Annotated in this window: 53 protein-coding genes, 1 tRNA gene, 1 rRNA gene and 1 pseudogene; 14 read left to right on the top strand and 42 right to left on the bottom strand. The window is 55.1% G+C overall.

Translation table 11 applies throughout. The features are described 5' to 3' along the window. Positions 1-421: 421 nt before the first annotated feature. Complete coding sequence (locus ELR57_RS00280; protein WP_126956082.1) at positions 422-589, bottom strand: CxxH/CxxC protein; 168 nt, start codon at positions 587-589, stop codon at positions 422-424. 17 nt (positions 590-606) lie between these two features. Continuing rightward, positions 607-1,887, bottom strand: a complete 1,281-nt coding sequence (locus ELR57_RS00275) for a S1C family serine protease (RefSeq protein WP_126956080.1) — start codon at positions 1,885-1,887, stop codon at positions 607-609. A 176-nt stretch (positions 1,888-2,063) separates the two neighbouring features. Here ELR57_RS00275 and ELR57_RS00270 point away from each other — a divergent pair, with 176 nt between their 5' ends. Continuing rightward, entirely contained in the window at positions 2,064-2,285 is a 222-nt protein-coding gene (locus ELR57_RS00270) for a hypothetical protein (RefSeq protein WP_126956078.1), read from the top strand. Here ELR57_RS00270 and ELR57_RS00265 read toward each other — a convergent pair. The 17 genes from ELR57_RS00265 to ELR57_RS00180 all read right to left on the bottom strand — a co-directional run bounded on the left by ELR57_RS00265 (position 2,275) and on the right by ELR57_RS00180 (position 22,229). Then, a complete protein-coding gene (locus tag ELR57_RS00265; RefSeq protein WP_126956076.1) occupies positions 2,275-3,081 on the bottom strand; it encodes an MBL fold metallo-hydrolase in 807 nt (268 codons plus the stop codon). The genes ELR57_RS00270 and ELR57_RS00265 overlap by 11 nt on opposite strands. Positions 3,082-3,141: 60 nt before the next feature. Then, the gene (gene yycI, locus ELR57_RS00260) at positions 3,142-3,903 is read right to left on the bottom strand and encodes a two-component system regulatory protein YycI (RefSeq protein ID WP_126956074.1); all 762 of its coding nucleotides are present in this window, start codon (positions 3,901-3,903) and stop codon (positions 3,142-3,144) included. Between the two features lie 30 nt (positions 3,904-3,933). Beyond that, a complete protein-coding gene (gene yycH / locus ELR57_RS00255; RefSeq protein ID WP_126956072.1) occupies positions 3,934-5,217 on the bottom strand; it encodes a two-component system activity regulator YycH in 1,284 nt (427 codons plus the stop codon). Beyond that, entirely contained in the window at positions 5,214-7,043 is a 1,830-nt protein-coding gene (gene walK, locus ELR57_RS00250) for a cell wall metabolism sensor histidine kinase WalK (protein WP_126956070.1), read from the bottom strand. The genes yycH and walK overlap by 4 nt, the downstream gene beginning before the upstream one ends. Next, positions 7,040-7,783 (bottom strand): response regulator YycF, encoded by a 744-nt coding sequence (gene yycF, locus ELR57_RS00245; protein ID WP_126956068.1) that lies wholly within the window; start codon positions 7,781-7,783, stop codon positions 7,040-7,042. The genes walK and yycF overlap by 4 nt, the downstream gene beginning before the upstream one ends. A gap of 269 nt (positions 7,784-8,052) precedes the next feature. Then, the gene (locus tag ELR57_RS00240) at positions 8,053-9,600 is read right to left on the bottom strand and encodes a M23 family metallopeptidase (RefSeq protein WP_126956066.1); all 1,548 of its coding nucleotides are present in this window, start codon (positions 9,598-9,600) and stop codon (positions 8,053-8,055) included. A gap of 193 nt (positions 9,601-9,793) precedes the next feature. Then, positions 9,794-10,588 (bottom strand): hypothetical protein, encoded by a 795-nt coding sequence (locus ELR57_RS27760; protein ID WP_158629882.1) that lies wholly within the window; start codon positions 10,586-10,588, stop codon positions 9,794-9,796. A 202-nt stretch (positions 10,589-10,790) separates the two neighbouring features. Further along, positions 10,791-12,077, bottom strand: a complete 1,287-nt coding sequence (locus ELR57_RS00225) for an adenylosuccinate synthase (RefSeq protein ID WP_126956060.1) — start codon at positions 12,075-12,077, stop codon at positions 10,791-10,793. A gap of 258 nt (positions 12,078-12,335) precedes the next feature. Then, on the bottom strand, positions 12,336-13,697 hold the full coding sequence (gene dnaB, locus ELR57_RS00220; protein ID WP_126956058.1) for a replicative DNA helicase: 1,362 nt from the start codon (positions 13,695-13,697) through the stop codon (positions 12,336-12,338). A 4-nt stretch (positions 13,698-13,701) separates the two neighbouring features. Then, positions 13,702-14,145, bottom strand: coding sequence for a 50S ribosomal protein L9 (rplI, locus tag ELR57_RS00215; RefSeq protein ID WP_126956056.1), 444 nt, complete (start codon positions 14,143-14,145; stop codon positions 13,702-13,704). Further along, positions 14,142-16,112, bottom strand: a complete 1,971-nt coding sequence (locus ELR57_RS00210; protein ID WP_126956054.1) for a DHH family phosphoesterase — start codon at positions 16,110-16,112, stop codon at positions 14,142-14,144. The genes rplI and ELR57_RS00210 overlap by 4 nt, the downstream gene beginning before the upstream one ends. Positions 16,113-16,261: 149 nt before the next feature. Then, positions 16,262-17,176, bottom strand: a complete 915-nt coding sequence (locus ELR57_RS00205; RefSeq protein WP_158629881.1) for a DUF2232 domain-containing protein — start codon at positions 17,174-17,176, stop codon at positions 16,262-16,264. A gap of 5 nt (positions 17,177-17,181) precedes the next feature. Continuing rightward, positions 17,182-17,484, bottom strand: a complete 303-nt coding sequence (locus ELR57_RS00200; RefSeq protein WP_126956050.1) for a MazG-like family protein — start codon at positions 17,482-17,484, stop codon at positions 17,182-17,184. 221 nt (positions 17,485-17,705) lie between these two features. Next, positions 17,706-19,697: an amidohydrolase family protein gene (locus ELR57_RS00195; RefSeq protein WP_238162351.1), complete on the bottom strand. Its 1,992-nt coding sequence runs from the start codon at positions 19,695-19,697 to the stop codon at positions 17,706-17,708. A gap of 64 nt (positions 19,698-19,761) precedes the next feature. Next, positions 19,762-20,202 (bottom strand): CBS domain-containing protein, encoded by a 441-nt coding sequence (locus ELR57_RS00190; protein ID WP_126956046.1) that lies wholly within the window; start codon positions 20,200-20,202, stop codon positions 19,762-19,764. Between the two features lie 99 nt (positions 20,203-20,301). Next, entirely contained in the window at positions 20,302-21,345 is a 1,044-nt protein-coding gene (locus ELR57_RS00185; RefSeq protein ID WP_126956044.1) for an LCP family protein, read from the bottom strand. Positions 21,346-21,458: 113 nt separating this feature from the next. Beyond that, complete coding sequence (locus ELR57_RS00180; RefSeq protein WP_126956042.1) at positions 21,459-22,229, bottom strand: helix-turn-helix transcriptional regulator; 771 nt, start codon at positions 22,227-22,229, stop codon at positions 21,459-21,461. Between the two features lie 141 nt (positions 22,230-22,370). On the opposite strand from ELR57_RS00180, the gene pyk reads away from it, so the two are divergent. Beyond that, on the top strand, positions 22,371-23,789 hold the full coding sequence (gene pyk / locus ELR57_RS00175) for a pyruvate kinase (protein ID WP_126956848.1): 1,419 nt from the start codon (positions 22,371-22,373) through the stop codon (positions 23,787-23,789). A gap of 66 nt (positions 23,790-23,855) precedes the next feature. On the opposite strand, the gene ELR57_RS00170 is transcribed toward pyk, so the two are convergent. The 5 genes from ELR57_RS00170 to rpsF all read right to left on the bottom strand — a co-directional run bounded on the left by ELR57_RS00170 (position 23,856) and on the right by rpsF (position 30,500). Continuing rightward, positions 23,856-27,701 (bottom strand): choice-of-anchor I family protein, encoded by a 3,846-nt coding sequence (locus tag ELR57_RS00170; protein ID WP_126956040.1) that lies wholly within the window; start codon positions 27,699-27,701, stop codon positions 23,856-23,858. 209 nt (positions 27,702-27,910) lie between these two features. Next, entirely contained in the window at positions 27,911-29,188 is a 1,278-nt protein-coding gene (locus tag ELR57_RS00165; protein ID WP_126956038.1) for an MFS transporter, read from the bottom strand. Positions 29,189-29,283: 95 nt separating this feature from the next. After that, positions 29,284-29,604, bottom strand: a complete 321-nt coding sequence (gene rpsR, locus ELR57_RS00160) for a 30S ribosomal protein S18 (protein WP_126956036.1) — start codon at positions 29,602-29,604, stop codon at positions 29,284-29,286. 22 nt (positions 29,605-29,626) lie between these two features. Further along, the gene (gene ssb / locus ELR57_RS00155) at positions 29,627-30,145 is read right to left on the bottom strand and encodes a single-stranded DNA-binding protein (RefSeq protein ID WP_126956034.1); all 519 of its coding nucleotides are present in this window, start codon (positions 30,143-30,145) and stop codon (positions 29,627-29,629) included. Between the two features lie 67 nt (positions 30,146-30,212). Continuing rightward, a complete protein-coding gene (gene rpsF / locus ELR57_RS00150; protein ID WP_126956032.1) occupies positions 30,213-30,500 on the bottom strand; it encodes a 30S ribosomal protein S6 in 288 nt (95 codons plus the stop codon). Positions 30,501-30,767: 267 nt separating this feature from the next. On the opposite strand from rpsF, the gene ELR57_RS00145 reads away from it, so the two are divergent. Further along, positions 30,768-30,950 (top strand): YjzC family protein, encoded by a 183-nt coding sequence (locus ELR57_RS00145; RefSeq protein ID WP_126956030.1) that lies wholly within the window; start codon positions 30,768-30,770, stop codon positions 30,948-30,950. Between the two features lie 426 nt (positions 30,951-31,376). Next, complete coding sequence (locus ELR57_RS00140; RefSeq protein ID WP_126956028.1) at positions 31,377-31,754, top strand: DUF1259 domain-containing protein; 378 nt, start codon at positions 31,377-31,379, stop codon at positions 31,752-31,754. Positions 31,755-31,958: 204 nt separating this feature from the next. Here the strand turns inward: ELR57_RS00140 and ELR57_RS28560 are convergent, their stop codons facing one another. The 5 genes from ELR57_RS28560 to ELR57_RS00120 all read right to left on the bottom strand — a co-directional run bounded on the left by ELR57_RS28560 (position 31,959) and on the right by ELR57_RS00120 (position 34,011). Further along, positions 31,959-32,081: a putative holin-like toxin gene (locus ELR57_RS28560; RefSeq protein WP_370452167.1), complete on the bottom strand. Its 123-nt coding sequence runs from the start codon at positions 32,079-32,081 to the stop codon at positions 31,959-31,961. Positions 32,082-32,423: 342 nt separating this feature from the next. Next, positions 32,424-32,514: transfer RNA gene (locus tag ELR57_RS00135), tRNA-Ser, on the bottom strand. Between the two features lie 59 nt (positions 32,515-32,573). Continuing rightward, positions 32,574-32,804: a DUF951 domain-containing protein gene (locus ELR57_RS00130; protein ID WP_126956026.1), complete on the bottom strand. Its 231-nt coding sequence runs from the start codon at positions 32,802-32,804 to the stop codon at positions 32,574-32,576. 1 nt (position 32,805) lies between these two features. Further along, the gene (locus ELR57_RS00125) at positions 32,806-33,744 is read right to left on the bottom strand and encodes a mechanosensitive ion channel family protein (RefSeq protein ID WP_238162350.1); all 939 of its coding nucleotides are present in this window, start codon (positions 33,742-33,744) and stop codon (positions 32,806-32,808) included. Positions 33,745-33,762: 18 nt separating this feature from the next. Continuing rightward, positions 33,763-34,011, bottom strand: a complete 249-nt coding sequence (locus tag ELR57_RS00120) for a putative Se/S carrier protein (protein ID WP_126956024.1) — start codon at positions 34,009-34,011, stop codon at positions 33,763-33,765. 104 nt (positions 34,012-34,115) lie between these two features. Here ELR57_RS00120 and yyaC point away from each other — a divergent pair, with 104 nt between their 5' ends. Beyond that, a complete protein-coding gene (gene yyaC / locus ELR57_RS00115) occupies positions 34,116-34,733 on the top strand; it encodes a spore protease YyaC (RefSeq protein ID WP_126956022.1) in 618 nt (205 codons plus the stop codon). Here the strand turns inward: yyaC and ELR57_RS00110 are convergent. The 12 genes and pseudogenes from ELR57_RS00110 to rpmH form a co-directional block, all read right to left on the bottom strand. Further along, complete coding sequence (locus ELR57_RS00110; RefSeq protein ID WP_126956020.1) at positions 34,708-35,199, bottom strand: DUF4446 family protein; 492 nt, start codon at positions 35,197-35,199, stop codon at positions 34,708-34,710. The genes yyaC and ELR57_RS00110 overlap by 26 nt on opposite strands. Before the next feature lie 46 nt (positions 35,200-35,245). Beyond that, positions 35,246-36,418 (bottom strand): aminotransferase class V-fold PLP-dependent enzyme, encoded by a 1,173-nt coding sequence (locus tag ELR57_RS00105; RefSeq protein WP_126956018.1) that lies wholly within the window; start codon positions 36,416-36,418, stop codon positions 35,246-35,248. Between the two features lie 102 nt (positions 36,419-36,520). Beyond that, positions 36,521-37,369 carry a ParB/RepB/Spo0J family partition protein gene (locus tag ELR57_RS00100; RefSeq protein WP_126956016.1) on the bottom strand — a complete coding sequence of 283 codons (849 nt, stop codon included), beginning with the start codon at positions 37,367-37,369 and terminating at the stop codon, positions 36,521-36,523. Next, entirely contained in the window at positions 37,350-38,123 is a 774-nt protein-coding gene (locus ELR57_RS00095; protein WP_126956014.1) for a ParA family protein, read from the bottom strand. The genes ELR57_RS00100 and ELR57_RS00095 overlap by 20 nt, the downstream gene beginning before the upstream one ends. A gap of 66 nt (positions 38,124-38,189) precedes the next feature. Beyond that, positions 38,190-39,008, bottom strand: coding sequence for a nucleoid occlusion protein (gene noc / locus ELR57_RS00090; protein ID WP_126956012.1), 819 nt, complete (start codon positions 39,006-39,008; stop codon positions 38,190-38,192). 305 nt (positions 39,009-39,313) lie between these two features. Continuing rightward, positions 39,314-40,063, bottom strand: a complete 750-nt coding sequence (rsmG, locus tag ELR57_RS00085) for a 16S rRNA (guanine(527)-N(7))-methyltransferase RsmG (RefSeq protein WP_126956010.1) — start codon at positions 40,061-40,063, stop codon at positions 39,314-39,316. After that, complete coding sequence (gene mnmG / locus ELR57_RS00080) at positions 40,063-41,961, bottom strand: tRNA uridine-5-carboxymethylaminomethyl(34) synthesis enzyme MnmG (RefSeq protein WP_126956008.1); 1,899 nt, start codon at positions 41,959-41,961, stop codon at positions 40,063-40,065. The genes rsmG and mnmG overlap by 1 nt, the downstream gene beginning before the upstream one ends. A gap of 34 nt (positions 41,962-41,995) precedes the next feature. Then, positions 41,996-43,372, bottom strand: coding sequence for a tRNA uridine-5-carboxymethylaminomethyl(34) synthesis GTPase MnmE (gene mnmE / locus ELR57_RS00075; protein WP_126956006.1), 1,377 nt, complete (start codon positions 43,370-43,372; stop codon positions 41,996-41,998). 85 nt (positions 43,373-43,457) lie between these two features. Then, positions 43,458-44,075 (bottom strand): RNA-binding cell elongation regulator Jag/EloR, encoded by a 618-nt coding sequence (jag, locus tag ELR57_RS00070; protein ID WP_126956004.1) that lies wholly within the window; start codon positions 44,073-44,075, stop codon positions 43,458-43,460. After that, positions 44,002-44,835 (bottom strand): YidC/Oxa1 family membrane protein insertase, encoded by an 834-nt coding sequence (locus tag ELR57_RS00065; protein ID WP_126956845.1) that lies wholly within the window; start codon positions 44,833-44,835, stop codon positions 44,002-44,004. Before ELR57_RS00065 ends, jag begins: the two co-directional genes overlap by 74 nt. A 240-nt stretch (positions 44,836-45,075) precedes the next feature. Next, positions 45,076-45,417, bottom strand: a pseudogene (rnpA, locus tag ELR57_RS00060) (ribonuclease P protein component); the annotation flags it as partial. Between the two features lie 92 nt (positions 45,418-45,509). Beyond that, positions 45,510-45,644, bottom strand: a complete 135-nt coding sequence (gene rpmH / locus ELR57_RS00055) for a 50S ribosomal protein L34 (RefSeq protein ID WP_126956000.1) — start codon at positions 45,642-45,644, stop codon at positions 45,510-45,512. Between the two features lie 548 nt (positions 45,645-46,192). Here rpmH and dnaA point away from each other — a divergent pair. The 6 genes from dnaA to gyrB all read left to right on the top strand — a co-directional run bounded on the left by dnaA (position 46,193) and on the right by gyrB (position 52,510). Further along, the gene (gene dnaA, locus ELR57_RS00050; protein ID WP_126955998.1) at positions 46,193-47,545 is read left to right on the top strand and encodes a chromosomal replication initiator protein DnaA; all 1,353 of its coding nucleotides are present in this window, start codon (positions 46,193-46,195) and stop codon (positions 47,543-47,545) included. Positions 47,546-47,727: 182 nt separating this feature from the next. Continuing rightward, positions 47,728-48,867: a DNA polymerase III subunit beta gene (gene dnaN / locus ELR57_RS00045; protein WP_126955996.1), complete on the top strand. Its 1,140-nt coding sequence runs from the start codon at positions 47,728-47,730 to the stop codon at positions 48,865-48,867. A gap of 10 nt (positions 48,868-48,877) precedes the next feature. Further along, positions 48,878-49,093, top strand: coding sequence for a S4 domain-containing protein YaaA (gene yaaA / locus ELR57_RS00040; RefSeq protein ID WP_126955994.1), 216 nt, complete (start codon positions 48,878-48,880; stop codon positions 49,091-49,093). 22 nt (positions 49,094-49,115) lie between these two features. Beyond that, positions 49,116-50,234, top strand: a complete 1,119-nt coding sequence (gene recF / locus ELR57_RS00035) for a DNA replication/repair protein RecF (RefSeq protein WP_126955992.1) — start codon at positions 49,116-49,118, stop codon at positions 50,232-50,234. Positions 50,235-50,258: 24 nt separating this feature from the next. Next, positions 50,259-50,507, top strand: coding sequence for an extracellular matrix regulator RemB (gene remB / locus ELR57_RS00030; RefSeq protein ID WP_126955990.1), 249 nt, complete (start codon positions 50,259-50,261; stop codon positions 50,505-50,507). 92 nt (positions 50,508-50,599) lie between these two features. After that, positions 50,600-52,510 (top strand): DNA topoisomerase (ATP-hydrolyzing) subunit B, encoded by a 1,911-nt coding sequence (gene gyrB / locus ELR57_RS00025; RefSeq protein WP_126955988.1) that lies wholly within the window; start codon positions 50,600-50,602, stop codon positions 52,508-52,510. A 126-nt stretch (positions 52,511-52,636) separates the two neighbouring features. Here the strand turns inward: gyrB and ELR57_RS00020 are convergent, their stop codons facing one another. Continuing rightward, positions 52,637-53,416 carry a YheC/YheD family protein gene (locus tag ELR57_RS00020; RefSeq protein WP_126955986.1) on the bottom strand — a complete coding sequence of 260 codons (780 nt, stop codon included), beginning with the start codon at positions 53,414-53,416 and terminating at the stop codon, positions 52,637-52,639. Positions 53,417-53,576: 160 nt separating this feature from the next. Between ELR57_RS00020 and gyrA the strand changes: the two genes are divergently transcribed. The 3 genes from gyrA to ELR57_RS00005 form a co-directional block, all read left to right on the top strand. Then, positions 53,577-56,102 carry a DNA gyrase subunit A gene (gene gyrA / locus ELR57_RS00015; protein WP_126955984.1) on the top strand — a complete coding sequence of 842 codons (2,526 nt, stop codon included), beginning with the start codon at positions 53,577-53,579 and terminating at the stop codon, positions 56,100-56,102. Between the two features lie 44 nt (positions 56,103-56,146). Next, positions 56,147-57,220 (top strand): HD-GYP domain-containing protein, encoded by a 1,074-nt coding sequence (locus ELR57_RS00010; protein WP_126955982.1) that lies wholly within the window; start codon positions 56,147-56,149, stop codon positions 57,218-57,220. 316 nt (positions 57,221-57,536) lie between these two features. Continuing rightward, a 16S ribosomal RNA gene (locus tag ELR57_RS00005) occupies positions 57,537-57,671 on the top strand; the annotation flags it as partial.

The raw sequence follows: 57,671 nt of genomic DNA, 5'->3' as shown, positions 1-57,671 counted from the left end.
CGATACGCCATTCGCCGGTCAGAGAACGTGTGTTCCCTTTGAGCGGCGTAAGAAAGGCGCACGATTACGGGGACGTAACCATGCGCCTTGGAAGATTAGCCAAGTTAGAAGCGCGCGATGGGATTACGTCCATTCAAGCGAGTGCGGCGATGGAACATCGGAACAATCAGTAGGTTAGACATGGAACGCAATCCTCCTTTCGATTTGTGAAATCTATTTGACACTTTATCATCGATCCAAGGAAGCTGTCAATCGGCTCCAAGGTATTTTCTGATAAAATTTACACGTTCTTTAAAACCCCTTATTCTCACCGGAGTACCTAAATTTAGGCAGGATAGCAGAACCCGTGCCGTTACGGGACAAAAGACAAGCGCCGTTGTTCACGGGGAACACCGGCGCTCGCCAAGTCTTATTAGATTGACTATACGATCAGAATCTCGGCGGGGCCGTCGCACCACTCGCAACGCTTCGGCGCTTCCCACGCGGTAAACGTCGCTTCTCCCAGATTCACCAAGTCCGGCGCATCCTCGTACTCGTCGACAAACTTATCGATGGCCAATTCCACATGCTCCTTGCACACGCAATACATCAATTGCAGATCCTTTCCTATTCCGAGTCGTCGCTCTTCTCCGCCAATTTTACGGACAGCTGCTGCTGCTTGCCGTCGCGATAGAACGTTACCGTAAGCGATTCCCCGATTTTCTTGTTGTTATACAGATACTTTCGCATCTCGACCGCATTGTCGATCTTCTGATCGTCGAACTTGACGATCACGTCGTTCAGCTTCAGGCCCGCTTCCTTCGCCGGACCTGTGGCTTCCATGATCAGAACGCCCTTCTTCACGTTGTCCGGCACCGGAATCGGGGTGAGCTTCTGGTCCTCCGGAATCTTCTCGGCTTCGGGGTCTTCCTCGATCGCTTGCTGTTCCTTCACCGAATCGAGATAGGATGCGAAGTCCATGGAGTAGATGCCCAAGTAGGGCCTAAGAACCTTGCCGTGATCCAGCAGCTCGCCGACGATCGGCATGGCGTCGTTGATCGGAATGGCGAAGCCGATTCCCTCGACTCCCATGTCCGCCACCTTCATGCTGTTGATGCCGACGAGCTTGCCGTCCAGGTCGACGAGCGCTCCGCCGCTGTTGCCGGCGTTGATCGCCGCGTCGGTCTGGATCACTTCTTCTTCCCAATCGTAGATGCCGTTCTGGTTGAGCGAGATGGGGAGGACGCGGTGAAGGTTGGATACGATGCCCGAGGTGAGCGAGTCGCCGAATCCGAGCGGATTGCCGATCGCGATGACCGTCTCGCCTTCCCGAAGCGCTTCCGAATCGCCTACCGATGCGACGACGTCGATGCTCGCCGCGTCGGTCTCGAGCACGGCGAGATCGCTGATCGTATCCTTCCCGACGATCTTAGCCGGAAGCATCTTGCCTCCGACCAGAACGACCTGCACCTCCGCGGCGTCCTGCAGAACGTGAGCGTTCGTTATGATATGCGCCTTGCCGTCCTTCTTCTCGAAGATGACGCCGGAGCCGAGGCTCGCGTTATCGAGCGACTCTTCGTCTCCCAGGTCCAGGTTCTGCTTCGTTCGATTGATGATGCTGACGACGGCGGGCCTTATCTTCGCCGAAGCGGTGATCGTCCTCTCGGAGGTCTCCTGGATCGGCGCGGAGCTGACCATCTTGACCTGTCCGCCTCCGCCGCCATGGTCGATAAACAGCGTAAACACGAAGGCGACCACGAGCGAACTGGCCAAGGAGGAGATCAGCGCGACCCGGAACATCGAGCCGTATCGGTCGGTGCCGAAGGACCTTTCTCTTCCGAATCGGAAATTCCTGCGGGTCTTCCGCTTCACCCGCGTCGAGTAGAAATCATCGTCGAACAAGCCCATTCCTGCACCATCCCTTAATCTAGGGAGCCTGAACCCCAATTGTTGCGATCCCCTATTATATCGTCTGCAATATCGGAATATATTTGTCTGATTTGACTAAAATACTAATAGAATTGCTAGTAGGAAGCAAGGCAATCGGACAAACTAATTCTATGTAATGAAAGGAAGTCCTGCCAATGAAGCCTTCCGTTCTGACCGACTCCCTGCTGGAGCTCGCCTCTCGGCTCTCCCAGCTGAAGGAAGAGCACTATCAACAGCTGGTCGTCCTCGATTCCCTGATCGAGCTGCTCGTCGAGAAAGGCGTTCTGACGCCGGATGAGCTGCGCCGCAAAGCCCGCGAGAGCGAAGCCGAGCTGGAGCTCGAAGCCGGCGCGGGCCCAGCCTCCGTTATGACTTGACCAAGTCCCATGGGGTCGGCTTGTCGTAGTGAGTCTCGCATAAGGCGAATTCATTCGCTTGATAGAAGATTCCGCCATCCTCCAGCACGTTCGACACGGTCATCTTGGCCAGCTCCATCATGTTGTGCTCTTGGCTGAGATGGGCAAGGTAGACCCTGCGCGTCGCGCCGTCCGTCAGAAGGGCCCGAAGCGCTTCGCCTGCCGCTTCGTTCGAGAGATGCCCGGTATCTCCGAGAATGCGCCGCTTGATATTCCACGGGTATCTTCCCATGCGCAGCATATTGACGTCGTGGTTGGATTCCAGCACCAGAACGTTCGAATTCTTCAATTGGCTCATGACCCTGTCGCTCACATAACCGAGGTCGGTGGCTAAGCTCAGCTTCGCTCCCCCGGATTCGAAGCAGTAGCCGACCGGTTCGGCGGCATCGTGCGAGATGCCGTAGGACTCGATCCGCAGGTCGAACAGCTCCATGGCGCTGTCGGACGGCATGATCTTCCGCTGCTCGTCCCCGATCTCGCCGACATGCTTATGCATGGCCGCCCACGTCTTCTCGTTGGCGTAGATCGGCAGCTTGTATTTGCGCGCAAGCGCGCCAAGCCCCTTGATATGATCGGAGTGCTCATGCGTCACGAAGATCGCGTCCAGGTCGCTGCCGGACACTTCTCTTTCTTGCATCAACTCTTCTATTTTCCTAGCGCTTAGACCGACATCTACTAGAACCGTAGCCGCGCTTGACGACACGACTGTCGCATTGCCGGTCGAACCGCTGCATAATACCGTAAATCGAAGCCCCATGCCGCAGTCCTCTTTCTGTTTTGTTTCTCCTCTTGCCCGCGGCCGGCATTCCCGCTCCGTTTAAGCCGGAATGTCCGCGCCGCTTGCCTTCTCTTTGTCCGTCACGACTTCGCCGCTGATGGCGTTCACGTAGAACACTTCTCCGTCATCCAGCAATACCTTCCACGAAGGAGCCGATAACTGAATCTCCGAGTCGAGAATTTGCCCGTGATACCCGAGCTGAATCACCCGAATCGTCGAACCCGCCGGCAGGTAGCTCGAGATGAGCTTCGCCAACGCCATCGTAGCCGGCAGTACTTTCTGCCGCTTCGAATCCTCCGGAGATAAGCTCTCGACCGTATCCTGGCGATAGGCCGTGATCTTCTGGTCCCTGTAATATAGCTCTACTTTGATATCGAAGATCGGCCAATTATCGAACATGCGATTCAGCACGTATACGCCGTCGCGGCTGCTCAAGTAATCGAAGCGATATTGGGCGAGACCCGGGATCGTCGCCCCTAGCGCCGTCTGAAGCTCCTCTTCCGTGTACACGACCCGCGTATTCGGCTGAGGGTTCAGCGTGACCCCCGTCGCTCCGCTAGCGGGCGTCGCCTTTAGCCGATACGTCAGCTGCTCCAGCATCTCCGGCGTCTCCGTCGGTATCTCCGCTTCGACATGAATCCCCTTGAGGCTCATCGCCTGCCGCGTCTCGGCCGGAAGCGAGGTCCAATCGACGGCCGAGTCGATCCGCTCCTGCCATTCCGTCCACAACTGATAGCCCAGAACCAAATTGAGCAGCAGAAAAGCAATAATCAGAACGCTCTTGGCTCGACCCCAATCCATCCTCGCCCCTCCTTCCTCGCGCTTCTTCGCTTAGCCAACAGGCTTGACCTCGCCGCTTGCGAGACGAATCGCCCAGACCGGCTGCAGCAGCATCGTGTCTTCCTCCAGCTTGGGCCGGTAGGCCGGGAAGATGGATTCCACGGTTTCTCCGCCGGCTGCTTCGCGGATCATCGCGAGCAGGTCGTTTCCCGACGGCAGCTTCTGCGACGCGCCTTTGATTTGCTTCTCGCTCTCCAGCACGAACATGGAGCGCTCATACGAGGAGACGATCCCTTGCTGGAGAGTGAGCTGCATGTACCCGAACCGGAAGTCCCCGTTCGAGACGATCGGCAGTCCGGCGTAATCCTGTTGGAATCGAACCACGCTGTCGTTGGCCGGTCCCAGCGACCGTACGAGGCGATGCGGGTTGCCCCAACCGCCGTGCTGGTTAACGAACTGAACCGACGCTTCGATATTGTCGGTCAGGTTATTCTGAGTGTCGGTTGGCGTTACCAAGTCGGTATAGGACATCCAACCAAGCGTGGTCTCCAGCTTCAGAGCCCGCTTCCAGTCCGTGATGATCTGCGTCCCTTCCTGCTGATCCTGAATCATCTTGGTGGTGCTTGGGTCCGTGAACAGGTTGCGCTGAAGCTGATCCGACGTATACGAGGAATAAGGCACCCTCAGGATGTCATAGCTCTTGGCCTGGTCCGGCACGTAGACGCCGCCGTCCCAATACTTGAACGGAGTCCAGTACTGGCCGAAGCCGATGTATTGCTGGACGTCCTGAACGGTCAGGTCGGCCCGCAGCGATTCGTAGACGTTCTGCCCATCCGAGCTGAAGAAGAAGGTCCGAACCTCTTCCCGATCCTGCCTGGCGAAGATCCAGATCCGGTTGATCATATCGGAATTGACGATAAAATCCGTGTCGACCTTGAACACCCGCTGCAGAAGCTCGATCGGAATCGCCCGGCTGAAGCGCACTTCGATGCCAAGATCGTTCCGCCGAACCTGATCCCAATTGATCTTGCCGATGGAGTCTCTCTGCAAGCCTTTGAACTCGCGTCCCTTCAGCTTGTCCAGCACCATGTCGTAGAACGTATCGTTCGGGTAGAACACCGTGTGCTTATCCAAGCCCATATGGAGCACCAGCTCTTCCGGATAGAGGAGATTCTCCACCTTCTCCTCCGGACCGAGGGGATCGGCCTTGACGTAGTTCTGCTCCGTCTTCACGTTCGCTTCCATGCTGGGCATGCTGTAGGCCAGGAAGTAACTCTGCACCAAGCTGATGACGACCAGCAAGGTCAGCAGTAGCGACTTGAGCTTCTCCATCATGGGTGCTCACTTCCTTCCTGGGTCAGCGGCAAGGTAACGGTGACCGTCGTCCCGGCGCCAAGCTCCGACTCGATTCCGACGGAGCCGCCATGCGCGCGGACGATTTCCCGGGCAATGGAGAGGCCGAGCCCGGTGCCGCCCATGCTGCGCGAGCGAGCCTTGTCCACGCGATAGAAACGGTCGAAAATATGGGCGAGATCCTTCTTCGGAATGCCGATTCCGGTATCCTTCACCGCGATCGACAGATGCCGGGGATCGATGATCCGTGCCGATAGAAGGATCGAGCCGCCGTCCAGCGTATACTTGATGGCGTTCGACATCAGGTTGTCCAGCACTTGATCGATGCCGTCGCGGTCGATCCAGGCCTTCTGCAGGCCGGGATCGACCTGCACGCGCACCGTAATCGCCTTCTGCCGGAGCTGCAAGGAGAAGCGGTCGACGACATCCTCCGTCATCTCCGCGAGATCGGTCATCTGGCGGCGAAGCTGCGATTGGCGGGAATCGAAACGGGATAGGTGAAGAAGGTCGGTAACGAGCCGGATCATCCGCTCCGTCTCGCTTCGAATAACGCCGACGAACCGTTCCGCGAGCGGCGGTTCCTCCATCGCGCCGTCGTCCAGCGCTTCGGCGTAGCTCTTGATCGTCGTTAGCGGAGTTCGCAGCTCGTGCGACACGTTCGCGACGAACTCGCGGCGCGTCTGCTCGAGCTTCTCGGACTCGGTGACGTCGTGAAGCACGGCGATCGAGCCGACGACGCCTTTGTCCCGGCGCCGGATGGGCGTCAACGTGACCCGGAAGACCAGATTCTCTTCGTCTTCCGACGGCTGCCGGTGGATCAGCAGCGTCGATTCCCTGCCCTCCAGCGCTTCCGCGATCGGAGTCTTGTCGATATCGAGGCATTCCGATGCGGTACGCCCCTCGGGGTTCTCGATGCCGAGCATCGCCCGGGCGCGCCGGTTCGCCACGATAACCTGGCCGATCTCATCCGTCGCCAGCACGCCGTCGCTCATGTTGGACAGGATCGAGCTCAGCTTCTCCTTCTCTTCCTCATTGATAGACAGCGCTTCGCCGAGCCGGTCGGTCATCTCGTTGAAGGCCAGGCTGAGCTGCCCGATCTCGTCCTTCCCCAGTACCGGAACCCGTTCCTCGAAGCGTCCTTCCGCGACCGCGGTGACCTGGCGCGTCAGCGCCTTGATCGGCTGCGTGATCGTGCCGGCGATCAGGATGCCGAGCACCGCCGTAAGGCCGAGGGCGAGCAGCATGCCGGTGACGAAGATCTGGTTCACCCGCTCCACCGTCTGGTACAGGTCCTTCATCGATGCGACGATATAGACCGCGCCGACAACCTTGCCGTTGTTCATGACCGGCTTGACGACGATTCTCTTCCTGACGTTGTCCGTGTCGATTATCTCTTCGGTGTTGTCGTTGATCCCCTGAAGGGCGCGGCTTACCAGAAGCGAAGTGTTCTTCCGGCCGACATAGGACTGATGCTCTTCAAGCGAAGTGGTCAACACCCGGCCGCTCGCGTCGAGCACCTGGGCCTCGGCCCCGCTTATGTTGAACAAGTTGCTTACCAGCTGCGCAAGCTGGGATTCGCTGCCCTCGTCCGCTATCGTCGATTCCCCTTGCTTGGCGATCGCCGAGCTGGCCATAACCGTGAGCAGTTGGGCTTGGGAATCCAAGTTCTCCGTGAACAAGTCGATCTGCGAGTTCTTCATCGTGCTGATAAAATAAACCCCAATCAGCTGGAGAGCGATCAGGATCAGAAGAAGCACCATGATGATGAGCTTGGCTTGAATCGTGCGGAACGGACGAAGCAGCTTCATCCACCGAATCCGCCTGTCGCCATCTTCGGATTGCGCATCAGATAACCGAGCCCTCGCCGCGTCAGAATAATCTCCGGACGGCTTGGATCATCCTCCAGCTTCTCGCGCAGACGGCGAATCGTCACGTCGACCGTGCGAACGTCGCCGAAGTACTCGAAGCCCCACACCGCTTGAAGCAGATGTTCCCGGGTCATAACCTTGCCGCTGTTGCGCGCCAGATAATGAACCAGCTCGAATTCGCGGTGCGTCAGATCGAGCGGCTGCCCGTTCTTGTACACCACGTACATATCCGTATCGATAAACAGATTAAACAGCTTAAGCCCCTGACGCTCGACATCCCCGGCGGAGTCCTCCTCCGACCTAGTCGCGTCCAGCTTGCGCTGGCGGCGCAGATGCGCCTTCACCCGCGCGAGCAGCTCGCGGGTGCCGAACGGCTTCGTCACGTAGTCGTCGGCGCCAAGCTCAAGGCCAAGCACTTTATCCAGCTCGGTGTCCTTCGCCGTCAGCATGATGATCGGCGTGGACAGCTTGCTTCGCACCTCGCGGCACACATCCATGCCGTCCTTCTCCGGCAGCATCAGGTCGAGAAGAATGAGGTCCGGATCGATCTCGAACGCGAGCCGGACGGCCGCTTCGCCGTCGAACGCGCAGACGACCTCGTAGCCTTCCTTCTCCAGGTTGAACTTCAGGATATCCGCAATCGGACGCTCGTCGTCCACCACTAATATTTTCCCAGGCATATGGTTAAAGCCTCCTGTCTCGGGGAAGCATTCTATCTCTTCTATTCTAACATAATAGGCAAGCCGCGCGTAGCTTCGGAGGAAGCCCTTCCGCTGGGCATTCCCGCCTAGGTTTCCAACGATTACGGTCCCGCATCCTTCTTCAGCCTGATCTTGCCCAATTCGGGCCGAACGATACGTCGCCGGTCCCCTTCAAACAGAAAACCACCGGAGCTTCCTCCGATGGTTTTCCCTGTATGATCTAACCTTTTTGTCTGTTTGTATTCTCTCTATAGATAACTCGTCGGGTTCTTCAGAACCCCGTTCAGGTAAACCTCGAAATGAAGATGAGTGCCGGTGGAATGGCCGGTGCTGCCCATGATGCCGACCTTATCCCCCTTGGAGACGACTTGCCCCTTCTTCACGGAGATGCTCTTCATGTGGCCATACAGCGTCTTGAAGCCATTGTTATGATTGATAATGACCGCGTTGCCGTAGCCGTTCTTCTGACCCGCGAACTCTACCGTTCCGTTGTCGGCCGCCATGATCGTCTTGCCGCCGATCATATCGATGCCCTTGTGCATGCTGCCCCAGCGCGATCCCATGTAGCTCGTGATGCGAGCGCCGGTTACCGGCCAAGCGAAATTGCCCGATCCTTCGCTCGGGATCACCTTCGTGCCCTTCACGATAATGGTGGATACCGCCGCCTTCAATACCTTGGAGGAGACTTGCTCCTCTTCGATCATGGCTCCGTTCCGTTTGGTCAAGCGGTATGTAACCTCTCGCTGGCCTTCCGTTCCCGTTCTCAGCGTCTTCGATTGGCCCAGCTTGATGTCGTCGCTCTTGCGAATCTCGACCGGAGGATCGATGATCTCGATCTCGGTAACCGTCTCCTCCGATTGAACGTTCAGGACCGGGGTATTCTTGGTGACGTCCAGAACATCGCCCACATCGATCTTGTCGTTCACGATCCAAGGATTGTTCGCCTTGAGGAAGGCGACCGACAGGTTCAGCTTCTTGGCGATACAGCCGAGGCAGTCGCCCTGCTGGACGGTGTACGTCTTCTTCTCCGGATTGCCCGTCGTCAGCTCGGAGTAGAGCTCGTTCACGTCGTCGATGTCGCTCAGCTCGATCTTGACGGGAACCGTCTTGACGTCCTCCTCGAAGGAGATCGATTCGACGACTCGAGATGGCGAAGCGCTCGCGGCCGAAGCCGTAAAGGAGAGCGCCTTGACCGTGCTCTTCCCGTTCGCCTTCGCATCGGCCGGAATGAACTTGGCCTTGACCTTCTGAAGAAGCGCATCCGCCTCTTCCTGATTCTTCACGATTCCGATCTCTTTGCCGTCGACGACAAGCTTGATGCCGACCGGGTGGGTCGAGAGTCCCGCCTTCAGGGCCGCCAGCGTAGCCTCGTCGTCCGGCGTCTGGTTGTAAGCACTTACACTCTCGTATGCGACCTGATTCTCGTCCAGCTCGTACCGGATATCTGCAGCTTCCTGGGAGAGCTGTTCTTTCTTGGCGTTCAATGCGCTTTCGACCAACCGCTGGTCGCTGATCTCGCCGATCACTTGTCCGTTAAGCATGACTTTATAGTATGAATTCGTGTTGGCCTGGACATATTGATTGGCTGCGATGAATACTGCCGCGATGGCGAGAATGCCGACGCCGGTCGCGATGAGCGGAGCTTTATGGTGAGCGAATAAGTGCTGCGTAGTAGGCTTCGTCTTCTTGGCGAGATGCTTGGTGTTCTTCACGCACGTAGACCAGAACCTTTGGAGTCCTTGCCGCATGGCGGCCATAGATCCACGGCTTTGGTCCGTTCTCTTGAATACGGCCATGAGTATCTCCTTTGGGATGACTTCGGTTAACAACCGGTAAACTTTTCCGATATTTTGTCAACTTGACTTAAACTTTAGCATACCTTTAACAAGTCTATCAATAAAACGATTATGAAGATTATCTCATAATAACAGGCAAAAAGCCCCGGGTGTCCGGGGCCTTTACGATCATATGGATATGGGGCTATCGGAGTTAGCGTTCGACAGAAGTCGACTGCCCTTGGATGATCGCCATCATCTGGTCATATTCCTGCTCGCTCAGAGCGCCCTTAAGAAGCTCCTGAACCTTGGGCAGCTCCTGCTCGTCGACGCCGCCTTTCAGATAGGAAGACAGCTGCTGCAGCTGATCGGAATCCAGCTTCGAAACGACGAGAGAATAGAGCCGCTGACGGTCCTCCGCGGTCATCGCCGATCCCGACGAGCTTCCCGATCCGTTATTCCAGACAGGGATCGCCTCTCCGTCATCCGGCTTGACCGCGTCTGTCCCCCCGGTCGTCTCGCCGCCGGCGCCCGCTTCCCCACCCGGTACTTGCGAAGGGGCGTTGGCATCCGGCGTATCGTCCGGATTCGGAGACGGGACCTCCCCGTCCGTTATGCCGCTCGTCGTTCCGTCCGTTGTGCCGTCCGTTGTGCCGTCGGTTGTACCGTTCGTTACGCCGTCCGTCGTTCCGTCCGGCAAGTTGTCCGGCTCCGGAGAAGATGTCCCTTCCGAGCCTGAGCTGAGCCCCGTTGTCTGCGAGGGAGAAGACGAAGGCGGAGAAGAGGCCGTAGATGCCTCGTCCGACTTCTTCGGAGAGTGGTCCGCTCCCCACAGCGTTCCCCATACGCCGGAGAGCGCGAACGGCTCTACCTCCAGCGGGATATCCAATTGTTTGACGACGGTCTGCAAGTAACTGTTCACGATGTAGCCGGTCGTCCAAATGCATAAGAAGCTGAGCAAGATTGCGCTAGCCGCCAATTTCGCCGCCCAGCCGATCCATCTCCACATTCGATTGCCCTCCTGCCTATGTTTTCATAGGTTTAGTATGGGCAAACCTACCGGCTATCATTCTCTCAGAGAGAAAATGCTGGGGAACCAAGCGAAATAGGCTTTTGAAGTCTTCCTAACGGCGAAGCCGCTTATACGTTCCGGATAACGCAAAAACCGCCCTGCCGGACCGGAATCGTCCATGCAGGGCGGCAGAAGCCGATTATTCGTAGATTGCGGCGACTTGGTTCGTCTGCTCGCGGTTGCGGCCGACGGAGAAGATCGCGATCGGAATGCCGGTCAGCTCGGACACGCGCTCGACGTAGCGGCGAGTATTCTCCGGCAGGTCCTCCAGCGTTCTCGCGTTCGAGATGTCTTCGCTCCAGCCCGGCATCTCTTCGTAGACCGCTTCGCACTCGGCGAGAATCTTGAGATTCGCCGGGTAGTGGTTGATGACTTCCCCGCGATAGAGGTACGAGGTGCAGATCTTAACCGTGTCCAGTCCGCTCAGAACGTCAAGCGAGTTGAGCGACAGGCCGGTAATGCCGCTGACGCGGCGGGCGTGGCGGACGACGACGGTATCGAACCAGCCGACGCGGCGAGGACGTCCCGTTACGGTGCCGTACTCATGGCCCTTGTCGCGGATCCATTGGCCCAGCTCGTCATGCAGCTCGGTCGGGAACGGACCGTCGCCTACGCGGGTCGTATAGGCCTTCGCAACGCCGATAACCTGGCGAATCTTCGAAGGACCGACGCCGGAGCCGATGCAGACGCCGCCTGCGGACGGGTTCGAGCTCGTGACGAACGGATAGGTGCCTTGGTCGATGTCCAGCATGACGCCTTGAGCGCCTTCGAACAGAACCTTCCTGCCCTCGTCGATCGCGTCGTTCAGAACGACCGAAGTATCCGTCACGTAAGGACGAAGCTTCTCGGCGAGCTCCAGGTATTCGGAGATGATCTTATCGGCGTCCAGCGTCTCTCCGCCGTACATCTGCGTGATGACGTTGTTCTTCTCCGCGATGAGGGTGCGGGCCTTCTCCGTGAATTCCTCCGCCACCATCAGGTCGGCGATGCGAATGCCGTTGCGAGCCGCTTTATCCATATAGCAAGGACCGATGCCCTTGCGGGTCGTTCCGATCTTATTGCCTGCTTTGCGGTCTTCTTCCAAGCAATCCAGCACGATATGATACGGCATGATGACGTGGGCGCGGTCGCTGATCCGAAGGTTGTCGACCGAGAAGCCGTTGTCGATGATATATTGGATTTCTTCCACCAGGGCGCCCGGATTGATGACCATCCCGTTGCCGATGACGCAAGTCTTGTTCTCGTTGAAGATCCCGGAAGGAATCATGGTGAGCTTGTATTTCTTGTTCTGGATAAGAATCGTATGACCGGCGTTATTGCCGCCTTGATAACGGGCGACGACGTCCGCTTTCTCCGCCAGGAAGTCCGTAATCTTGCCCTTGCCTTCGTCTCCCCACTGCGTTCCTACGACAACTACTGTAGACAAAGCAATCCCTCCATCCGGTTGATTCGCTCAAACCGGCATGATGATGCCTCCTCCAAGCGGGCGCTCCCCGAATCCCAGTTGCCGGAGACCACGCACGCGAACGCATCGGCAACGAGGCTCTCGTTCCGATGCACGGCCATTTGGCCGCAAGGCGGCAAGATTAGTGTAGCAATTGACCGAGGCGAAGTCAACTTAAAGACGAACAATTCCACAACAGCCTAAACAATCGTTCGGAAATATTCACAAATAAATTCGTTATTATGCACTTTCGTCATGAGAACGGTCAAGACTGACGAACTTGTTGAAGCTCTTGAGGAAGACCAGCTCTACCGTGCCTACCGGACCGTTACGCTGCTTGGCGATAATGATCTCGATAATATTCTTTTTCTCCGTATCTTGGTTATAATAATCATCCCGATACAAGAAAGCGACGATATCGGCGTCCTGCTCGATCGATCCCGATTCCCGAAGGTCGGACATCATCGGGCGCTTGTCCTGACGCTGCTCGACGCCCCGCGACAGCTGCGACAGCGCGATGACCGGCACTTCCAGCTCTCTGGCGATCTGCTTCAGCGTACGCGAGATTTCGGAGACTTCCTGCTGCCGGTTCTCCCCGGCTTTGCCGCGGCCTTGGATCAGCTGCAGGTAGTCGATCAGAATCATCCCGAGGTTCTTCTCCTTCTTGAGGCGGCGGCACTTCGCGCGAATATCCGCCACGGTAATGCCGGGGGTATCGTCGATGTACACTTGAGCCTCGGACAGAGCCCCGATCGCCATCGTCAGCTTCTCCCAGTCGTCGCCCTCCAGATAGCCGGTCCGCATCCGGCCCGCGTCGACGTTCGATTCGGCGCACACCATCCGCTGTACGAGCTGGGCGGCGGACATTTCGAGACTGAAGATCGCTACGGTCTCTCCGGCCCGCACCGCCACGTTCTGCGCGATGTTCAGGGCGAACGCCGTCTTCCCTACGGAAGGACGGGCGGCCACGATGATCAGATCGCTTCGCTGGAAGCCGGCCGTCATCTTGTCGAGATCGCGGAAGCCGGACGGGATGCCGGTCGTTCCGCCTTTATGGTTGTAGAGGAACTCGACCCGGTCGAACACTTCCATGAGCACATCGCGAATGCTGATGAAGCCCGATGAAGATTTGCGGTTCGAGATTTCCATGATTCGCTGCTCGGCATCGTTGATCAGCGTGCCGATCTCGTCCTCGCCCGCGTATCCGTTGGATACGATCTGGGTCGCGGTGCGGATCAGGCGGCGCAGAAGCGACTTCTCTTCGACGATCTGAGCGTAATATTCCACGTTAGCAGCCGTCGGAACGGCGTGGGCGAGCTTCGCCAGATAGGTAACCCCGCCGACCTCCTCCAGCTGAGCGCGGTCTTGCAGCTTCGCCGTGAGCGTGATCAGGTCAAGGGGTTCGTTGTCGTCGTTCAGATCGAGCATAACCTCGTAGATCCGTTGGTGGGCGACGCTGTAGAAGTCTTCCGGCTTCAGCCGCTCCATCGACGTGATCAAGGCTTCGGTCTCCAGCAGGATGGCGCCAAGCACCGCCTGCTCCGCCTCCAGGTTCTGGGGCGGAACCCGATCGAACATGATCGTTTCCCCGCTCATGTTCATGCCCTTATTCCTCCACGACTTGCACGTTTAGAGTGCCCTTTACTTCCGGATGCAATTTAAGCGGAACCTTCGTGACGCCGAGCGTGCGAATCGGATCGCCCAGCTCGATCTTCCGCTTGTCGATGACGATCTTCTGGCTCTCCAGCGCTTCCGCGATCTGCTTGCTCGTAATCGCTCCGAACAGGCGGCCGCCTTCGCCGGACTTCGCCTTGACGACGATCGTCATCTCCGCCAGCTTCTCGGCCAGCGCCTTCGCGTCGGCCTTCTCCTTGTCCTTGTGCTTCTGAACGGACAGGTTGATCTGATCGAGCGTCTTCTTGGCTCCATCCGTAGCGAGCTGAACATATCCCTTAGGGAGGAGGAAGTTGCGTGCGTAGCCTTCCGATACTTCCTTCACTTCGCCCTTCTTGCCTTGACCCTTCACATCCTGGAGAAAAATGACCTTCATTCCAGTATCCCCTCTTTTCCCTCGAATTCTTTGAGTACTTGCTTAAGCTTCGCGGCCACTTCCTGAACCGTCTTGCCCTGCATCTGGCAGGCGGCGTTGGAGAGATGCCCTCCTCCGCCCAGACGCTCCATCACGACCTGAACGTTGATCTGCCCGAGCGAGCGGGCGCTGATGCCGACCTGCCCATCCGGCCTCATTCCAATGACGAAGGAAGCTTTGATTCCCGTCATATTGAGAAGCGTATCGGCCGCCTGGGCGATAAGCAGTTGCGGAATCGGCTTGCCGGTGTCGGCAACCGCGATCGCGATATGATCGCGGAACGTCTCCGCGTGCTGAATGATCTCCGCCTTCTTGATGTACTCCTCCAGATCCTCCTTCAGCATCCGCTGAATAAGAATCGGATCGGCTCCGTTCCGGCGCAGGAAGGAGGCGGCCTCGAACGTTCGCGAGCCCGTGCGGAGCGCGAAGCTCTTCGTGTCCACCGTAATGCCGGCGAGCAGCGCGGTCGCTTCCCGAACCTCGAGCACGACGCGCTCGTGGATGTACTGGAGAAGCTCGGTCACCAGCTCGCAAGTGGAGGATGCGTAAGGCTCCATGTAGACCAGCACGGCATCGTCGATGAACTCCTCGCTTCGGCGGTGGTGATCCACCAGGACGATGCGGTCCGTCAGCTGAAGAAGCTTCGGCTCCGCCACCATGGATGCCCGATGCGTGTCGACGACGACGGCCAGCGACCGCTTGCTCGTCAGACTCATGGCGTGCTCCGGCGTAATGAACCGCTTAAACAGTTTATCGTCTTCCCGGAGCATATCCATCATCTTCTGAATGGCCGGGTTGATCCCTTCGAGCACGATGAACGCTTCCTTGCCGAACTGCTGAGCCGCCTTTACCACTCCGATAGCCGCGCCGACCGCGTCCATGTCGGGCATCTTGTGCCCCATGATTATGACGTTGTCGCTCTCCTTCATCAGGTCGCGCAGCGCGTGGGAGATGACCCGCGCCCTCACCCTCGTTCGCTTCTCTATCGCGTTGCTCTTGCCGCCGTAGAAGCTCTGCCGCTGGCCGAATTTGACGACGGCTTGGTCTCCGCCGCGGCCTAGCGCGATATCGAGGCTGCCTTGCGACAGCTGCCCGAGCTCGACCACGGAGTCGCTGCCCGAAGCGAAGCCGATCGAGAGCGTGAGCGGCAGCTTCAGGTTCATCGTCAGCTCCCTGACTTCGTCCAGAAGCTCGAAACGGGATTGCTCCAGCTGCTTCAGGGCGAGCTGGTTCGTTACGACCATGTACTTGTCCGAAGAGAGTCTCCTGAGGAATAGTCCGTACTTGTTGGCCCATTCCGTGATCTCCCCGGCTACCTTAGACAGCATGATGGCGCGCTGCTGCTCATCCATCCCCTGGGCGACTTCCTCCAGGTTGTCGAGCATGACGATCCCTAGCGCCAGCTTCTCGTCTTCGTACTTCTTGGAGATCGTCCATTGCTCGGTTATATCCTTGATATACAGCATGCGCTCTTGCTGGCGAAAGAGCAACTCGTAAATCCTTCCGTTTATCGTCGTCTCCGCGCGATTCGGGTCCTTCTCCTTCACCGGGATCGTCACCCCGGGGAATAATTCCGGCAGAGGCGTTCCGGTTACCGAGGTACGGCCGGATATAGCGGAGATGTAGGAATTATGCCACTGGACTTCCTTGTCCTCGTTATAAAGAATAATGCCGAAGGGAAGCGTGCCGATCACGTCGTTCGCGACTCCCTTGATGCGATGGGACAGCGTAAGCACGTAATCGTTCAGGTCTCTCCGGAACGCCCGTTCGGCCAGCACCGAATAAACGCCGATGGCGCCCCCTAGCACCAACCCCACCAGTCCCAATACCCACTCATACCATGCAAGGGCGACGGTCAACAACAGAACCAGCACCATTGCCCATACGGTATGCATGCCATGCCAACGATGAACGAGAAACTTAGGCATGTTAAAGCTTCGCTCCCTTTATGCCGACCGTGCCTGTCACTGCTTGGTCCGGTCTCAATGTATGTCCATGCCGCACCTTATGCCTTCGGCATCCTGTCCGTAACGGCGCTTGGCGTCCAGCCGGGCGGGCGCGAGGCCCGCCGGGAGGATCAGCCTTTCTTGACGAAGTTCTTGCGAATAGGGAATGCCGCGTCGAGGAGCCCGATGAAGTAGAATGGCGGGAAAATCAGCAGCAGGATCACGTTTATGGTGACGGGTACGGCTTTGTTCCACTTCTTGACGTCGGCCAAGTAGAAGAAGAAGGCCATCGACTGGATCGTGAAGGCGAACTGCAGAACCGGAACGGCGTTAGCGGTTACCGTGCTCCAGAACCCCGTGCTGTCAGGGGAGATCGTAAAGCTAAGGAGCAAAGCGATCAGATAGTAGAAAATCAAACTGCGCGGAAGCATCCAGTTCCTCATGGCCGACATGCCGGGAACGACGATGCCCATAAGCCCGAGGCCGCGCCTTGCAATCACGTGAGTGATCACGGCCATCATAAACGAAGAGAGCAGCAGAACCGCCGGAAGCATCTTCGTGATGGTATCGCCCACGTAGACCGATGTCTCCGACACCCAATCGGCGGGCATCACCGTGTTGGTCTCAAGCCGATTCAGGAAATCCTCGAACAGGCCGGCCAATTCCGATGACAAATTCAGATCGTATTGAATCGAGAAAATCACAAGCTCGACGAGCAGTTGAACGAGAACGACAACCATTGTAACGGTGACGACCGTCCTGGCGGGCGCTCTCCTCTTGTAAAGGTGCCCCATCACGACCGATGGGATGAGGAAGAATAAGCCGAACACCAGCGGCAGAAGGGAGTAAGCTCCCAAAAACGCGAAAGCGGCGACTCCGACGCCTGCGATGTGGATGGCGAACGAAATCGGTTTGAGCATGGTGTAAAGGATAACCATCGGCACCATGATCAGAAATAGGGTTATGGCGACAAACGGGGTGGGGATGCTGAGCAGCACAAGCAACGCTGCCGCGCTCCACGCCACGGACTTCCACCCAATATTCAACAGGGTCACCTCTTGCGGATATGTTCTTCCAAGGCGGATAGATCCCGATACAGATCCTCCAGCTGATGTCCTTCTTGCTTGAGCTTAGCCAGCTTCTCGGCCAAGGCCGCGTCCAGGTCCCGATAGGAGATGCCGAGACGCCTGCCCAGAATGTAACTGGATGCGAGCAAGCCCGCCAAGCTATCGGTGATGCGGGCCCGGCTTCCGTCCCACATCGCTTTGAACAACCTTGCCTCTTGATCGGCCACTTCCGTCTTCAGCCACTCGATGAGCCTGGCTCGAGTGGCGACATCCGCTTCGCGTTCCATGGCTTGAACTCATCCTCTCCAAGCTAATCTTCGCGGGTCTGCCCAGAAAGCTGCAATCTTCATTATATCATATAATCGCCCAGTATCTACTATGAGCAGCAAGGAGCGGCCGATCCGATGCCGTCCCGAGGAATCGGACGGACCACCCATTGTAAGCCCTCTCATAGAAGCAGCAGGAGATGGGCCCCTCCGCGGGACCTTCTCCTGCTGCCGGATCTTTATTATTCGGTTACGGAAACCATCCATCCCTCTTCGTTCTTCGTCAGCCGAATGCCCATGCTCTCCAACGTTCCTAGCCCCGCGTAACTCCGGCTTCCGATAGAGAGCATATCGGCTTCTCCGCCCTCCCACTTCAGTTTATAGCCCCGCTCCAGCATCAGCTGGTGAGGCTGGGGCTCCGGAAGCTGCATCTGCCCGAGATGGATTCTCGACCGGTCTTCGCCAACCCGCAGCATCTTCGTCTCTGCGTTCCACTTCAGAGAATAGCCGAATGCCTTCAGGACTTCTGAGTCGACATATTCGGAACCTCTGAACCTTACGATTGGAACCGAGACCGCTTCCGTTCCCCTCTCCAGCGTCAGAAGACCGCCGGGCCCTTCATAACGGACAAATTCGCTGCGAATCGGTTGGCCGGCCCGAACGTTCTTGTGCAGGCCTTGCCCGTCGAGAACGACCTTGCCCCCGATCAGTACATACCGAATGCCTTCCGAAGGGAGCTCCGGCTTCTCGACCGTGGAGCGGTCGCTTATCTTCCCGTAATCGAAGATCACGATATCCGCATCCATTCCGGGCCCGATTCTTCCCTTCTTCCTCAAGGCCGGCGCTTGTTTCTCCAGCCGCTGGGCCGGCAGCAGCGTCATCTTGCCGATCGCGTCGATCAAGGAGATCACCGCATGGTCCCTAGCGTAAAGGCCGACCGTACGCGCGAACGTGCCCGACGCCCTGGGGTGATTGTTCAGTCCCGGCTCGAGAATCGCATCGCTGCCGATCATGACGAACGGCGAGGCCAGCGAATCCATGATATCCTGCTCAGGGATTGCATAGGCGACCGCCAGCTTGCCTTGTTTCTGGTAGGCCTTGAACGTCGGCTCCGTTAAGCGCTCCTGAGTTCCCGCGATCTGAAGGTCGTGGTAGCCGATCCGGAATCGCTGCTGCCAGCCTTCGTCGAACCGGGCCGAGTTGAGATACGTTCCCCAGTAATCGTAAGGATATGTACAGGCCGTCAAGTCGAGACCCTTGGCTCTTGCCTCTTCCAGCATCGCAAGCGACTGCTTCATGGAGAAGGTGCCTCCCGTGCTGTTGATATGATCCACATGGACGGAAGCGCCGGTCTGCTTCGCGTAGTCGATCAGCTCCTGGATCGCCTCGATGTTCGTTCCCGGTTCCTCCATATCCGAATAACGGGCATGGAAATAGACGGGGACGTTATACTCGTAGGCCAATCTCATGAGCGGCAGAATCTCGGAAGGGCCGATTCCGGGAACGTACTCCAAGCTGAAGGAGATGCCTAGCGCCCCGTCGTTCAGCGCCTTCTCGGCCTGTTCGACCAGAAGCTCGCTCTGCACGGGAGTCGCCGGATCGTACCGGCTGATGGAGAATTGGTTGCGCGCTTGGGTATAGAAGAACGACGCGCCGAAGTGAAGCGGCGTCTTGATCCGGGTATAGTAGGAATACCACTTCTCCGGCGAAGACGTTCCTCCGTGCATCGCGATATTGCCGGTAACTCCGTCCGCGATCTTGTTCCAGACGCCCAGAGGATTGGGATCGTAGCTCAGGTTGTCGATGAATCCCGGCGCCACGACCAAGCCCTTGGCATCGATCGTTCTACGGCCCTTCACTTCTCGATCGGTAACGAGCGCGATCGTGCCGCCCTTGACGGCCACGTTAAGTCCTTCTCGGTCGAGCCCGGTCTCCGGGTTGACGACCCTGCCGCCGCGAATCACGATGTCGTAAACGGCGTTCAATTCTTCTTGGGTAGCGGGGGGCAAGTTCGGCGCGGATGGAAGCGCTGCTGGCTTGTCGGCAGAACGGCTGCCTTGAGGGTTGCCTGCGACGAGAACACCCTCCGTGTCGTTCACGGAGGGTGCACCGGTGGATTGCGTATTCGATAGGCCGCCTAACCACAGAGCACCAGCTAGCGCCAACGCCATTGCCGCACCCGATAACAAGAAGATCCGGATCTTGCGCGATCCGTAGGTTGGCTTCCTTGTCATTCGGTCCTCCATACTCTCGCTTCAAGTAATGGATGGCTTGGGGCAATCGTCAGCGAGTATGCTCTTAGGCTTCCCTTCCGAGAAGCTTCTCATCCGTAGCGGGCGCAATAAGAAGTCTCTCGCAATAGTCGATAATATCGCTTCTGCGTACAATGCCGATAAAACTGCTCATGTCGTCGACGACGGGAACGAAGTTCTGCGTCTTTGCGAGGGAGATGAGATCCTCCATGTTCGCATCGATTCTTACGGGGCGGTTATTCAGCCGCAGCGGCACTTCGGACAGAAGAACGCGATGGGATTGGTCGAAGCTAAGCTCGCCATGGTTCTTCATGAACCAGAGCAGGTCTCCCTCCGTCACCGTGCCTACGTACCTGCCCTCGTCGGTTAGGACGGGAACCGCCGTATAACGATAATGCTCCATTCTTTCCAGCGTCTGCCTGAGGGTGGCACTCTCCTTCACACAGACGACCTCCTGCTTCGGCAGAAGGAAAAAAGCGATGTTCATTTTTACCTCTCCTCTGTCAGGAACCTCTCTATGCCGAACACATTATACCATGCTCCGGAGGGGCGACACCAACGCGATGCCTATTCTTTTCCGATGCTATTAAGGGGTTGCCGTTGCCGTTCCGGATGCCCCCGCGGCAGCGGGCTCTTCCCCTGGTATCGCGAGCTCCGAGGCCGGCGTCGCCGGATCCAGCCAAGCGTCGATCGTCCGCTGCACGTCCGCCAGATCCTTCTCGTCCGCGACGAAGTACCAGAGGTTCTGCTTGCCCATTCGGGCACCGGTTCCATGAAGAGTATAGCTCCGAATATGAAGCTCCGTCTGCAGGAATTGCTTGGCTAGATCGGTCAGGTCGGACGGCATCAGGTCGGTGCGGAAGTTGTCCCCGACGATGGACAGAAGCTCGGGAATCTCGTTCCACTGCTTCATCGAAGTAGCCGTATGCATGAGGGATTCCAGGAACACGCGATTGCGTTCCGTACGCGAGACGTCGCCGCCCGCATCCTCGCGGTAACGGACATAATCGAGCGCCTCTTCGCCCGTATAGAGATCCTTGTTCGCTTTGATCGTGAATTTCTCGTGGTCCGCGCCCTTGTTGACGATATCCTCCGTGATCGGAAGAGGGATTCCGCCGAGCGTATCTACCATGCTCACGAAGCCTTCGAAGTTGATAGAAGCATAGTGGTTGATAGGCGCATCAAGAAGCTTCTCGACGCTGTTCACCGCCATCTCCGGACCGCCGAACGCGTAAGCGTGGGTGATCTTATCCTTCTTGTTCTTGCCCACGATATCCGCGTACGTGTCTCGCGGGATGGAGACCATCAGAGCGTTGCCGTCCTTCGGCCGAATGATCGTATAGATCAGCGTATCCGAACGGCCCGCCTTCTGTCCGGGACGGGCGTCGACGCCCATCAGCAGCATGGAGAACGGCTCTTCCACGACCTTGACGGGCTCCTCCGATTCTTGAGGCCGATCGGCGAGGGGCTGATAGGTATCCGCCAATTTATTCTCGATCTTATCCGACAGGAACGCATCGAAGCCCCAAGCGGCCAGCGCCCCGCGATTAAAGTACCCGACACAAGAGACTATCAACAACACGGCGGCCAAGCCGGCGACCGCGATCAGCAACTTACGGCGTTTCTTCATGATGGCTAACTCTTTCCTCTCTTATTATCCTATAATCGTGAATATAACGATGCTAGACCGCATCCGGTTGCAACCGCGCGGCCTCCTCTTTCTCCCACTTCAGGTCCTTTTTCCTATCTTTCTCTCGTGTAATCGGATGGGTTCCGGCCCGTTGTTTTCTTGAATAGCCGATTGAAATACGAGACGTCGCGGTAACCCAGCATTTCCGAGATTTCCCCGACCGTCAGCAAGGAATCCTTGAGCAGATAGACGGCCTTCTTCATCCGCGTAACATGAACGTATTCGCTGATGGTCTGTCCGGTCGCCCGGCGGAACAACGATGCCGCATAGTTCGGACTTCTGCCGATGTGGGCCCCGAGCTCTTCCTTGGTGATTTTCTCCCGGTAATATTCCTGGATATAGTCCTTCATTCGCTGGGCATGGTAATCCACGGCCGCCGAGACCGGGCCTTGCTGCCGCTCGCGGCTCCATACCACCAGCACCTCGGCCAGAATCGATTCCGCCCGAATCTCCGCCAGCCACGTCTTGTCCTCCCGTTCCTCAACGATCGTCCTCATTCGGTCGATCGTCCAATCGAAGGAGCCGATCTTCAGCCGAACAGGAGACAGCCCTCCGAGAATCTCCAGCCGATTATCCCCTTCCCGCGGAAGAAAAGTGAAGACATACTTCTCATGGAAGACCGAGGGAATGCTCTTCGCGTAATAGGGGGTCCCGAACGGAATAAGCAAGCCGTCGCCCTTCTCCAGAATGAGCTTGGTTTGGTTGACCCAGTAGACGCACTTGCCGTAGCTGACGAACACGAGAGTGTAGAAGCGCTGGTCTCCCTGCACCTCTTCGAACCATTCGATTACCCGGTCTTGTCTGATTTCGTTCACCTTGAGCACGGAGACACCCTCGTTTATTGGATCGTTATCGTACTATAATACAATCATTGTACTATATTTCATAGGTTAACGGCCATTAAACGACTAAAATAGAGGTATCGAGCATTAATCCTCTGGAGGGATACAGAAATCATGAGCATTCTGCGCAAAACGAAAATCATTTGTACGATGGGACCTGCTTGCGAATCGGTTGACATTCTGAAGCAGATGATCGAGGCAGGCATGAACTGCGCGCGCCTGAACATGGCGCATGGCGAACTGTCCGACCATAGCAACCGCATGGTAAGCATTCGCCAAGCGGCTAAGGAGACCGGCACGATCGTTCCTATTCTGATGGATATCAAAGGACCCGAGGTTCGCATCGGCAAGCTGAAGGACCCTTCCTACCTGCTCGAAGCAGGCAAGGTTCTGACGCTGACGACCGAACTGATGGAAGGCACCGCCGATACGATCTATGTCAACTACTCCGAGCTTCCGCTAGTCGTGAAGCCGGGCAATACCATCCTGATTGATGACGGCTTGATCGAACTTACGGTCGAGTCCACGACGGCTACGACGGTTGTGTGCCGAATCGTCAGCGGCGGCGTCATCAAATCCAATAAGGGCGTTAACCTCCCTGGCATTCATACCACTCTTCCGGGCGTTACGGAGCGCGACATCAAGCACATCGCTTTCGGCGTCGAGCAAGGCGTCGACATCATCGCTGCTTCCTTCGTCCGCAAGGCGGAAGACGTGCTTCAGATCCGCCAGCTTCTGAAGGAGCATGGCGCCGAGCACATTCAGATCATCTCCAAGATCGAGAATGAGGAAGGCGTTACGAATCTGGATGCCATTATCGAAGCTTCCGACGGCATCATGGTTGCCCGCGGAGACCTCGGCGTCGAGATTCCGGTCGAAGAAGTGCCGATGATTCAGCGCGAGATGATCGAGAAGTGCAACCTGGCCGGCAAGACGGTTATCGTCGCTACCCATATGCTCGACTCCATGCAATACAACCCGCGCCCGACTCGCGCGGAAGTCAGCGACACGGCGAATGCGGTGCTCCAAGGCTCCGACGTGATCATGCTCTCCGGCGAATCGGCCGCGGGCAAGTATCCGGTTCAATCGGTTGCGACGATGGCTTCCATCGCGGTTCGCGCCGAATCGATGTATGAATACGCCAATAGCGCGGCGGCCAAGCAGCCGATCATCGAAGGCGAGACGGTAACGGAGATCATCAGCGAAGCGGTCGTCAGCTCTTCCATGAAGCTGGACGCCAAAGCGATCCTGACGCCGACCGTTAGCGGCTATACGGCCCGCATGGTATCCAAGTACCGTCCGAAGGCTCCGATCATCGCCATCACCCCGGACGAGAAGGTTCTGGCCCGTCTGGCCCTGATGTGGGGCGTTATCCCGGTCAAGGGAGAGGCTACCGAGTCGACCGACGCCATGATCGAATCCGCGCTCAGCAACGGCAGCAGCACCGGTCTCCTGCACAAGGGCGATTACGTCGTGATCTCGGCAGGAACACCTGCGGGAGTCGCCGGCGTCACCAACCTCATCAAGATTCAACAGATCTAAAGTCTCTGATTACGCTTAAAGGGCTGCCCGATGGCAGCCCTTTTTCTCATGGGATAAAGCTATGATTTAACCGTTCAACTTCCGTACCAATTTATAGAGCGCCAGCGCCGCTTCCGCGCGCGTTGCGGCAGCCTTCGAGCTGTCGATCAAGTCGCTCGGAACCGACTCGTCCAGAACTTTAAGCAAGCGTTCGGAGATCAGCGCAATCTGCTCGCGCGTCACGTTCGCCTTCGGATCGAAGCGTCCATTGCCCGTTCCTTGAATGATGCCATTGGCTGCCGCCCATTGCACCGCCTGCGCATAGTAGGCGTTCGGACTGACATCTCCGAACGGCGCACTGCCGCTGCCATTCTCCGATTGGCCGGCTATTCTCGCGAGAAGCACCGCGAAGTCCGCGCGCGACAGCTTCGCGTCCGGCGAGAACTTGCCCGCTCCGGTGCCGTTGATGAGACCGCGAGCCGCCAGATACGTGATGGCCTCGTTAGCGGATCCATTCGCCGTATCCGTGAAGGTCACTTTGTTATAGCCGACCGCGTAGGTGGAGAAATGCGAGACGCGGAACTTCACTTGGCCGCTCGCCGGGTCGTATGCCGCGTTCTTAACGGCCGTGGCTTCGCCGTTCGACGCCACGTAATAGACGACGATCGCGTTCGGATCCTCGCCCGGAGCCGGCGTATACGGTAGGCTGACGGTTGCCGTTCCTTTGCCGAAGGTCGAAATCGTGCTTCCCGACGAAGTCGTGATCGTCAGTTGATATACCGGACGGTTACCGATCGCTTGCGTATGGGCATTGCCCGGCAGCGATGCCGCGCTGATTGTTTGAACGTTAAACGAGACGGCATCTTGCTTCGCTGCGGATGCTACGGCATCGAGAGCGTACGAGTCCAGTTCGATCGTTCCGATTCCGGTATCGATACGCGCCGCGGAAGCGCTGCTTGCCGCGATGTTCGCGAGCGCATTGGCCGGCAGGCTTACCGTTGCTTCTTTAACCATACCCTTAGCGTCCGTTTTGAATTCAAGTGCCGGAGAAGCCGCGCTAAGGGCCTTCAGCGCTTCGTTCACCTGCTCCGCGGTAATGACGGCCGTCGCTTTCCCGTTCGAATCCAGCTTCGCTTCCGCGACCGTAGAGACAACTCCATTGGCAGCCACCGGCGCCTTCGGCTCGGTCGTACTGCCGCTGGCGCCCGAGTCGGTCCCTCCGATGCCGCCGCCCGGAGGAGAACTTACGTATTTGCCTTCATTGATTTGCAGGACCGACACCGTGCCGCCGACTTCGTTCGCGACAAGGAGCAGCGGGTATTTCGTCGGGCTGAGGGAAGCGGGGATAAAGTCGATCCCTTCCGGTCCCGTGTCCGATTCCGAACCTGTCACCGTCTCGCCCGCGTTTTTGATTTTATTGAATTTGCGCGTGTTGATGTAGTTCACGAACTTCGGGTTCTTGGGGTTCGTAATGTCATACGTCATAATGCCGCCGATCCGCTCGAGCCCGACGAACGCCAGCGTCTTGCTGCCGACCTGCCCGACTTTTACGTACTCCGGCTCCGGACCTTTCTTCGAGCTGCGCTTGTCCATCGTCGGATCGTCATGGCTTCCGTTGAAGTTAGCCGGGAGGCGCGTTGCCGTGATGCGTTCGAAATCATTGCCGCTATCGAAGACTTGCGCAAGCGTGCCATCGTCTGCCGTTGCCGTCGTATCCCAGATCGAGAACGAACGAGCCCCGTATAGATAGAGGCCTTCGTTATCCATGCTGGACATGACTTCAGTGCCATCGTAGGCGGTCTTGTTCGCGAGGAACTTCGCGGCTTTCGAATCCGGATCGAGCAGCATCTTCATATCCCCGATCGTGCTCGCGTTGTCGCGGGCCTCCCACTCCGTCGCGTCGCCTTCGTTCGCCGTCAGCACATAAGTTTTACCGCCTACCGTATAGGTAGCGATGCCGTCCGGCATGTAGACGCCGTAGAAAGGAACGTTCTCCAACCGGATGCTGCTGTCCTTGAGCAGATCCAGCGAGTTCTGCGGCAGGCTGAAGTCTTTCAATCCAAGACCGTTTACTTGCTTCAGAGACTTCGTGGCAATATCGATTTGGGCTATTGCGTTGTTTTCTTGCAAGCTGACGTAAGCCATTTTCTCGTCCGCGGATAACGAGATGAACTCGGGCTCCGCGTCGTGCTGCAGGTCGGCCTTGTCGTTGCTGCGGCCGTGAATCTTCGGATCGCCGATGTTGGACGAACCGCGAATGATCACCGAGTCGTCGACCACGGCCGGGTTGTCGAACTTCACTTGCGCGGTCGTATTGGTCGTCGTATCGACGATCGTCACGCTGCCGTCCGGATCGCCGGCGGCCGTGCGAGGCTCGCCCTCGTCCGCGGTCAGAATATAGCGGCCGTTCTTTGTCACCTTGACCATGTCCGGCTGAACGCCCGTCTCGTATTCCCTGATGTAGTTCCCGGCGTAGTCGAGCACGAGGATCTTGCCGTTCTTCATCGCGTCGGCCTCTTGCACCGCCAGCACGATCGTATCGTTCGCCGTGTCGATGTCTACGCTCGTCAGATCGCCGAATTCGAAATCGGGATCGTTCTGTTTAGACAGCGCCTCGACGTTGATCGGGTCTCCGTCTCGGGTCAACGTCGATTGCCCTGCCTTAAGGCTGACGATATCAAGCGTTGCCGACGGCTTCGTCGCCCCGTTCACGAGATAGAGCTTGCCGTTCTCGCCATTGTATTTGACGATCTCCGCCACGCCGCCTTCGGGGTCTTCATAGCCGACGGAATAACCGGCGATTTTCTCGATGCTGATGGAGTCTTCCGGAGCCGGTGCAAGGATGGAGCCGGAATCAAGGTATAACGGGATATCGCGCGTGGCGGGAGAAACGCGGCCATCCGTCACGGATACCGTGACATTGGCTTGTCCATAGTCGTCTGCGTCCGGCGTTCCGGTGATCTCCCCTGTTACGCCGTCCATATGCAAACCGGACGGCAATCCTGCTGCGGAGAAGCTCAGATTGGCTTTATTCCCATCGTAATCAACGGCTAGGATACCCGAGGAATAAGCTTGTCCTGCCTGGCCGTTCGGCAGCGAACTCGTACGGATGCTTAACGCCGCAGACGTATTGCCGCTGTTGCCCGGCAGCAGCTCCGGTGCAACGGAGCCGCTGTAGTCGACTTGGGCAAAATCGTTCCTGTTGTTGTCGCTGTCCGCGAACTGGACGCGTCGGATCGACTTCTTCTTGGAGATTCCCTGGCCCGTGGCGGTCGCCTGGCCCGGCTGCCCCGGATATTCCGTCTCGTAGCCGTCAATCGTGGAGGTTGCGTCATTATCGGCCGTTCCTACCAGATCGACATAGCCGGGGGCCGGGTTAGCAGGATCATAGGGATTCGCCGTCGTCAGAGCGGTCTGATTGCTCATCAGCGCGACTTTGAGCTGTTTATTCCCAATGTATAAACCGGTCCATTGTTGGTCGTAGGCTCCGGGAGCCGAAATATCCAACGACGCTCCCGTTAGTCCGGATACGCTTGATTTGGCACCGATGACAAGGAACGAAGAGTTCGCCTTGATGATGCCGCTCAGATTGAGCTTTTTCCAAGCCGTACCTTCTGCCGCAGCCGCCACGTCTACGTATTGAAGCGACCATTTGCTTAAATCTACGTCTTCATCGGTTTGGTTAAACAGCTCGATAAAGCCGTTCGAGACATACTTCCCGTCCGAAGCGGCGCTTCCGAAGCCATAGACTTGATTGATGACAATGTGGGGCAAATTCACGTTGTACGTGCCATCCGCTTCGTAAGGCGTACCCGCTGCGACGGTTGACGTATCCGCGTTCGCCGTCTTAGGCGCCGCAAGTCCAATGCTGCTGAACGCCGTGCTTGCCGCCAGCAAGATCGACAGCCACTTTCCTTTTTGCCTCATACTCATTTATACACTCCCGACTAGGTATTTGGGGACCAACTCTTATCCTAGGGGATGGACGTTCAAGTTCCTGAGATTCCATGTTAATTCCATATTAAATTCATATAGCCATTACTAATGGACTTTTCGATTCTATCTATCCTCTTCAAGACAAAAAAGCCGAACCTGGGCGCCATGCGCCTTTCGTTCGGCTTAATCCTCGCGGAATATAAGCATCAGCTTGATATCGCATTGTTAACCGGATTTGCCGGATGATGCTTCTTGTCTCTTAACATAACAAAGAAGAGGATCGAGGCGACGACGTACAGCGTTCCCGTAATGCTGAAGGTGATGGCGTAACCCCAATAATAACCGTGCTCGGACACAAGATGGGCTTGTACGGGCCCCATGGTCGCCCATCCAAGCATGAAGGCCGTCTGCATGGACGAATTGGCGATGCCGCTTCTCTTGGCGGACACCCGGTCCACCAGTATGGCCGATTGAATCGGGTTGGCTGCGTTCATCAGCGCCTGCCGGAACAGGAAGCTGACGGAGGCCACAAGCAGCACATTCGTAAATCCGGTGAGAAGCAGAAAAGGAAGCGAAAGCATCTGGAAGAAGACGATCGCTTTCACTTGTCCGACCTTGGCCACCAGCGAAGGACCGATTAGCATCGAGACGATAGTCATAATTTGCCCTAGCGAGATAAGCAGGCTCATTCCGCTCAGGGAGACGGAGAATCGGTTCGTAAAATAGAGATTGAGATAAGGAATGACCAATCCGGAGCCGAAGCCGATGAGCAGTTGAACGAATACGAATTGAGCGATGAATTTGGTGTCCGACTTCCTGCTGCTCTTCTCTTTGTTCTCCTCGGATCGGGTACGTTCGGCAACGATGTCCGCCTTAGCTCGTTCCCGCATGAAGAGCAGGGGCAGGAACGCTGCCAGCGTCGCCGCGCTGCCCAGAAGAAGGACCACCTTTAAGCTGTCCGCCCGCTGCATGCCGAACGATTGAAGTCCATCGGCCAACACGCCTCCGCCGAAGCTTCCGAGCACCTGAGCGGCCAGTACAAGCGAGGAGTACAGGCTGAATATGGCGAGCCTCTGCGCCTTGCCTACGTTCTCCGCCAGAAACGGGATGGCCAGCACCTGAAAGATCGAGGCGAACAAGCCGGACATGACCGCTAACGCTAGAAGTCCGGTCTCCGCTTCATATAAGGAGCGTCCCGCGAACAAGAGCCCGCTAACCAGCGCTCCGACGATAAGAAGGTTCTTGCGGTTCCACCGATCCCCTAACAGGCCGATCGGGATAAAACAAATCGCGGTAGCCAGCGATTGGACGCTAACTACCGTTCCGCTCATTCGATCGTTGTAGCCTAATTCTTGTATGTATAAATTATAGAGGACGGAGAACATCCCATAGCCTATCTGGTATAGAACGGCCGCGATAAAAAACAAACGAACGCTCACCGAGACGTTCTTCCATTCGACTGCGATTTTCTTGATGAATGACACTTGAGTTTCTCCTTGTTCTCGCTTAGCCGGATAGAAAAAGCTCCTCCAGACTACGCAACACGTAGTTCCGGAAGAGCTCTTGTCGTTGCTGAATCTTACTCAGTCGTGTAAGGAAGCAGCGCCATTTGGCGTGCGCGCTTAACAGCGACCGTCAGCATGCGTTGGTACTTCGCCTTCGTGCCGGTTACGCGGCGCGGCAGGATCTTGCCGCGTTCGCTGATGAACTTGCGGAGCAAGTCCAGATCCTTGTAATCGACATGGGAGATCTTGTTCACTGTGAAGTAGCAAACTTTGCGACGCTTGTTGCGTCCGCGACGGAACTTGCGTGGTTCGCGTTGTCCGTCTCCGCCTTCGCGAGGACCGCGAGGACCGCGTTCTTCGCGAGCAGCTGGTGCAGCTTGTTGTTGTTCGCTCATTTATTCTCCGTCCTTTCCTGTCTTAGAATGGCAAATCATCGTCCGATATATCGATCGGCTTGCCGTCATTAGCGAACGGGTCCATATTGCCGCTGTTGCGCGATCCGGAGCTGCGGCTTCCGCCACCGCTGCCATAACCGCCTCCGCCGAACCCGCCGCCGGAGTTCCCGCCGCCGCCGTAATCGTCACGGCCTTGTCCGCCTCCGCTCTCGCGGTTCGATTCAAGGAAACGTACGTTATCGGCGATCACTTCCGTTACGTAGACTCTGCGTCCTTCGTTGTTCTCGTAGTTGCGCACTTGGATGCGCCCTTCTACGGCAGCCAGACGGCCCTTCCGAAGGTAGTTCGCGCAAGTCTCGGCCAATTGACGCCATGTCACGACTGGAATGAAGTCCGCCTCGCGTTCGCGTTCTCCCCCGTTATCACGAGAGAAAGGGCGATCGACAGCCAGCGTGAATTGCGCCACGGCCACGCCTGCCGGCGTGTAACGAAGCTCAGGATCTTTGGTCAAGCGTCCGATCAGAATAACCCGGTTCAACATGGTTGGTTCCCTCCCAACAATGACGACTCACGGCGGTGTTCCCGCCAGGATCTTGCGTCAGTTCTTATTAAGCCACGACTTCTCTGACGATCATGTGACGAATAACTTCGTCCGTAATCTTCAGAACGCGCTCGAGCTCGCTCACGACAGCAGAGTCAGCCGTGAATTGAACCAACACATACGTCCCATCGCGGTGCTTGTTGATTTCGTAAGCAAGACGGCGTTTGCCGAGGATATCATGCTTAACGATCTCTCCGCCGTTCACGATGATGCCTTGGAATTTCTCCGAGACAGCTTGAACGGTTTCTTGGTCCACGTCCGGACGGATGATGTACATCAACTCATAGTTGCGCATCTTCCGTTCACCTCCTTTTGGTCTTTGGCCCCCCGATTCCCATACCGGCACGACGGATCGTTCCGGCCGAGGAGCAAGGAGTATGCATTCTTAATCAAAAAGCATACCTATCTACTTTATCACAAGCGGTAATCGCGGTCAATGATGGTCTTTTACAAGGCTCCCGGCCTCTCCGTCTCCGTTATCCGAGTCATTCGACTTGGGCGTGCATAACCCCTCCCCTTCTCCCCTAAACTACTCGTACTCTGGAACCAGGGGGTGAGCAGAATGGGTGAGCAGACGGAATTCGAGCCCGGCCAGCGGGCGCCTAATGACGGAGAGTACATCGAGATCGGAGAAGCCTCGTTCCATACGGGCATAACGAACCCGAAGAGAATTCATCTTCATCGCGGAGATCGATTCCCGGAGACGTCCAATCACAGGCGGAAGTGGAAAAAATTCAATCAGTAGCACGCCGTGCGTATAAACCGAAGCTTATCGGGCCATTCTATATTTCGGCGACGAACAGAGAGGTGTGGTTCCATTGAACCCATGCAGGCAAGAGCCGAAGGAAGGAACGTGCCAAGCGGAGTAGGACGGAGGGTTGTGCTAAAGACACACTTCCTCATCAGTGATGAGGCCGAGGAATCGGCCATGACCGAAGCGCTGGTGCGATGGAAGTAAGCGAAGCCGACGGTTTCGCCGAAACTGCGCACATTCGAAGCAACGACTGGATTACGACTTCAACTCATCAACGTCGCCCGGAGGACCCCGCAAGGGGTCCTTCGTTATTTTCCGAAGAATCGTAAGTATGGATGTTTAGATTGCGTTACGGGTCCATTCGCAATTCCTTCCCCCGAATACAATAATGTATTCTTCGCTAAGGGGGACAGGCTTATGGCTATTACGGAAGCATTGTGCCAACGATTGGCTCGTATTCTTGGCGGTAAAGGCGACCACGAAGACAACGAATGCACCATCATGGTCAAGCGAAAACTGAATGCATCCATTCTCGGCAGAAAGTACGACACGGAGCACGAAATCGCTATTCAATCCTTAAAGAACGGCAAATCGCTTAATACCGCCGAGATTACGCTTCTTCAGAATGAAGTGCAATTTTTTGTTCGCAATGCGGTGAAGCTCCGCCTCAAAGTTACCGCCGTTCATAATCACTGGCTCTTCGACAAGCCCCGGCTGATGTATGTGCACGTCGAATCGGTCGAGAATCCGATCGTCTTTGCCAAGAAGCTGGCAGCCATTATTAAGAAACTGTAAAGCATGCACGTTTCGAATCTGGGATTCGCTTTGTCGCCGCTTTGTATTTTTAAGTTGCCGTTGACTATAGTCAAGAGTAAAATAAAAAGAGACCGTTATCTGCAAATAACGGCCAAGAGTGTGGTTAAACGATTGGGATTGTGATAAGTTGCGAAAAAAGTGGTCCGATCCTCCAAGATACGGGACTGCTTTTTTCTTTTGTCCTTAGTTTACAGCAAGTGCGATTATAGAAACGATAACACCTAAACATGCCACAATTAGCATTGCAAAAGAAATGATTAAGTTTAAGTCCTCACGTTTTATCAGTTCGTGGTTCCTTTCCCCCAACCGCTTAATACCACATTTATATTATACAATAATTTTATGCAGTATCTACTAAGTGTAAATAAGCACTACACTCTTCTCGGCCTGTTCGAATCCCACAACAAAAAAACCGATCCCTGATTCAGGAATCGGTTATCTTTTGTGGATGGCGGAGAGGGTGGGATTCGCTCCGTCGCCCCGTATGTCCGTTCTATACTCGGACCGATACGATTATGGCGACTATCACGCCGGGGCCTACGGACATGCCTTAGGGCATGTCCGCTTAACGGCCCGTTCGAATCCCACGCCATCCACACAAAAAAACCGATCCCTGATTTTCAGGAATCGGTTATCTTTTCGTGTGGATGGCGGAGAGGGTGGGATTCGAACCCACGCACGCCTCGCGACGCCTAGTTGATTTCGAGTCAACCCCCTTGGGCCTCTTGGGTACCTCTCCGCAGCAAGAAAAATAATATCACAGATTGGACGAGCTTGCAACTCGTCTTTTTGATTTTTTTACGCGTTGCTTTCTTCCGCTCCCGCTTCGCCCGAATCGGAGCCTGATCGCAGCACTTTCTTCAGGCTCTTCTCGAACTTGGCACGCGGAAGAAGGATGCTGTGCTTGCACTTCACGCACTTGATGCGGATATCCATTCCCATGCGGATGATCTCCATCTCATTCGCTCCGCATGGATGCTGCTTCTTCATCTGGACAATATCGCCGAGATCGAACATTTTCTTCTCCATTCTACGCCCCTCCCATTCGTTCTGCCGAAGCGATCGAATAATACCGTGGATCCCTAGCCGATTCGAATGCTTTCTTGATCTCCGCGAACAATCGCCTGGACATGGCGGCTTGGGAATTCGGCTTGCATACCGCCGTGATGCGCAAGGTGACGTCTGAGCCGGTCATAGCCTGCACTCCCAGCAGTTCGGGGGGCATGACCAGGTTTGCGTCCTCAAAGCGGCTCAGAACGCCTCTGACGACCTCCATAGCCTGTTCTAGTTGTTCCGTTGCGGCAATGGAGACATCGACTACCGCCAGCGAGTTGTTAACGGAGTAATTCGTGACGTCCGTGATCGAACCGTTCGGGATGACGTATACCTCGCCGGTCCAGCTCCGAAGCCTTGTTGCCCGCAGTCCGATCAGCTCGACGGTTCCTTTGAACTTGCCTGTCTCGATCACGTCGCCGACGGAGAAGTGGTCCTCCAGGATGATGAAGAAGCCGGTGATCACGTCTTTGACCAGACTCTGCGCCCCGAAGCCGATGGCGAGTCCGATCACTCCCGCTCCCGCGAGCAGCGGCGCCAGGTTGATATCGAATTCTCCGAGGATGAGGAGGATCAGGATAAAGTTCACGATGTAGGATACGGTGTTCTTAAGCAGCTTGCCTACCGTCTGAACCCTGCGCGGACGAAGCTTCAGTCGCTTCGACGATTTCGGGTGCATGAAGTGATCGATCACCCGATACATCAGCTTCTTCGCAATACCGCTTATGATCAGGAACATAATGATTCGCAGAACGACTTTAACCACGGAAATCCAAAGCGCGGTATCGCTGATCGAATCCCAGATGTCGTCGACGAATTGCTGCCACAGGTTGACGTTGTGATCAATCATCTGATCAATCGATACTTCATCATCGGCCAAGGGCATAATCCCTGGCAGAACGGTATTTACGCTCATGTCCGCGTCCCCCCTCTCTTACAGGATCTGCTCGTATTGCCCCGGCCCAACAAGCTGGAAAATCCCGCGGATCTCTACTTTCTCCGTCAGGATCACGCTCTTTACGCTATCCACTTGCTCCTGCGGAAATTCAATAGACAGCGCGCAGCCGGCGGTAATTTCCTTGGGAGTCGGACGAATGTCTATCTCCACTTCGGCGTACTCCAGCAGCATCTCTGCCCTTAGCGCCTGTTGAGTAGAATCGAACGCTATCAATAGCGATTCCATAAGCCCTTCTTTCTAACGCGCTAGCGCGTTGACTACCATAAGTATAAATGAGCCGCGGTGTCCATATACTAGTAACACCCCATGGGAGGAGGCGAGGCAAGTAAATGAACGGCGCTTGGGAGAAGAGGCCCGGATCCATAAGCGATACGGCGGCTCATTCTTTGAAAATTCACTACAATGAACCCGCGGTGCTGACTCGATTGACCCAGCGATTAGAGAGTCAGCTGGAGCCATTGCCTCACGATCGGAGGATCGTCGTTGTCTGCGTTGGCACCGATCGTTCCACCGGAGACTCCCTAGGCCCGCTCGTCGGAAGCTCCTTGTCCCGGGAGGGTCAACCGTTATACGATTTGTACGGAACCTTGGACGATCCCGTCCACGCGATGAATCTAAGCGACACCCTCGAGAGAATTGCCCGCACCATTCCGCATCCGTACATCATTGCCGTGGATGCGTGTCTCGGACAAGTCTCCAGCGTGGGCTGCATTCAATTCGGCACTGGCCCGGTCAGACCGGGTGCCGGGGTCAATAAGGATCTGCCCCCGGTCGGCGATATCCACTTGACCGGAATCGTGAACGTCGGCGGCTTCATGGAATATTTTGTCCTGCAGAATACCCGCCTTAATCTGGTCATGAAGATGTCGGACATTATCGCCGCGGCTATCCGCCAAGCTATCCGCAACAGCCGCAGCGCCTCTATTCCTTTTGCGTTGCCTGACTGATCGCGATCTTCTCTTCCGGCGACAGCATGTAAGCCGATTGTCCTTTATCTAGCGGCTTCGCATACAGGAACGTCTGTTCCCTTCCGTAGATTCCGGTAATAACGACTCCATCCTGATGGTCGTTGACGATGGCAACCGAGAAGCTGAGGTCGCTGCCCGAATCCGAGAAAGCATTGAAGCGATGAACGCCTACCCGCCCCTTAAGCGAGGATAGGCGTTTTTCTTGTGCGTCGATACGCGCTTGCTGTTCCTTGCGATTGCCTTCCAGAGCGCCGATTCGTCCATGAAGCTGGTCCAGCACTCCCTCCAACTGAGGAACTCCCGTTTCTCCCACCATCTGACGATGCGCCTTGCCGAGCTTTTTGAGCTTGCCGCTCAGAACGATCACCCATACCAGCGCAACAAGGATGAGGAACCCCTCACCTGCCGCAATGGCAAGCCACACCTTATCATCCAAACCGTTCATGCCTTCTCCCCCATGTTCCCCATGTCGTTTGCTCTGGCTGTATCTATCATCTATGGGACTTGCCGTGCGTCAGCGCAATCTCCCTCGTTGCATTAATCAAGGATACGATATCCGATTCGGTTGTAAAATATCCCGGACTTGCGCGAACGGCCCCAGTCTCCACTGTCCCTGCGGTACGATGTCCCAGCGGAGTGCAATGGAAGCCAGCCCGAACCGCGATTCCGAACTGCCTGTCCAACTGGAACGCGGCAGCGGCAGGATCTACATTCTCGATCAAGAAAGAGACGATTGCCGTTCTCTCCGTCTCCATCCCCGGTCCCAAGAGCGTTATCCCTTCCAGATCGCTAAGCCCCTCCATTAACATTCGGGTGAGCTTCAACTCCTGCCGGTGGATCTTGGCTGGCGTCTCCGCAAGCACGAACTTGACTCCTTCGGTCAGCCCGGCGATTCCCGCCGTGTTCGGAGTCCCCGCTTCGTATCGATCCGGCCGTGTGGTCGGCTGTTCGATCGATTCCGAGCTGCTGCCCGTTCCTCCATGCATTAGAGGCTCTAACTCCAGGTCCGGATGCAGATAGAGTCCTCCGGTTCCCTGGGGCCCCATAAGACCCTTATGCCCGGGAAAAGCAAGCATGTCGATTCCCATCGCCTCGACGTCGATATCGAGAACTCCGGCGCTCTGCGCAGCATCCACGAGCAGCTTGACGCCTTTTCTTCGAGCGATCTGCCCAATCTCGCCGACCGGCGTAATCGTACCGAGCAGGTTCGAGCTGTGGGTCAGAGCGATCAATGTCGTGTCGGGACGAATCGCCCGCTCGATCGAGGACGCCTCCACAAGGCCAAGTGCATTCGTCTCTACATATGTAATCTCAATTCCTATTTTCCGTTTAAGAGCTTCCAAGGGTCTTCTTATGGAGTTGTGCTCTAGCATTGTCGTAATGACATGATCTCCCGGCTTCAACCAACCTTGCAATGCCGTATTCAAGGAATGTGTGGTGTTGAGGGTAAAAGCAATGTCGTTGGGGTTGCCTATTCGAAAAAGCTTCGCTAACTGCTTGCGCCCTTCGAACAATACCCGGCTAGCTTGCACAGCCATTCGGTGACTGCCTCTTCCAGGGTTAGCGGCCGCTTCCCTCATGGTTCTCTCCATCGCTTCCCAGACAGAAGGGGGCTTTGGCCAAGAGGTCGCGGCATTATCTAAGTATATCGTGGATTCATTCATCTCTTCGGCCTCCGCTAACGTCTTCATGACGCAAGGATAGCATACCTAAGTTTAATCCTTCCCTCGGAAGAATACAACTTGAGTATGCTATCTTTGGCGATCTTATGCGAGAGCCTTCAGAAGCTCCAGTAGCCTCTCCAGATCTCCTTGACTGAAGTATGCCAACTCGATATGTCCCTTATCCTTGTTCGACTTGATTCGAACCGTCGTTTGGAACTTCTCCCGAAGCTTCTCTTCGACTTCTTCGATATAGGGATCTCTCTTCTTCGCCTTCGTCTTGGGTTTGTCCTTCCCCTTCGCCTCCGGCTGCTGCACCGCATCCTCCAGCTCGCGAACGCTCCAACCATTGGCGACGCAGAGCTTAGCCAACTGACGCTTCTTCGGATCGTCCTTGATTCCAGCCAAGGCTCTAGCATGCCCCATCGACAATGTTCCACGTGAAACATAGTCTTTGATTTCCTCCGGCAGCGAGAGTAGCCGCAAGAAGTTGGCGATATGGGATCGGGACTTGCCTACCTTCAAGGAGAGCTCCTCTTGGGTTAACGAGAATTGATCCATAATCCCTTGATAGGCAATCGCCACCTCTATTGCGTTGAGGTCCTCTCTCTGAACGTTCTCGATCAGAGCGATCTCCATGACCTGCTGATCGTTGTAGGTTCTTACAACCGCAGGGATGGTTGGGTTGCCAAGCAGCTGCGAAGCGCGGAAACGACGCTCGCCCGCAATAATCTCGAACCCGCGAAGGGCCGTTCGCACGACGATAGGTTGAATGACGCCATGCTCTCGAATCGATTCCGCCAGTTCTTTGATTGCGTCATCGTCGAACGTCTTACGCGGCTGATACGGATTCGCACGCAGCTGAGTTAAAGGTATTTCTACGATTTTGTCGTCTTCTTTGATGGAGAGTGAAGTAATGAGTGCATCAAGCCCTTTACCTAGCCGCTTGCTCATACGTAATCACTTCCTTAGCCAGCTCGAGATAGACCTCGGCGCCTTTGGATTTAGGATCGTAAGTAATAATGGATTGGCCATGGGAAGGCGCTTCGCCCAATCGTACATTCCGCGGAATGACCGTTTGGTAAACCTTCTGTTGGAAGTACTTCTTTACCTCTTCGATAACCTGGATGCCCAGGTTCGTTCTCGCGTCGAACATCGTGAGCAGAACGCCTTCGATCTGCAAGGACGTGTTCAAGTGCTTCTGAACAAGACGAATCGTATTCAGCAGCTGACTAAGCCCTTCAAGGGCATAGTACTCGCACTGGATAGGAATCAAGACGGAATCCGCCGCCGTGAGCGAATTGATTGTCAGAATTCCGAGGGATGGCGGGCAATCGATCAGAATATAATCGAATTCATTGCGCACCAAGCCAAGCGCCTTCTTCAGCCGAATCTCCCGCGAGATGGTCGGCACGAGCTCGATCTCGGCGCCCGCCAATTGAATCGTAGCAGGGATCATCTTCAGATTCGGCAAGCCCGTATCGACGATGGCCTGTTTAGGATGAATATCATTGATCAGAATATCGTAAATGCAATATTCCGCATCCGCCTTGCTAACCCCGATGCCGCTTGTCGTGTTGCCTTGGGGGTCGATATCGACAATGAGAACCTTCCGTCCCAACGTCGATAAGCAAGCGCCTAAATTAACGGCAGTCGTCGTCTTGCCGACCCCGCCCTTCTGATTAGCAACGGCAATAATCTTTGACAAAACATTCACCTCATTATTTACTGCCTATGCAAGCCTAACAAGCAAAGAGGACTGGCGAGCCCCCTCTTATTTCTTCTTCGGAATGCGAATGACAATCTCGATATGATCGTCGCAATCCCGTTCGCTGGACTTAATCGGAATGCCCGAGCCGTTAACCATGCTGACAGACTGACGGATAGTATTGATCGCAAGCCGGATATCCTTGGTGAACGATACTCGACGGCTCTTCGGCTTCTTGTCCAGTTCTAACTGGAAAGCAATCCTTGTCTCCGTCTGTTTCACGTTAAGGTCCTTCTCGATTACTTCTTGAAGAATCTTGTTCTGCCATTCTTCCGTCGGAAGAGCAAGCATCGCTCTTGCGTGACGCTCCGTAATCTTGCGTTCCATCAACGCATTCTTCACGGTGTCCCCTAGCTGAAGAAGCCTGATCTTGTTCGCGATCGTCGATTGGCTCTTGCCTAGCCGTTGGGCGAGACTCTCTTGAGTCAATTGATGAAGCTCCATCAGTTTCTGATAAGCTACCGCTTCTTCGATAGACGTAAGATTCTCGCGCTGCAGGTTCTCGATCAGCGCAACGGATGCCGCCTGAGAATCGTTGATTTCGCGAATAATCGCGGGGATTTGTTCCCAACCAAGCTTCGTTACCGCCCGCCATCTTCTCTCTCCGGCGATAATCTCGTGTTTGCCATTGCGAAGGCGAACGACGATTGGTTGAATCACGCCGTGAGTCTTGATCGTCTGGCAGAGCTCGTCGATCTTGTCATCATCAAATACCGATCGCGGTTGGTAGGGACTCGGCACAATGTCTGCTATGGCAATCTGTCTGACTTCTTCATGGCCGTTACGATCCGACAGCCCAAAAATACGCGACAACGGTTCTCTCATCTTAATAGGACCACCACGTTCTCCTAATCTTAACATGCAAATAATGCATATAGCGACGAAAAAGCGCCGCCAATTTGCGCCAATTGGCGCCTGTGCGGCACACCGGTTACTTCTTATTATAGTATATTCGTTGTCAGACCGCCATTTCCTTCTATTGAAAAAACTTTCATAGGTTTGGGGGCTAGCAACGTACTTGGAAGTGCCATGAAAACAAAAAAATGTTCCACGTGAAACACTTCTGAACTCAGAAGTTTACTGTTTCACGTGGAACAATTCGGGTGCAATAATCTCTCATGAACTTCGTTTTACAACCGCACTCCGCTTGAGGAAGCCAGCAGCGGAGATTTAAGGGGCACGCCTGCTTTGCGCGGATAGGCTTTGGCCGTTGCGCTTATCTTAGTCATCATGATCAGATGACGTTCGGATTTCTCGATCGGCAATTCCAGACGCTTCACTTCCGCCAGTTTGGCGCCGAGCTTGCCAAGGCTGAAACGGCTCTCCTCTAGCTCCTCCTGAATATCCGAACCCTTCATGGAGATGAAGACGCCGCCTGTCTTCGCGAATGGAAGGCAAAGCTCATTCAACCCCGCAAGGCGCGCGACCGCGCGGGCGGTGACGACGTCATATTGATCGCGGTGCTCCGGAAGTCTGGCGATATCCTCCGCCCTGCCGTGAACGCAAGCAACGTTGGCGAGTCCTAGCCTGGCAACGACTTCTTCGAGGAAACGGATTCGCTTAGCCAGCGAATCGATAATCGTAACCTTCAGCTCGGGAAAAGCAATCTTCAGAGGGATCGACGGGAAGCCGGCGCCGGAGCCGATATCTGCTATGGAAGTTCCGGCTATGGATAGGTCGGCGGCAAGAGCAACCGTTAACGAATCGTAGAAATGCTTCTCATAGACGGCATCCCGTTCCGTTATCCCCGTTAAATTCATTTTTTCGTTCCATTCCACAAGCAAGCGATAGTATTGTTCGAACTGAGACAATTGACTGTCCGATAATTCAAGTTCCAATTCCCTCGCCTGCTGCTGCAACCACTTCTGCGGATCGTCCATCAAGATCCCCTCGCTGCCGTTACTCGATTGTAGTGTTCCAGGTGGATAAGGAGAATCGAGAGATCCGCCGGCGTCACGCCCGATATGCGGGAAGCTTGACCGAGCGATAATGGACGAATCTTATCCAGCTTCTGCCGCGCTTCCGTAGCGAGTCCGTGAATGATCGAGTAATCGATATCGTCCGGTATTTTCTTCTTCTCCATCTTGTTCAGTCGTTCGACTTGGAGCAATTGTTTCTCGATATAGCCGGTATACTTCGTTTGAATCTCGACTTGTTCCTTCATATCCTCCGTCAACTCGACAGGAGATGGGGAGATTCGTTCAATATCCGCATAGGATACTTCCGGGCGGCGGAGCAACGTTAACCCGTCGGTCGTATTCTGTATCGGAGCCGACTCAAGGCCGGCCAGCATGGCTTGAACCTCTTCATCCGGACGGAACTTCGTCTCCTTCAGACGATTGATTTCCCCTTCGACCAGGGCTTTCTTCTCCAGGAATTTCTCGTAACGGGCATCGGTGATCAACCCGATCTCGTGACCGAGCGGCGTCAGGCGAAGATCGGCGTTGTCATGACGCAACAGCAAACGATATTCCGCACGAGAAGTCAGCAAACGGTAGGGTTCGTTCGTGCCTTTGGTCACCAAGTCGTCGATCATAACGCCGATATAACCGGCCGAACGCTCGATGACAACGGACTCCTCCCCTTTCGCCTTGCGGGCGGCATTAATTCCTGCCATAATGCCTTGCCCCGCGGCCTCTTCATAACCGGAAGTCCCATTGATCTGTCCAGCCGTGAAGAGATTCGGGATGATCTTCGTCTCAAGGGATGGCCAGAGCTGGGTCGGCACCACCGCATCGTACTCGATGGCATAACCCGTTCTCATCATCTCCACCTTCTCGAGACCCGGTACGGATCTGAGGATTTGCAACTGAACGTCCTCCGGCATGCTTGTCGACAGCCCTTGAACGTAATATTCCTTCGTATTGCGGCCTTCCGGCTCCAAGAAGATCTGATGCTTCGGCTTGTCGGCGAAACGAACGATCTTGTCTTCGATCGAAGGGCAATAGCGAGGGCCCGTTCCTTCGATAACCCCGGTAAACATTGGAGCCCGGTGCAGGTTGTCATTAATGATCTGGTGAGTCTCCTCCGACGTATAGGTCAGCCAGCATGGAATTTGATTATTCGCATGCTCCATGTACTCCGTCTCGAAGGAGAAATACTTCGGCTTCTCATCCCCCGGTTGAATCTCCGTCTTGCTGAAGTCGATGGTATCTTCATGAACGCGAGGCGGCGTGCCCGTCTTGAACCTCACCAGCTGCAGCCCCAGGTTCCGCAGGGATTCGGACAGCTTGACGGCCGGCTGTTGATTATTCGGTCCGCTCTCGTACATCAATTCGCCCATAATGACTTTGCCGCGAAGATAAGTGCCTGTCGTGAGAACGACCGTCTTGGCCCGGTATTCCGCGCCTGTCTTCGTAATCACCCCGCAGCAGACGCCGTCTTCTACGATGAGGTCTTCCGCCAGTCCTTGGCGAAGAGTCAACCGTTCTTGCTTCTCGATCGTCTCCTTCATCGTGTGCTGGTACAGGAACTTATCCGCTTGCGCGCGAAGCGCATGAACGGCAGGTCCTTTCCCCGTATTCAGCATTCTCATCTGGATAAAAGTCTTGTCGATGTTCCGGCCCATCTCTCCGCCAAGCGCATCGATCTCCCGAACCACGTGCCCTTTCGCCGGTCCGCCGACCGACGGGTTGCAAGGCATAAAAGCAACCATATCCAGATTTATCGTAAGCAGAAGCGTCTCGCAGCCCATACGGGCGGCGGCGAGTGCCGCTTCGCATCCTGCATGACCGGCACCGATGACGATAACGTCGTATTCTCCCGCTGCATATCCCATAGCTTCATTCCTCCTCTAAACTAACGCAAGCCAATTATTTGCCAAGACAGAATTGGGAGAAAATCTGATCGAGCAACGATTCGCCTACCGAATCGCCGACAATCTCTCCGAGCAGCTCCCAAGCCCGCGCCAGATCGATCTGGATCAGATCGATCGGGATGCCCGAGTTCGCCGCTTCCGCCGCATCCGACAACGATTGAATGGTCTGATGAAGAAGCGCGATGTGCCGCGCATTGCTCACGTATGTGAGATCCTCGCTCTCGAGGCTTCCTCCGAAGAATAGATCCGACACCGCTTTCTCCAATTGGCCGATTCCGGTCCCTTCCTTCGCCGAGATGGGCACGATCCGCTCCCTAGGGAACCTCGATTCAATCTCCATAAGCTCCAGATGGCCTTCCAGATCCATCTTGTTCACCACAATGATAACCGGTCGATCCGCTAACTCGTCAAGCAGCTCGCGCTCGTCATCATGCAGCTTCTCGTTATGGTTGAGCACGAGAAGGATTAGATCGGCGTCCAGCAAGGCTCCTCGCGAACGCTCCACTCCGATTCGTTCGACCACGTCGCTCGTCTCCCGAATGCCTGCCGTATCGAGAAGCCGCAGCGGAATGCCGGACAGCGATACCGACTCCTCGACAATATCCCGTGTCGTTCCGGGGATATCCGTCACGATCGCCTTATTTTCTTGAGCCAACGCATTCAGCAGAGACGACTTGCCCGCGTTTGGACGACCTACGATCGCGGTTACGATGCCTTCTCGTAATATTTTGCCTTCCGCAGCCGTTTTTAGAAGCTCTTCGACGGTCGCTTTCGCTTTAAGGCAAGTCTCCGTAATGGCCGCGCTCGTCATCTCTGCTACATCGTGCTCGGGATAATCGATATTTACTTCCACATGGGCCAATAACTCAATGAGCTGCTGCCGCAAGGGTACGATTTTCTTCGATAGAGCGCCTTCCGCCTGCTTCCTTGCTACCTGGAACGCGCGGTTCGACTTCGATCGAATCAAGTCGATGACCGCTTCCGCTTGAGCGAGATCGATGCGTCCGTTGAGGAAGGCACGCTTCGTGAATTCACCCGGCTCGGCCATCCTCACTCCGCTGCGGAGAACGAGTTCGAGCACCGCTTGTACCGCGACGATTCCGCCATGGGTGCTGATCTCTACAACATCCTCCGCCGTGAAGGAGCGCGGTCCCTTCATGATCGTAACCAACACTTCATCCACGATGGAACCATCCTGAGGATCCCGAATCCACCCGTAATTCACGGTATGCGATTCCGCGGATCTTAGGTCCGTCTTGGACTTGAATAGGGAAGCCGTCTTCTCGATTGCTTCCGGACCGCTGACTCTAACGACAGCGATGCTTCCCTCTCCTAACGCCGTCGCTACCGCGGCAATTGTATCTTCTGTCATCATGCTCCCTCTTTTGCTTCTATGCTATAAGAAAAAACGCAATGATCCGCTGCGATGCGGAAGCCATTGCGTAGTTGCGATCGATTTACTTTGGGGCAATGACGATGCTTCGATTCGGTTCATCGCCTTGACTGTACGTCTTCACATGAGGATTGGATTGAAGCCAGGAATGGATGATCTTGCGTTCCTGAGAAGACATCGGCTCCAGCACCACTTCACGCCTCGAGCGAATGACTCGATTCGCCATTCTATCCGACAGCGCTTCAAGGGTCTGCTTGCGGCGCTCCCGGAATTTCTCTGCATCCAGTACGATTCTCAGGTGCTTGTCGGAATGCCGATTGGCCACGATATTCGCCAGGTACTGCAAGGAATCCAGCGTCTGACCTCTGCGCCCGATCAGAATTCCGAGATCGTTGCCCGTCAGATTGATCGTGGTGTGATCCGAACCCTCATTCCGTTCGACCTTCACTTGAAGATCCATAGCGCCCGTGACTTCCTGAAGAAACGAGATCGCTTCTTCTATGCCGTCCGGCTTCACTTCAAGTTCCACCTTGGCATCCTTGGATCCGAAGAGTCCGAATAACCCTCGGCTAGGATGCTCAAGGATGGACACCTGAACGCGATCTTCCTCAACGCCTAGTTGACTTAGACCGTTTTTTACCGCCGCTTCCACTGTTTTTCCGATTGCCACCAGCTTTTTCATTAGGCATGGCCTCCTTGCCTGTACCTTCCGGTTTCGGCGAACGTCCATACATGAAATAGTTCTGAATGATGGTGTAGAGGTTCGTGTAAATCCAGTAAAGCGGCAGAGCGGACGGGAAGTTGATCGCCATGACGAAGATCATGATCGGGAAGACGAACATGAGTGCTTTCATCGGGCCCATCTGCTGCTGCGGATTCATCGTCATCATCATGTACGATTGAACGAACGTCGTACACGCCGCGATGACCGGCAAGATATAATAAGGATCCTTCTCGCCTAATTGAAGCCACAAGAACTCATGCGCATGAATCGGCTGATTCACGGTAATCGCGCGATACAATGCGATAAAGATCGGCATCTGGACGATAAGCGGCAGACATCCGGCGAGAGGATTGACCTGATGCTCCTGGTAGAGCTTCATCATCTCTTCCTGCTGCTTGCGCGGATCGTCTTTAAACTTCTCGCGAAGCTTGACCATCTCCGGCTGCAGCTTCTGCATCGCTTTCGAATTCCTGAATTGCTTAATGCTTAGCGGCAAAATGATAGTCCGGACAATGATGGTGAGCAGCAGGATCGAGATCCCGTACGACCCGCCGAACCAATCCGCGAACTTGTCCAACATGAGCGAGAACCAATAAACAACGTTACTGTCCCACCAACCTTGAGAATTCTTCAGTTCCTCCGTCGTCTTCATTGCCGCGTTAGGCGTACAGCCAGACAGCAGAACGAGCGCGGACAGAGAACTTAGGAGAACCCACATCTTGCGATTGCGCAACAAGAACACGTGCAAACCCCTCTCCTGCTTGCCTATCCCCTGTTTATCCCATGACGAATAGGCCTCAGCAGCCTACCGAGCGTCATCAGACAAAGGTTATTCACATAAAAACACTATAACATACTATTAAAGGCAAAGAAAAGCACGAGGACCGCTGTTCTTCGAGTTCGAAGGAGCGCTTCCTCCCGCATTTTTTTTGCCGTATGTTTTGCGTGGCGGGGCCGTCGATCCTTTCGTCAATCCGGCCTTGCGGAGAACGTGCAGCAGGCTTTTCTCCATCTCCGGATACGGCAAGTTCAACGCCGGCTTTCTTACTATTAAAATAAGATCCAGTCCGCTGTTGATCTTGCTTGCGTTGAGCCTCACGATCTCCTTGATCATTCGTCTCAGCCGATTGCGGACAACCGCTCCCCCTAGCTTGCTGCTGGCGGAGATTCCTAACCGGAATTGCTCATTCTGCGGCCACTTGCGCCAATAGACGACGAATTGGGAGTTCGCGAACGATTGCCCTTGCCGGTAAATCCGGTTGAAGTCCTCTCTGTTCCGAAGGCGCAGCTTCCTCTGCATTTTACACCGTCCCTCGACCCATTCGTTCCTTATTCCTTCTATTATGATCCCAATATAAAGAAAAAAGACCACCTGACGTGGTCTCTTTATCTTTAAGCAGACAGCACTTTGCGACCTTTTTGACGACGAGCCTTCAGAACTTTGCGTCCGTTCTTGGAGCTCATGCGGCTACGGAAGCCGTGAACCTTCTTGCGCTTGCTTACATTCGGTTTAAATGTAGGACCCACAGATCATACCCCCTTACTTAAAAACTCAGGTCTTTAAATTAAACCATAACACCCGCCCAAAAGTCAAGCAGCTTGCTGATTTGACGTTTTTTGGAGTCGACTCCGTTCTCCACAGCTTCTATATAGTAATGAAAAATAAAAAACGAATTGTGAGTAATTTCGTCAGGCTATTTCATTATGCACATGTGAATAACATTTAGTCGAAATTTCGGATAATCAGGGGTTTTGTCGAATAGGCTCACAATGTATCAACAATATCTAGTGTTGTGCACAGTTTTAATCCACAAGTTATTGAATTTGTGGATAACATGGCTCATTTCGTTGAATTTAGCGGTTTCATCTGCTATGATTAGTTCTATCTTTCTCCGTGGATATCATCCAATCGGCCTGATTTTATCAACAGCTTGTGTATAACTTTGTGAACAACATCCATAATCTGCGGACAAGCCTAGAAATAATTCCGTTGGTTGTGTGGATAACTAATAGCGTCGTGTTCATTCGACAGTAGAATGCCCATGTCCGCCTGATCGGTAAAGGAGTGACTTCATGTGGACAGCCGCAGCAACGAGATCTGGCAGCAGGTGTTGTCGGTCATCCAAACCAAGCTAAGCAAACCAAGTTACGATACCTGGTTCAAGGCGACCAAAGCATCCTTCGTTGGAGAGGATTCGGTCGTGGTAACCGCTCCGACGACGTTTGCAGCCGAATGGTTGGAGACCCGATATACCAAGCTGGTCTCTTCTGCATTAGCCGAGTATTTAGGAAGATCGGTCGACGTGAAATTCGCCATCGAAGAGACGAGGTTCGCAGAGCCGGCAGCGGCATTCCCGGCTAGTCCGGCCGCGAAGCCCGTTGTCTTAGAGGACAACATCACCCATCTGCTGAACCCGAAATACACCTTCGATACGTTCGTTATCGGCGTAGGCAACCGATTCGCGCATGCCGCTTCCCTTGCGGTAGCCGAAGCGCCGGCCAAAGCCTATAACCCGCTGTTCCTCTATGGAGGAGTCGGTCTGGGCAAGACCCACCTGATGCATGCGATCGGCCATTACATTTTGGAACATAACCCGAACATGAAGGTGCTCTACATCTCGTCCGAGAAGTTCACCAACGAGTTCATCAACGCCATTCGCGACAACCGCGGCGAGAGCTTCCGCAATAAGTACCGCAACATCGACGTTCTGCTTATCGACGATATTCAGTTCCTGGCCGGCAAAGACGGGACGCAAGAGGAATTCTTCCATACGTTCAACGCCTTGCATGAGGAGAACAAGCAGATCATCATCTCCAGCGACCGGACTCCGAAGGAGATTCCGACGCTCGAGGAACGGCTGAGATCGCGCTTCGAATGGGGACTCATCACCGATATTCAGCCGCCGGATCTGGAGACTCGGATCGCGATCCTCCGCAAGAAAGCGAAGGCGGAGAATCTCGATATTCCGAATGAAGCCATGGTCTACATCGCCAATATGATCGATACGAACATTCGCGAGCTGGAAGGTGCTCTTATCCGGATCGTCGCGTATTCATCCCTCACGAATCAGGATGTATCGTCCCATCTGGCAGCAGAGGCTCTGAAGGATATTCTGCCGACAGGCCGCAACCGGCTCATTACGATTCAAGACATTCAGCAGCGAGTCGGCGAATTCTACGGCCTCAAGCTCGAGGACTTCAAAGCGCGCAAAAGAACGAAGGCCGTCGCCTTCCCGCGTCAAATCGCCATGTATCTATCCCGGGAGCTGACCGACTACTCCCTGCCCAAGATCGGCGACGCTTTCGGCGGACGCGACCATACGACCGTCATCCATGCGCACGAGAAGATCTCGTCCCAGATGAAAGTGGATCAAGAGCTCTTCAAGATCATTCAGAACCTGACGGAGAAGATCAAGAATTTGACCTGATTCGCCGTCTCAATAGCCATGTATCCCCGTGGAAAACTTCAAAGCCTATACACAAAGCATACACATGTGGATAGGCTTTCGTTTTCGCGTTTTTCTGGCTTATCCACATATCCACCGCACCTACTGCTACTGCTATTCTTTTTTTAAAAAAACTACACTGACTCGAAACAAGAGGTGAGCCCGTGAAACTGACGATATCCCGCAATGAGTTGAACGACGCGGTTCAACAAGTATCCAAAGCGGTATCCGCAAGAACGACCATTCCCATTCTGAGCGGGATCAAGATCGACGCCCATGCTCAAGGGATCACCCTGACGGCCAGCGATACGGATATCTCGATCCAAAGCTTCATTCCGCTTGAAACAGGCGATAAAGTGGTGTCGACCATTCACCGACCGGGCAGCGTCGTGCTTCCGGCCAAATTCTTTGTCGAGATCATTCGCAAGCTGCCGGATGAGGAAGTCAACATCGAAGTCGGGGAACGCTTCCAGACGCAGATCCATTCCGGCGCCATCGACATTCAACTAGTGGGAATGGATCCGGAGGAATTCCCCGTACTGCCTATATTGGAAGAGGAACGCGTGTTCTCCATCCCGGGAGATATCCTCAAATCCATGATCAGGCAGACGATCTTCTCCGTTACGACAAGCGAATCGACGCCGATTCTGACAGGCGTTCTGTGGAGCCTGAACGAAGGCGTCCTGAAGTTCGTCGCGACGGATCGTTATCGCCTGGCGACTTGCAAGGTGAATACCGACGTTGATGCCAGCCTGCACTTCTCGAACGTCGTTATTGCGGGCAAGACCCTGAACGAGTTGTCCAAGATCATTCCGGACCATAACGTGCTCGTGGACATCGTCGTTGCCGACAGCCAAGTGCTGTTCAAAGTGGGCAATGTTCTTTTCTTCACGCGCATGCTGGACGGGACATTCCCGGATACTTCCAAGATTATTCCGAACCAATTCAAAACAGAACTCGTCCTGAACACCAAAGCGCTGAGCGAAGCGATCGACCGCGCTTACTTGCTGTCCCGCGAAGAGAAGACGAATATCGTCCGCCTCTCGACCACGGAGTCCGGCGCAGTGGAGATCTCCTCGAGCTCCTCCGAGCTGGGACGCGTTCAAGAGATGGTGCCGGTTCAGGAATTAAGCGGCGAATCGCTCCGAATTGCCTTTAACTCGAAATACATGCTGGATGTTCTCAAGGTCGTGGACAGCGAGAATCTGTTTATCGGCTTCAACGGCTCGATGAGTCCGATTATCTTCAAGTCGGAACACGAGAACAGCCTGCATCTCATTCTTCCGTACCGGACGACGAACTGAGGCGAAAGCGATGAAGGAAATAGCGATCTCGACGGAATACATTACGCTCGGACAAGTGCTTAAGCTGGGGGATTGCGTGAGCTCCGGCGGCGAAGTGAAGATCTTCCTGCAGGAACGCGACGTCAAGGTGAACGGACAAGCGGAGAATCGCCGCGGACGCAAGCTCGTGCCGGGGGATGCGATCGAAGTGGAAGGCTGCGGCAGCTTCGTCGTGAAGTCTCGCTAAGTCCCGGGAAAGGAAAGCGAATATGCAATTGAATCGCTTGGAGCTTCACGGTTACCGCAATTACAAGCAGATCGAGCTTGCCACCGGCGCCGGGGTCAACATTCTGATTGGCCCCAATGCGCAGGGCAAGACGAATCTCCTGGAGGCCATTCATGTCCTTGCGCTGACCAAGTCGCATCGGACCTCCAAGGACAAAGAGCTGATCGGGTGGAACGAGCCTTCGGCCAGAATCAAGGCGGAGATCGAACGTCGCCAAGGCAAGGTATCGTTGGAGCTTCAACTCACGACGCAAGGCAAGAAAGCAAAGGTTAACGGACTCGAGCAGCGCAAGCTGAGCGGATTCGTCGGAACGATCAACGTGGTGCTGTTCGCGCCCGAAGATCTTGATATCGTCAAAGGAGCCCCGGGTGTGCGCCGCCGATTCATGGATATGGAGATCGGGCAGGTGCACCCGGGTTATTTGTACGATTCGCAGCAATATCAACGGATTATGCAGCAGCGCAACAATTACTTGAAATCGACGGACTCGTCCAAAGCTTCTCAGCCGATGCTGGACGTTTGGAATGAACAGCTTGTCACGTTCGGTGTTAAAATGATGCAAAAAAGGAAAAACTTTATAGGCAAGCTGCAAGTCTGGGCGGAACAGATTCACCGGGGAATTACGAACGGAAGCGAACAGCTTACGGTCGAATACCGTCCCTCCTTCGGCACCGAGCCTGGGACTGCCCCCCAAGATGATTCTTCTTTATTCCAACAATTTATGTTAAAGTTAACTCAAGGCAGAGAACAGGAATTCCGCAGGGGAACGACTCTGGCAGGCCCGCACAGAGACGATCTGGCCTTCTTCATCAACGGCAAGGATGTCCAAGCTTTCGGCTCTCAGGGGCAGCAGAGAACGACAGCGTTGTCTCTTAAGCTCGCGGAATTGGAGCTCATGAGAGAAGAGATCGGCGAGTATCCGCTCTTGCTGCTCGACGATGTCTTGTCGGAGCTCGACCAATTGCGCCAGACGCAGTTGATCGAGACGTTCCAGAACCGGGTTCAGACGTTCATTACCACGACAGGAATCGAGAGCGTGAATATGAGCCGGCTGAAGGACGCGGCGATCTATCACGTGAAGAACGGCGAAGTGCTTAGCTAATGTCAAAGCCTGGGGAGGCGCGGCATGTATATTCATCTCGGCGGAGAGAAGATTATCCGCACGTCGCGTGTTGTGGCTATTTTTGACATATCCATCGAGAGTTCTTCCAAGCTTTCGCGGCAATTCGTCGCGCAAGCGCGCAAGAATCGCGACGTCGAGGTGATCGGCGAGGAGGATCCCAAGTCGATCGTCGTCACGGAAGAACGAGTTTATTATTCGCCCATTTCCACTTCAACGTTGAAGAAACGGGCACATCATCTGGTCGATTTATAGCGCAACGGCGAGATTGTCAGGCTTGCTCTGCCTAGCTCGCCTAACGCAAGTCGCAACGCGTCAACGCAAAGAAGGCGGTGGAGGGTTTGTCCGTGAATTCGCAACAGAATACGTACGACGAGAGTCAGATTCAAGTTCTAGAAGGGTTGGAAGCTGTTCGCAAGCGGCCGGGGATGTACATCGGCTCGACCAGCGGCAAGGGTCTTCATCATCTTGTGTGGGAAGTCGTTGATAATAGTATCGACGAAGCGTTAGCCGGCTATTGCAACAAGATCGATGTTATCGTTCATCAAGACAATAGCATTACGGTCATCGATAACGGCCGGGGCATTCCGGTCGGCGAGCACCCGAAGATGAAGAAGTCGACTCTGGAAGTCGTCATGACCGTTCTTCACGCCGGCGGCAAATTCGGCGGAGACGGCTACAAGGTATCCGGCGGTCTGCACGGGGTAGGCATCTCGGTCGTCAACGCGCTGTCCGAGAAGGTCATCGTGAAAGTCAAGAGAGAAGGCCACGTCCATCAGCAGGAATATCGCCGCGGGATTCCCCAATACGACCTCAAGGTCGTTGGCGATACGGATGAGACGGGAACGGAGACGCTGTTCCTGCCGGATCCCGAGATTTTCACCGAGACGACGGTATACGAATACGAGATTCTGGTAGACCGTATCCGCGAGCTCGCCTTCCTGAACAAGGGAATACAGATCTCGCTTACCGACGAGAGAACCGGAGTAAGCGAGACTTTCAAATACGACGGCGGGATCATGGAGTTCGTTCAATACCTGAACCGAACCCGAGAAGCGATCCATGAGAATCCGATCTACGTGGAAGGCATGAGAGATAATATCTCCGTCGAGATCGCGATGCAGTACAACGAAGGGTATTCGGAGAATATCTATTCCTTCGCGAACAATATCCATACGCATGAGGGCGGAACGCATGAATCCGGCTTCAAGAGCGCTCTGACGAGAATCGTCAACGATTATGCTCGCAAGATGGGCTTCGTGAAGGATAACGAGTCCAACCTGACCGGCGACGATGCCCGCGAAGGATTGACGGCTATCATCTCCGTCAAGATTCCGGAGCCGCAATTCGAGGGACAGACGAAGACGAAGCTGGGCAACAGCGAAGTGCGCGGTATCGTCGAATCCCTCCTTGGCGATAAGCTGATGGAGTTTATGAACGAGAATCCGGCCGTCGCCCGCAAGGTAATCGAGAAGTCGCTGCAAGCTTCCCGCGCCCGTGAAGCGGCAAGGAAGGCCCGCGAATTGACCCGCCGCAAGAGCGCGCTCGAAGTGAGCTCTCTGCCGGGCAAGCTTGCGGACTGCTCGTCCAAAGACGCGGCGATCAGCGAATTGTTCATCGTCGAAGGCGACTCCGCCGGCGGTTCGGCCAAGTCCGGACGGGATCGCCACTTCCAAGCGATTCTGCCGCTGCGCGGTAAGATTCTCAACGTCGAGAAGGCAAGGCTTGACCGGATTCTGTCCAACCAGGAGATCCGGGCGATCATTACGGCGGTCGGTACGGGGATCGGCGATGACTTCGATATCGCGAAGGCCCGCTATCACAAGATCGTCATCATGACCGATGCCGACGTTGACGGAGCGCATATTCGAACGCTGCTGCTCACGTTCTTCTATCGCTACATGAGACAGCTCCTGGAAGCAGGCTATGTCTATATTGCGCAGCCGCCTCTCTTCAAGGTGGAACGGAACAAAGTTACCCGTTACGCGATGAACGAAGCGCAGCGCGATGCGATTATCGCGGAGTTCGGCGAAGGCGTGAAGATCAACGTTGCCCGTTATAAGGGCTTGGGCGAGATGAACGCCGAACAGCTCTGGGAGACGACGATGGATCCGGACAACCGCACGATGCTGCAGGTGAAGATCGAAGACGCCATGAAGGCGGATCTTATTTTCGATACGCTGATGGGAGACAACGTAGAACCGCGCCGGGAATTCATTCACCAGCATGCGAGATACGTCAAGGATCTGGATATTTAATCGACAAGCTTCTCACGCTTGCCATGGGTGCTTAAGCCACCCGCCGCGGCAACTGCAGGAGACGGGACCGGACAGGAGTTCAATCGGTCTTAGTCTTCGAGTTGCGGGATCGGCGGGTGGTTTCGCTTAGCGGGGAGAGCGAGCTTGCTTCTTGAATCGACCGTAGGCAACGGCATATCGATAGACCTTGCGGAAGACGGAACGGTCTTTGAGCTTACGGAAAATAAAGGGGTCCGGCATCGTATTCACTTCGAGAATCCAGGCTTTGAGGGAGCGGTCGACGGCAACGTCGACGCCGATCTCTTGAACGCGCGGGAATCTTCGTTCCATGGCCCGCGCCGTGTCGATGCCGAGGGAGTTCAGCTTCTTGCGGAAGGCGCTCATCGTGGTATGGCCGTCGAGATGCTCGGAGATCAGAATCTCCAGGTCCATCGGCGTGCCTCCGCTATGATAGTTCGTGACGATCTTGCGAGGATGGGCAAGCCGGCCGATAATCCCCGTCGTCTCCCAAATCCCGCGGGGATTGCGTTGAACCATGACGCGGAGGTCGAATCTTCGCTTGCGGTATTTAAGAAGTTCAATGCCTTGCTGGGCTAGATAAGGGCGCTTCCTCTTGACGGTCAGAAGCTTGTCGTACATGGAATCGAAGGACTGGAAGGAATGCTTCTTCTCTTCGGATTGGAAGCGATAGGGGGGCGTAGAGCCGGCGGAGTATTCCACTCGAATGACCCCGAGGCCATAGGTCCCGTTCACTGGCTTCACATAGATCATTCCGAACTTCTTGAGCATCTCCTGCAAGGTTTCGCGATCCAATTGCCGGGTCAGGGGAACAAGATCTTTGAGCTTGCGATCGGCGAGCAGGGCTTCTGTTTTCGCTTTCTTACTGAGGACGCGTTGAATCGCCAACGAGCCTCGCCACCTTTCCCGTCAACATTATGCTATAATGGAATTATTCATCCTCATACAGTATGACGTGTTAAGCTGCGCGGTGTGCGCCGGCAAGGAAGAACAGATCGAATAGCCTGAGAATGGGCTATAGGCTTGGCAACGATGAAGGAGGATCTTCATGGCGGAAGAGCAACGCTCCCCCATTCGCGACAGAGAAATAAGCGTCGAGATGCGGGAATCGTTTATGGGTTATGCAATGAGTACGATTGTGAGCCGTGCCTTGCCCGACGTTAGAGACGGGCTCAAGCCGGTTCATCGTCGCATTCTCTACGGTATGGCAGAATTGGGCATGTATTCGGACAAGCCATTCAAGAAGTCCGCGAGAATCGTCGGCGAAGTCATGGGTAAATACCATCCTCACGGCGACTCCTCGATCTACGAAGCCATGGTTCGCATGGCGCAGGATTTCTCGATGCGTTACATGCTGGTCGAAGGCCAGGGCAACTTCGGTTCTATCGACGGCGATGGCGCGGCAGCGATGCGTTACACCGAAGCCAGGCTGTCCAAGATCGCGACGGAGATGCTGCGCGATCTGAATAAAGACACGGTTAACCTTATCCCCAACTATGACGGCGAAGAGCAGGAGCCGGAAGTGCTGCCGGCCCGAATTCCGAACCTGCTCGTTAACGGTACGACCGGTATCGCCGTAGGGATGGCAACCAACATCCCTCCGCATAACTTGCGCGAGGTTATCGAGGGCGTTCAGGCGCTGATTCAAGACCCCGAGCTGACTCCGTACGACCTGATGGATTACATCAAGGGCCCGGATATGCCGACTTCCGGTTATATTCTCGGACGGGAAGGCATTCGCCAGGCTTACATGAACGGACGCGGATCGATTACGATGCGGGCCAAAGCCGAGATCGAAGAGAACGGCAATAAAGCGCGAATCATCGTAACCGAGCTTCCGTATCAGGTCATTAAGGCAAGGCTGGTCGAGAAGATTGCCGAGCTTGTTCGGGAGAAGAAGATCGACGGAATCACCGATCTTCGCGATGAGTCCGACCGCAACGGCATGCGCATCGTAATCGAGCTGCGCCGCGACGTGAACCCGAACGTCGTCTTGAACAATCTGTACAAGCAGACTTCGATGCAATCGACCTTCGGGATCAATATGCTCGCTATCGTTAACAAAGAACCGAAGGTTCTGAACCTGAAAGAGGTTCTGCAATATTTCCTTCTCCACCAGATCGAAGTCATTCAGCGCAGAACGGCGTTCGACCTGAAGAAGGCGGAAGCGAGAGCTCACATTCTTCAAGGCTTGAGAATCGCTCTGGACCATCTGGACGAAGTCATCGCGCTCATCCGCAGCTCGCAATCCGACGAGGAAGCCCGCAACGGATTGATCGAGAGATTCGGTCTCTCGTTCGATCAGGCGCAAGCGATCCTCGACATGCGTCTCCGCCGGTTGACCGGACTGGAACGCGAGAAGATCGAGCAGGAGTATAACGAACTTCTCGCCAAGATCGCCGAGTACAAGGCCATTCTCGCAGACGAGCAGCTGGTTCTTAAGATTATCAGCGAAGAGCTAGAAGAAATTAAGCTGAAGTACGGCGATGACCGGCGCACGGAGATCACGGCACTCGATAACGAGATTCTGGACGAGGATCTGATTCCTCGCGATGAAGTGGTCATTACGATGACGCACACCGGTTACGTCAAGCGTCTTCCGGTATCGACCTATCGCAGCCAGAAGCGCGGAGGACGCGGAGTCGTCGGCATGGATACGAAGGACGATGACTTCATCGAGCATCTGTTCGTGTCCAATACCCACCACTACCTACTGTTCTTCACGAACAAAGGACGGGTGTTCAAGCTCAAGGCATACGAGATTCCGGACCTGAGCCGAACGGCTCGCGGCACGCCGATTATCAACCTGATCCAGATCGATCAGGGAGAGACGGTCAATGCGGTTATTCCGGTAGAGTCGCTGGAACCGGATCTCTATCTGTTCTTCGCTACTCGCAACGGTATCGTCAAGAAGACCCCTCTAGACGATTACGCGAACATTCGCAAGGTCGGCTTGATCGCAATCTCCTTGAGAGAGGATGACGATCTGATCGGCGTTAAGCTAACGGACGGCAGCCGCGACATCGTCCTGGGAACAAGCCAAGGCATGTCCATTCGCTTCTCTGAATCGGATGTCCGGGCAATGGGTCGTTCCGCGACGGGCGTGAAGGGCATTCAGTTGGACGATAACGACCGGGTAATCGACATGGATGTCGTGGAAGCGGATCGCGATGTCTTGATCGTTACCTCCAAGGGCTACGGCAAGCGGACTCCGGAGAGCGAATATCGTACCCAAACCCGCGGCGGCAAAGGGCTTAAGACGCTCAATGTCACGGATAAGAACGGTTCTATCGTCAGCCTCAAGGTCGTTCGCGATGACGAGGACTTGATGATCATGACTTCTTCGGGCACCTTGATTCGCACCAGCATGTCCGGCATCAATACGATGGGCCGGATTACGCAGGGCGTTAAGCTGATCAATATCAAGGATGAAGACTTCGTAGCGACGGTAGCGCGAGCTCCAAGCAGCGAAGACGAAGAGGAAACGGGCGAAGAAGCCCAAGAAGGCGTGAACGCGGAGAACGGATCGAATGGTTCTAGCCAACCTAACGATTCGAGCGACGCCAACGAATAGTACGCCAAGCCATTCCGAATGCGGTCGGGGGAGATGAGAGCGACATGCCAGTACTGCCAATATCACAGCTTCAAGCAGGCGATCGCTTGGCAGCCGACGTTCTGACGACAATGGGCAATCTATTGTTGAATGAAGGGCGCAATCTTTCGCAGAGGGATCTGGAGATCCTGCAGGCTTTTCTAATTCCAAGCGCGGATATTAGGCGGCATGGCCTGTCGGAGACGTCCACGAATGCCGAGACGGAAGAGAACCACGCTGCATCGGAGGCTAAGCTTAGTCCGCTTCATCAGCAATTTCTCCGCATGGAAGCTGAGCTGAAGCGAACTTCGGCGATGACAGGTCCCGGACAGAAGCTGCCGATCCTAGAGATCCGCAACGCGCTCAAGGATCTGTTGGAGCATATCGGCGACTACAACGTTCTGACTTTCGCTCCGCCGCCGGAATCGAACCAGACGGAACGTTGGATACGCAAGAGCGTATTGATCGCTCTCACTTCTTATCAGTTGGCGAGATGGAACAAGCTCCCCGAGAAGGATTTGACTCCGATCGCTCTGGCCGGACTTCTGCACGATATCGGCAACGTGCGCGTCGACCCGGCCATCTTCCGGAAGCCATCGAAGCTGACGACGGAAGAGATGAACGAGATGCGGCAGCATACGGTATATGGCTTCAAGCTGCTGGAAGGAGTCCCTTCCCTGAATCAGGGAGTTGCACTCGCAGCGCTGCAGCATCACGAGAGGCTCGATGGCAGCGGATACCCTCTAAAGGTAAGAGGGGATAAGATCCACCTGTACGCTAGAATTGTTGCCATAGCGGACATGTATCATGCGATGACGAACGAAAGGAATTATCGCAAGGCGCATTCCCCGTATCTGGTGCTCGAACAGCTGCAGTCGGAATCCTTCGGCAAGCTTGATCCCGTTTACGTTCAGACGTTCATCGATCGAACGACGCAATTCCATAATGGAATGCTTGTTCAGTTGAATGACAACAGCGTAGGAGAGATCGTGTTTACCGATCGCAGCCAGCCTACCCGTCCGATGATCTCGATCAATGGAGAGATCGTTAACTTGGCGAAACAGAAAGAGCTATACATTTGCGCGATTTATACGATTTAGAACCGAAGACCGTCTTCATGGAATTAGCCATGAAGCGGTCTTTTTTACTTCTCATTCGCATATATGAAAGAGTGATCCTAAGAATGATAAAAAACATACGAAAAAAATGAAAAAAGGGGTTGCGTATAGGCGAAAGCATGTGGTATATTATTTGAGTCGCCGCTGAGCGGTGGCCGCGAAAGAAACGAAACAAACTTGTTCCTTGAAAACTGAACATCGAGCGTAAATGGAAATAAATCGTCGAGCGGAACTTCGGTTCTGCGAGACAAACCAGCAGTACAGAACGAGCCTTCAAGGTTCTTCAAAAAGGTTTACCTTTATGGAGAGTTTGATCCTGGCTCAGGACGAACGCTGGCGGCGTGCCTAATACATGCAAGTCGAGCGGATCTTCTTGAGTAGCTTGCTACTCAAGAAGGTTAGCGGCGGACGGGTGAGTAACACGTAGGCAACC

Origin of the sequence: Cohnella sp. AR92 (genome assembly GCF_003990975.1) — a bacterium.
In the GTDB taxonomy this organism is placed as follows: domain Bacteria; phylum Bacillota; class Bacilli; order Paenibacillales; family Paenibacillaceae; genus Cohnella.
This window is presented reverse-complemented; position numbering and strand designations above follow the sequence as displayed.

What these genes read in the sequence shown, in the direction of transcription:
- ELR57_RS00280 (WP_126956082.1), bottom strand. Translation starts at nt 589, where the DNA reads ATGTATTGCGTGTGCAAGGAGCATGTGGAATTGGCCATCGATAAGTTT.
- ELR57_RS00275 (WP_126956080.1), bottom strand. Translation starts at nt 1,887, where the DNA reads ATGGGCTTGTTCGACGATGATTTCTACTCGACGCGGGTGAAGCGGAAG.
- ELR57_RS00270 (WP_126956078.1), top strand. Translation starts at nt 2,064, where the DNA reads ATGAAGCCTTCCGTTCTGACCGACTCCCTGCTGGAGCTCGCCTCTCGG.
- ELR57_RS00265 (WP_126956076.1), bottom strand. Translation starts at nt 3,081, where the DNA reads ATGGGGCTTCGATTTACGGTATTATGCAGCGGTTCGACCGGCAATGCG.
- yycI (WP_126956074.1), bottom strand. Translation starts at nt 3,903, where the DNA reads ATGGATTGGGGTCGAGCCAAGAGCGTTCTGATTATTGCTTTTCTGCTG.
- yycH (WP_126956072.1), bottom strand. Translation starts at nt 5,217, where the DNA reads ATGATGGAGAAGCTCAAGTCGCTACTGCTGACCTTGCTGGTCGTCATC.
- walK (WP_126956070.1), bottom strand. Translation starts at nt 7,043, where the DNA reads ATGAAGCTGCTTCGTCCGTTCCGCACGATTCAAGCCAAGCTCATCATC.
- yycF (WP_126956068.1), bottom strand. Translation starts at nt 7,783, where the DNA reads ATGCCTGGGAAAATATTAGTGGTGGACGACGAGCGTCCGATTGCGGAT.
- ELR57_RS00240 (WP_126956066.1), bottom strand. Translation starts at nt 9,600, where the DNA reads ATGGCCGTATTCAAGAGAACGGACCAAAGCCGTGGATCTATGGCCGCC.
- ELR57_RS27760 (WP_158629882.1), bottom strand. Translation starts at nt 10,588, where the DNA reads ATGTGGAGATGGATCGGCTGGGCGGCGAAATTGGCGGCTAGCGCAATC.
- dnaB (WP_126956058.1), bottom strand. Translation starts at nt 13,697, where the DNA reads ATGAACATGAGCGGGGAAACGATCATGTTCGATCGGGTTCCGCCCCAG.
- rplI (WP_126956056.1), bottom strand. Translation starts at nt 14,145, where the DNA reads ATGAAGGTCATTTTTCTCCAGGATGTGAAGGGTCAAGGCAAGAAGGGC.
- ELR57_RS00210 (WP_126956054.1), bottom strand. Translation starts at nt 16,112, where the DNA reads ATGCCTAAGTTTCTCGTTCATCGTTGGCATGGCATGCATACCGTATGG.
- ELR57_RS00200 (WP_126956050.1), bottom strand. Translation starts at nt 17,484, where the DNA reads ATGGAACGCGAAGCGGATGTCGCCACTCGAGCCAGGCTCATCGAGTGG.
- ELR57_RS00195 (WP_238162351.1), bottom strand. Translation starts at nt 19,697, where the DNA reads ATGACAAGGAAGCCAACCTACGGATCGCGCAAGATCCGGATCTTCTTG.
- ELR57_RS00190 (WP_126956046.1), bottom strand. Translation starts at nt 20,202, where the DNA reads ATGAACATCGCTTTTTTCCTTCTGCCGAAGCAGGAGGTCGTCTGTGTG.
- ELR57_RS00185 (WP_126956044.1), bottom strand. Translation starts at nt 21,345, where the DNA reads ATGAAGAAACGCCGTAAGTTGCTGATCGCGGTCGCCGGCTTGGCCGCC.
- ELR57_RS00170 (WP_126956040.1), bottom strand. Translation starts at nt 27,701, where the DNA reads ATGAGTATGAGGCAAAAAGGAAAGTGGCTGTCGATCTTGCTGGCGGCA.
- rpsR (WP_126956036.1), bottom strand. Translation starts at nt 29,604, where the DNA reads ATGAGCGAACAACAACAAGCTGCACCAGCTGCTCGCGAAGAACGCGGT.
- ssb (WP_126956034.1), bottom strand. Translation starts at nt 30,145, where the DNA reads ATGTTGAACCGGGTTATTCTGATCGGACGCTTGACCAAAGATCCTGAG.
- rpsF (WP_126956032.1), bottom strand. Translation starts at nt 30,500, where the DNA reads ATGCGCAACTATGAGTTGATGTACATCATCCGTCCGGACGTGGACCAA.
- ELR57_RS00145 (WP_126956030.1), top strand. Translation starts at nt 30,768, where the DNA reads ATGGGTGAGCAGACGGAATTCGAGCCCGGCCAGCGGGCGCCTAATGAC.
- ELR57_RS00140 (WP_126956028.1), top strand. Translation starts at nt 31,377, where the DNA reads ATGGCTATTACGGAAGCATTGTGCCAACGATTGGCTCGTATTCTTGGC.
- ELR57_RS00130 (WP_126956026.1), bottom strand. Translation starts at nt 32,804, where the DNA reads ATGGAGAAGAAAATGTTCGATCTCGGCGATATTGTCCAGATGAAGAAG.
- ELR57_RS00125 (WP_238162350.1), bottom strand. Translation starts at nt 33,744, where the DNA reads ATGAGCGTAAATACCGTTCTGCCAGGGATTATGCCCTTGGCCGATGAT.
- ELR57_RS00120 (WP_126956024.1), bottom strand. Translation starts at nt 34,011, where the DNA reads ATGGAATCGCTATTGATAGCGTTCGATTCTACTCAACAGGCGCTAAGG.
- yyaC (WP_126956022.1), top strand. Translation starts at nt 34,116, where the DNA reads ATGAACGGCGCTTGGGAGAAGAGGCCCGGATCCATAAGCGATACGGCG.
- ELR57_RS00110 (WP_126956020.1), bottom strand. Translation starts at nt 35,199, where the DNA reads ATGAACGGTTTGGATGATAAGGTGTGGCTTGCCATTGCGGCAGGTGAG.
- ELR57_RS00105 (WP_126956018.1), bottom strand. Translation starts at nt 36,418, where the DNA reads ATGAATGAATCCACGATATACTTAGATAATGCCGCGACCTCTTGGCCA.
- ELR57_RS00100 (WP_126956016.1), bottom strand. Translation starts at nt 37,369, where the DNA reads ATGAGCAAGCGGCTAGGTAAAGGGCTTGATGCACTCATTACTTCACTC.
- noc (WP_126956012.1), bottom strand. Translation starts at nt 39,008, where the DNA reads ATGAGAGAACCGTTGTCGCGTATTTTTGGGCTGTCGGATCGTAACGGC.
- rsmG (WP_126956010.1), bottom strand. Translation starts at nt 40,063, where the DNA reads ATGGACGATCCGCAGAAGTGGTTGCAGCAGCAGGCGAGGGAATTGGAA.
- mnmG (WP_126956008.1), bottom strand. Translation starts at nt 41,961, where the DNA reads ATGGGATATGCAGCGGGAGAATACGACGTTATCGTCATCGGTGCCGGT.
- mnmE (WP_126956006.1), bottom strand. Translation starts at nt 43,372, where the DNA reads ATGACAGAAGATACAATTGCCGCGGTAGCGACGGCGTTAGGAGAGGGA.
- jag (WP_126956004.1), bottom strand. Translation starts at nt 44,075, where the DNA reads ATGAAAAAGCTGGTGGCAATCGGAAAAACAGTGGAAGCGGCGGTAAAA.
- ELR57_RS00065 (WP_126956845.1), bottom strand. Translation starts at nt 44,835, where the DNA reads ATGTGGGTTCTCCTAAGTTCTCTGTCCGCGCTCGTTCTGCTGTCTGGC.
- yaaA (WP_126955994.1), top strand. Translation starts at nt 48,878, where the DNA reads ATGAAGGAAATAGCGATCTCGACGGAATACATTACGCTCGGACAAGTG.
- recF (WP_126955992.1), top strand. Translation starts at nt 49,116, where the DNA reads ATGCAATTGAATCGCTTGGAGCTTCACGGTTACCGCAATTACAAGCAG.
- remB (WP_126955990.1), top strand. Translation starts at nt 50,259, where the DNA reads ATGTATATTCATCTCGGCGGAGAGAAGATTATCCGCACGTCGCGTGTT.
- gyrA (WP_126955984.1), top strand. Translation starts at nt 53,577, where the DNA reads ATGGCGGAAGAGCAACGCTCCCCCATTCGCGACAGAGAAATAAGCGTC.
- ELR57_RS00010 (WP_126955982.1), top strand. Translation starts at nt 56,147, where the DNA reads ATGCCAGTACTGCCAATATCACAGCTTCAAGCAGGCGATCGCTTGGCA.